Raw genomic sequence first — 45,591 nt, forward strand, 5'->3', positions numbered from 1 at the left:
CCCAATATTCTGGGAATGAAATATTTAGCGGTACTTACCACTGCTACTTTTAACTTTCCTCGTGTTAACCCTTTGACGCTATTAACTTGCTGTTCGAAAGAATCCCACTCCCCAGAAATCGCACGAGCCGTCTTAGCCAATTCATGACCCATTTGCGTTAAATGTACTTTCCTGGCTACCACTTCGTAGAGGGGCACCCCAACAGCATCCGTAATTTCTTTTAAGCCCATAGAGGCCGTTGGTTGGGTAACATGAACCATCCGCGCCGCCGCACTGACACTTCTAGTCTCAGCCAGCGCTAGAAATAGTCTTAACTGCCTAAAAGTAATATTCATCAGCATTTACCTATATATAAACGTATTAATATCGATTTTACTTTACATATAAATTTCCCTAAGATCGCCCCAAAGGACAATTTATGAATATCTTGCTAGATCCCACCATCCTCTTTTTCATCTTCGGCATCTTTGCGGGCCTAGTGAAATCCAATTTAGAAATTCCACAGCCCATTTCTCGATTTCTTTCGCTATATCTACTGATGGCTCTGGGATTAAAAGGTGGATTTGCTTTAAACAAATCAGGCTTTACTCCTGAGATTGCTATTAGTCTTGGTCTGGCGATCACTTTAGCAATAGCCATTCCGCTATTGGGCTACAACTTTCTTAAATACAAACTAGATAAACTGGATGCCGCCGCGATTGCCGCTACTTACGGATCTATTAGTGCGGTTACTTTTATTACTACTACACAGGTCTTAGATCAAAGCGGTATTAGTTATGGCGGACACATGGCCGCGGCAATGGCCCTCATGGAGTCACCCGCCATCATCATCGCCATCATTCTTGCCAACAGAATTCGTCAACAACGCTCAGGCAATGCCAGTGGCCACACTTCATTGAGCAAGATACTTCACGAATCATTTACTGATGGTGGGCAACTACTCTTATTAGGAGCCTTAGTAGTAGGGCTCATTTCAGGTGATTCGGGTCACAAAGTCATGGCGCCCTTTTCGATTGATTTATTTAAGGGTTTATTAGCATTCTTCTTGCTCGATATGGGATTGCTTGCCGCTAAGAGTTTAGGGGAACTCAAAGGTAAGCCTTCGGTGACTTTAGCTTATGCCTTCATCGCGCCGCCTACCCATGCGATGATTGCCTTGGGTTTATGCCATATATTTCATATCTCTCTGGGAGATACGATCCTTTTGATGATTTTGGCGGCAAGCGCTTCTTATATTGCGGTTCCAGCAGTATTGCGCCATGCAATGCCCGAGGTAAGTCCAGCCTTGTATATGGGCATGTCCCTTGGCATCACCTTCCCTTTAAATATTATCTTAGGCATTCCAATCTATAGCGCAGTAGCCAAATATTTTGTTTAAAAACATCAAAATAAAATGCCAATTCATCCAAAACCCTATTCTGGACTCAAGGCGAGTTTGCTAACTCAACATGGCAAAGAGTCGGTCATTTGTCCACAACTCCTTGACTCTAATGGCTTAGAAGTTGTCCATATCTCTGGGTATGACACAGACGAACTAGGTACCTTTACTAGAGATATTCCAAGATATGGCTCCCAACTAGATGCCGCCAGAAAAAAGGCTAGGGTTGGAATGGAATTATCAGGTTCTATGCTTGGCATTGCCAGCGAAGGTGCTTTTGATAATGATCCCTATACGGGCATGCTTGCTTGGAATTACGAGTTAGTAGTTTTAATAGATGACATACGCAAACTTGAAGTTATTGGTTTTTTTGGCGGGCAAGCTCAAAGTACCAGCCGGCAAGTATCAAGTTGGGATGAATTAAATGCGCTTCTTTCAGAGGCACAATTTACTACCCATCAATTAGTCGTTCGACCTGATGATGAATATCACCCAGAGTGTCGTAAAGGAATCAAAGATCTTGAGTCTTTGAAAGAAGCGTTCGATTGGGCAATTAACCTTTCAAAAAAGGGAAATGTATTTGTAGAGAATGATTTAAGAGCACATACCAATCCCACGCGTATGGCCAACATATTGAAAGCTACACAAGATCTCTCAAGAAAGATGAATTCTGTATGCCCAGAGTGTGAGTCACCTGGCTTCTGGATCACAGAAAGAAAGAAGGGCTTGCCATGCTCTAGCTGTGAAGCGCCAACAAATCTGCCAATAGCTAATGTATGGTCATGCGTAAAGTGTGCGTACAAAAAAGAAGAAATGTTGCTGGATCAAATCAAGGCGGATCCATCAAAGTGCGATTACTGTAATCCCTAAATATATTTGTCGTTTAAAACGACATTGCCAACACAAAGATGAATAATTGACTTGTCCTTTTAAAGGACATTTGATGACCCTGATATCCCAATCTAGAGACAGAGTGGTGGCATCCTGATTGACGGATTGACTCTATGGAAAGTGACCGACTACGCTAATAGCAAGGTAGAGGCGCCATTGAGGACTTCTAATAAAAATAGCCCAACAAGTGGGCTATTGTGAATCTTGGTGGCCCGGGGCGGAATCAACCAGGGCCGAGGATGTTTAATTCCGCCTCTAGACTGTTGCTTTAAAAGACAATTTACTCTTGCTCAATGTTAACAAATTTGTTAACATACACGGATGAGCTATTCCATCCTTTATTACAGCGAGCAGGTTCAAGAAGACATTATGAATCTTCCCGACACGCTTCAAGCTCGCTATATTGGATTGACCACTCGAATGATTGAGCATGGGCCGAATTTAGGCTTGCCTCATACGGACTCATTTGGCGGCGGCTTATTTGAATTAAGACTTAAAGGGGCTGAAGGTATCGCCCGAGTTTTCTTTTGTACGATGGTGGAGAAAGAAATAGTGATGCTCCATAGCTTTATTAAGAAGACTCAAAAGACGCCTGAGAAAGAATTAAAGATTGCGAAAGCACGTATGAAGGAGTGGAAAAAATGACAACACAGAAGAAAACAAAAATGCTTACCCATAAACAAATGATAAGCAAAATGCTTAAAAAGCCAGCTGTAAAAGCCGCAGTCAAAGAACTTGATCGCACTGAATTTGCTATTCTTGATGAGATTCTTACGGCAAGGAAAGAGGCTGGATTAACGCAAGCTCAAGTGGCAAAAAAGATGGGAACACAAACCCCAGCTATTGCTAGATTAGAAAGCTCTCTGGCTACCGGCAAACATTCCCCAAGCCTAACTACCCTAAGAAAGTATGCGGCGGCCTTGGGCAAGAGAGTTGAGCTTCATTTAGTCTGAGGACGTCTATATCCACTGTAATCATTTCACCCATAATTCATAATAGCTATGTTTGAAATAAAATTGATTGATCAGTTTTACTTTCTGGGACAACTAATCAGATATGGCATTTAGCATTGAACAGCTAGGGGATATTGACTATTTGGTCGGGCAGTGGTGTCTGCTTCTGGCTCCACTTGAAATCAAAAAAGATCTTGATTACGATTACGAAATCGATGGCCAGACTGTAAGTGTTTTTGAAGTTCGCCCTTTGTGGCGTGGAAAACCAGGAGAGTTAACTCGACGACCGTTTGTAAAATTTCGGTATATACAGTCTGAGGCTCTGTGGCATATTTATTGGATGCGAGCCAGCGGAAAATGGCAAGCCTATGAGCCAAATCCAATCTCAAAAGATCTCAATGAGGCACTACAAGTTATTGATGCCGATCAATATGGCTGTTTCTTTGGATAACAAGCTTGGGTTAGTCACCCTAGTTGCATTGCCTTGACTATTAGCTACTCCAGAATAAATAACAAGATTTATAGTGTCGATGCTAACTTTCAAATGAAAAAAGAGGGCTAGAAGCTCTCTTTTTGAATTCTTGGTGGCCCGGGGCGGAATCGACCAGGGCCTAGGATGACTGATCCAATCCTTACATTGAAAACAATAATCCCACTGAAAGCCCGATTACCCTCTCGGCACCACCACTCATGCCGTAGGTATAACTAGGACTTAGATACCACCCGACTTTCTTTGTTGTCCAAAACATAAAATCTGCGACGAAGGCAACTCCTGATTGAAGGCCACTACTGGGGGAGCTTGTTTTCCTCCAGATAGCAGGCCCTAAGCCTACGCCAAGCTCAATATCGGATGCCAACTCAAATGGTTTTTTAAAGATGATTTGGGCGCCGAGCTCTTTTGGATTGGATGTACTCAGATACTGCGTTTCCACCTCAATTTCTAATTGATGTTCAATCGCCGTAAATTCAACAGCCAATGAAGTGCCATAGGCTTTTGAACCATCTACTGTATTTTTCTCCATTGCGGGACCTACCAACAAAATCAGTGTACGGTCATCAATAGACTCTTCCGCACTTACTGCTGAGCTATGAATGCTTGAAGCAAAAGCTAAAGCAAACAAAGCAAGTCTTATTGCTTTCACATATAACCTTAAACAAATGTGGAATGCTCAATCGCAAGAGATTGAGTTCAGGGCTATTTGTTTAAGCGTTTCTGGGCGGATACTCGATTCTGGTTGGGAAAAATTCCAGGGTTAAAAGTGGCTCAATAGCGTTATAGCTTTTGAGATCCCGAGCTACTGAAGTATTACTGGATCCCACCATACCAACTACTGAAATGTGATGGCACTGATGGTCGTCATCATGATGGTCTGGGTTACTGGAGCCTGCTTGATCATGATGATCATCGTGAACTATTTGAAATAAGCCATTACTAGATTGATCATCATTCCAAGTAATTTGGACTACGCCCTCCTGAGTCTGATGTGATTGCTCATGAGCCGCCCCCAATGTAGGCATAAAAGCTGTATTGAATATAAAGATGAAGGTAGCAATAGAAACCAAACTCATTGGCTGATTCTAAGGTATTTGGCGTTTAAGCCACATCTAATGGGTATTTTTCCAATTGAGAGTCATTCTCAATTGTATGCTAAGATGAGAACAATTCTCATTAAGCATATTTGGCATCTCTGATGTTTTTCTCATTTAATACAAACCGCACAGCCTTTATAGGCCTAATTAGTTCCCTTTATTTGGGGGCTCTATCTTGTACTGTAAGAGCAGAGGCGCCAGTTAGTGACATGCCCACTGTTTTGGCTGAATCGCCCGTAAGTGACTCACCTAAGGTTGATAGCTCAGTTTCTGTAGAGGGCGAAACTGAGCAGTGGAGCATTCATGGGCAATCCACTTATATCGTTCAACAGAAAAATAATTTCAAGTCGCCTTACTATGGACAAAACAGCCTTCTCAACAAATCTGAAGGCGGTGGTGGCAAGAGCTACACATTAAGTGCTACAGCGTTCTTAGGGGCAAGACTTTGGGAAGGCGCTGAAGTTTATTGGAACCCAGAGATGTTCGAGGGAACGCCTTTTAATGGACAGCTTGTTGGTCTAGGTGGATTTCAGAATGGCGAGCTACAAAAAGGCTCATATGCCCCACCTATTTACTACACCGCTCGTGCGTTTATTCGTCAAACCTTTGGCTTGGGCGGCGGCAAAGAACATATTGAAGGTGGGCCAAATCAGCTTGCGGGCAATCTCGATAAAAATAGAATCGTGGTGTCATACGGTAAGTTCGCAACATTAGATTTCTTTGATCAAAATAGTTACAGTCACGATCCTCGCACGCAGTTTCAGAACTTTGCTCTTTTCTCTATGGGCGCCTATGGATATGCGGCTGATAGCAAAGGCTATACCTATGGTGTTGTAGCAGAGTGGTATCAAGATGACTGGATTTTGAAGGCGGCAAGATTAGCGATGCCAACTATTCCGAATACCGCTCAGCTTGACTACAGCATGAGCCAAGACTACGGCAATCAAATTGAATTAACTCATGAACATGAGCTATGGGGTAAGCCTGGCGCAGTAAGGGCCCTGTATTACCAACAACATGCCTATATGGGCAACTACCAAAATGCGATTAATCAGGCTCAGCAGACTGGTGGCACTCCTGATGTAACTGGCGTACGCAGGGGGGGCGCAGAGCTCATGGGGCTATGGCTTCAATATTGAGCAGGCCATCAATGATGATGTTGGAGTCTTTGGTCGCTGGAGCTGGAATCCAGGCACAACCGAAGCGCAGACTGTAGACATCAGTAGATCACTATCGGGCGGTGTGAGCATCAAAGGCTCTAGTTGGTCGCGCCCCAAAGATACGGTAGGCATAGGTTATGCGGTCAATGGAATCTCTTCATCGCAGATTGCCTACCTTCAACAAGGCGGTATGGCGGCATTTATTGGTGATGGCGCACTTAGCTATAAGAAAGAACAAATATTGGAAACTTTTTATAGCGCAAAGGTATATAAGGAGCTGTTCATATCTGCCGACTATCAACGGATTGCTAATCCCGCCTACAACTCAGCTCGTGGTCCAGTTAATTTCTTTGGCTTAAGAGCACACATAGAAATGTAATGTCGTTTTAAAGGACAGTTCATGATGGGGGTATCTGGCTCTAATGGCGTCTAAGCCCACCCAGCCTATACAAATAAAAAACCACCCGAGGGTGGTTTTGGTATTTCTTGGTGGCCCGGGGCGGAATCGATTAGGGCGTAGGAGTTCTCATCCTTGCGGAAAGTGCTCGATATGAACCTCACCTTGCCGCCCGAAATAGTTGACATACTTTCCAGCTATCCAAACGATGTATCCAATACAGCCGGCAGACATCGTTAGCTTAATAAACTCAGGGTATCTAACCGCATCACTTTGAGCACCACGAATGGCTGAAACAACATCTTCTTTATTAAATGAACTTGGAATCTCAATTGAAGGTATTACCATGGGAATAGTAAATGCCCCATTGCCTGACAAATAATAAGTCGTAGATTGATTCCGATAGTCAGCGAAGTAGGACTCAACGCCAACCTCAATTAAGCGGCCCAATGCCTCTGGGAACGTTAACAAGCCAGCATGAGATTCACGAGCGCATTTTTCAATAACTTCTTTTGTATTCGGATTCATAAGCAACCTTAAATTGATAGCTTGAATTATCTCGCCTCACAAATGAAAAAACTACCCGAAGGTGGTTTTGGTATTTCTTGGTGGCACGGGGCGGAATCAACCAGGGCCGAGGATGTCTGACTCTGCTTTAGTTAATCAACTGCAATCTTTCCGCTTTTAACCAATTTGGCCCACTCGGCCATTTGGGCCTTAATGAATTTATCGGCTGCATCTGAATTACCCTGGAATGGCTCACCACCTAGGCTCAATACCTTCTCCCTTACTTCTGGCGATTGCATTACCTTTGCAATGGCGTCTGATAGTTTTATCAAGATTGGTGCCGGCGTTGCCGCTGGAGCAAAAATACCATTCCATTCATAAACCTCATAGCCAGGAACACCCGCTTCAGCCATTGTTGGAACACTCGGCATAGAGGATGCTCTTTTCTTGCCAGTGACCGCTAGAGCATTCAACTTTCCAGAATCAACATATTGCTTTGTTGATGCAACGCTTCCAAAGAAAACTGGCACTTGCCCACCAATCACATCATTCAATGCAGGGCCACCACCTTTGTATGGAACATGTTGCATCTCCACTCCCGCCTTCACTTCAAACAATGCACCTGCCAGGTGTTGTGCAGAACCATTGCCTGATGATGCATAAGAAATGCTATTTGGCTTTGCCTTGGCCATTGCAACCAACTCTTTCACTGACTTAGCAGGAAAGCTTGGATTGACTAAGAGTACATTTGGGTACTGAGCTAAAACGGCCAAGGTCTTGAAATCCTTATTGGGGTCATAAGGCAACTTAGGAAACAAGGAGGGATTAACTGAATAGGATGATGCATCGAGCATCAATGTGTAGCCATCAGCATTAGCCTTGGCTACATAGGAGGCAGCAATTTGACCACTTGCCCCAGGCTTGTTTTCAACCACTACTGATGTGCCTAGAAGCTTGCCCAGTGGGGTTGCAACCGTTCTAGCCATTAAGTCTGCAGTGCCACCAGGGGGATAGCTGACTATCAAGCTAATGGGGCGGCTGGGCCACTCTTGAGCATGAGACAGCCCTGTTGTTGCAAGCAATGCAACTAATAGAGTTTTTACAAAGGACTTCATCTTTTCTCCTTAATTAACTTCTGCTGAATATTGGAATGCCATAGCATCCCCTACTGAACTGCGAAATTCAACTGGCTTACCAGTTAAATCAAATGCGATACGATTCACTCTTACGGCTGGATGACCTTCTTTCATTGCTAATGCTTTTGCATCCGTTTTTTTCATCAACTCAAATCCAACCTGATCCTTGGCTTTGATTACCGCAACTCCACATACCTTTGCATACATCGGATAAAACAAATCTTCAAAATCTTTTGGCTTGTAGCCGGCTAACTTCTTAAACTTCGGTAGGGGCAAATAAATTGTTTCGTAGAGCAAGGGCTTGCCATCAATTAAGCGAAGACGATGAATTTTTAATAGCGACTTACAAGACCAACCCGTTAACCTAGTTATTTCTTTATCTAAAGCAACTTCCTTTAAATCTAAAACCTTTGCTTGGGGGGATAGCTGTTCTTGCTCATCTAATTGATAACGAAAAAACCTGAGCATTGATTGCCCATTAAGCCCACTACTGACCACTGTGCTTTTGCCATGTCGTTTAACCAACACTCCATCATCAGCGAGCTGAGCAATCGCCTGTCGAATTGTTCCAACTGCTACGCCGTACTCTTTAGCAAGACTGGCTTCGGATGGAATGGCTTCAGCAATCTGCCATGCACCACTTTCAACCTTATCCCTAAAGGCCGTAGCCAAGCCCTGATAACCCATTAACTCTTTAGCCATACCCGTATTTTCAACTCATTTACTCATCTAGATGAGTTATGCTACCATAATTCCCATGAATGTCGATACCCACTTCCATATTTTTGATAAAAGCCTTTTAAATGAGACTCAGGCTCGCTACTCTGTCGATTACAACGCCTCAATAGATGATTGGGCCAAAGTAGCTGATGCACAACAAATAACTGGCGGGGTCATTGTTCAGCCGAGCTTTCTAGGTTTTGACAACACGCTACTACTTGAAGCCATTAAACAAAATCCTAGATATTTAAGAGGGGTTGGAGTGACTGACCCCAAAGCCTCACAAAAAGAATTGCTTGAACTTAGCAAACAAGGGGTTTGTGGAATCAGACTTAATTTAGCGGGCGATGAAGATCCGCTTGGAACCCTTAAAAATTACGAAGGCCTTATCAACCTTTTAAAAGGGTTGAATATGCATTTACAAATACATCATGATGATGGCTTACTAAATGGGATTCTGCTAGCCATACCCAATGGAATAGACATAGTGATTGATCACTTTGGCAGACCTCAAGCTAATGATGAGTTTGAAAAATTAAATGATGGCATTAGGAAACATCGGGGCAACATCTGGGTGAAATTGAGTGCTCAATACAGAACGCCAAACATAAATCATCAAACTATTTTTGAATATTGGCTCAAGCAAATTGGGGCGTCCCGCCTCCTGTGGGGTAGCGATTGGCCGCATACAAGATTTGAAGCAACCGAAACTTATGAATCCCAAATGAAGCAGTTTTTGTCTTTAACAAATTCTCCAGAACTGAGACAACAAATTCTTTCAAAGAATCCCAGAGTCCTCTACTGGACTTAGCAATTAAAAGCGTCGTTTTAAACGACATTACAAGCACCCACCATAGATAACTTGATAAATAGAAATGAAAAAACCACCCGAAGGTGGTTTTGGTGTTTCTTGGTGGCCCGGGGCGGAATCGAACCACCGACACAAGGATTTTCAATCCTCTGCTCTACCGACTGAGCTACCAGGCCAAGACTTGAAATTATAAATGAAACTGATTTATAAGCCCTCAATTATGGTTGACTGTTGAAATTCTGCCTCAACTGCAGCCCTACTAGCCCATAAACACTTGATCTACCGCCCTCTAGAGTCCTCGCTCAATTTGCGTTTGTAGTGTTGCCACTTTTTCAGTTTTTAAGGAATGTGGGGTGGTAATGGGGATATTTGATGGATGAAGCAGAGATGTATTAATCCTCTGCTCTATCAGGGTTTGGTGGGGATGCTCTATCCTGCTTAACGGTGCAAGCGTGTGTCAATCACATATTTTTTAGAATTTCAGTCTTTTTAGCGTTGTATTCGTCTTGTGTAATCAAGCCTTTCTTAAGCATTGTGTTTAAGTCTTCCAATTTTTTAGCAGGGTTAGGCAAATCATTTGCTGTGGCTGACTTGGCGGCTGGTGTAATTGCGGCACGAGCTGGGGATGGGCTGGCTGACTCAGCCATTGGAGTTGTAGTGCGAATAATGTTCTCGCCACCCTTAACCTGCTCCTCTTTAACTACGGGCGTTGCGGGACACTTCTTATCAATCTGCATTTGCTCTAAGCGTTCATATCTTGCTCTTGCCGCTTTTTGTTCCGCAGTTGCCGCACCGCCTAAATCCATAAAGAACCAAGGAATGCCCAATAGAAAAATACCTGTTACACCAAGTGCCGCATTAGTGCCTATCTGCTTGTCTTTGTCACCATCAGCCGTAACTTGTGCAGTAACCATTTTCTGCATTTCATTAGCAATAGCATCGCAAGATTTTGTTTCGTCTCCAACCTGCGCAACGGGAACTGGATTTGCAACTGTGCTGGCACAACCTGCGGACACGATGGATGCAATGAGCATCACTGCTATGATTTTTTTATTCACTGGTTATGCCTTTTTTATTCTTAATCTTATAACTATAACTCCACAGCACTTCAGGGCAAACCCTAGTCATTTAGTAAATGTCGTTTAAAAAGACAGCGCAAGCGCAGGGCATATAAAAAATAATTTAGAAAAGGCTCTTGCCCAAAACTTTGGTCTGAATTTACGCTTACATTTTGGGCAACTCAAATGCGTAAAAACACCTTGCCTGCTTTCCCCAGCAGCGCCAACATACATCCCATCAAAAGTGAAGTTAGCACTAACATCCACCAGCTCTATGTAGTTCCGACCCAAAAGCCCACCCCAAATACTCACCGCCTAAGAGAAGGTGAGCTGATTTTGTATAAAAGGGATCGCAGTGATGTGTGGCAAGCCCGCTTCAAACTCTTTGATCGTAAGTGGCATTCCATTTCCACCAAACACCACAACTTAGAGTTTGCCAGTCGTGCCGCTTGTGAAATTTACGATGAAGCCCGCTTTAGAGAGCGTATGGGGGTTAGCTACACAAGACGCAAATTCGATGCCATTGCCAAAGAAACCCTAAAAGAACTTCAAGATGAGATTGATGCAAACATTAAGGCAATGACCAATAAAGACTACATAAGGGTCATTAATAAGTATTTGCTTCCGTTCTTTGGCAAACGCTTTATAGAAAATATTAAAGCGGAGCACATGCGGGAATATGAGATTTGGCGCAACACACTCATGAAACGAACCCCACTAGCGAGCACATTAGCCACCCACTCTAGTGCTTACAACCGAATTATTAGCCTAGCAGTGCAACGAGGCTATATCAGCGCACAAGTACCATTAGCCCATTTAAGCCGTCGTGGCGCCAAAGGAAAATCTCGCCCTGCTTTTAGTCGTGCTGAATTAGATTACTTACTCAACTTTTTAAAAGACTACAGCTTGGGTGGGCATAGTGCATTAGCTAAAGAGATGCGCTTACTAAGCCGTGACTATATAGAGCTACTGATTAGCACTGGGATGCGTAGTGGCAAAGAGAGCTTGAACATTCACTGGAAGCACATTGAATGGTATGTAGATCACAAAACGGATAAGCGTTATTTGCGTATATGGGTAAGCGGCAAAACAGGGGCTCGTTATTTGATTGCCAAACACTACGCAGAAGCGGCATTACAAAGACTCGCTAGTAGAGAGAAATTGTTTGCAGGGTTGACGCTGGATGAGGTGCTACGCAAGAAATACAACATTCCCTTATTTAGATTAAGTGATGGCACACAGCCCAAGAGCTTTCACACAACCTTTATATGGCTGATGAAAGCTAGTGGCTTACTTAAAGATACCGCTACAGGGCAAAACAGAACTCTTTATAGCCTGCGGCATACCTACGCAACGATGGCATTAATAGAGGGGAATATGGATGTGCACACACTGGCAAAGCAGATGGGCACTAGCGTGGGGATGTTAGAGAGGCATTACAGCAAGATGACAGCTACATTGGCGGCTGAGCGGCTGGCTTAGCTGTGAAGTGTCGTTTTAAACGACAAACCATTTGGCAGCAGCATCGCTATGCCTGTCAGTCCCGCAAATATCTAAATCCGTATTTCTCAAAAAAACCCATAAAACCACCAGATTTGACTCAAATCTCCGCTTTTCTCGTAATAAGAATTATTACGAATACGAGGTGGGGTTAGATTTAAATCACCAGAGGCCGAGATCTCCAATGGCGTTAAAAATTGCGCGACTTATTTTTTAGGATGCGCTACCCACCGACTTGATGGGCTTGATTAGCTGCTTACCTTTTTCAGTGCGGAGTTGCTGTTTTGCTGAAGCCACTTTTTTCTTTAATACGGAAACGCGAGCCTGCTCGGGAGAAAGTGGCTTAATAGGTTTGATGTTTTTAAATTCATAAAAGCGCATCAAGTATTTAAGCCACTTTCATTTACTCACTTACTTCCGTGTAATTCAATACATTTCCAACGCCATACATATGCTCACCCAGCATCTTTGCGGCTAACTGGTTATCCGCATATACGAAAGTATTGGTAGTTTGGGTTGGACTTATGCGAACCCACAGAAGATATTTCTTCATCTTCCAAACCCAGCCCTGACTGCACCACTAGCCTGCTCAATCTGACCATCTAGCTCCCCCGCTTCTACAGCAGCCTTAATCACTTCTAGCGTTTTGATTAAATCTTCGGCAGTAGCTACTTCAACTGCGGTTTTACCTTTAGCTAATTCAATAAGTTTTGCGCCATAACGAACATTGACACAAACTTTTCCCTCGCTAGATACAAACCACCAAGGGCGAACTCTCTTTTGCATTTCAATACTTTTGCTAGAGCCATCAACATCTTTCACTGTTTTGAATTTCTTGACAGTAAAGGTATCGCCTGCCTTTTGAGCATTAGCGAGCTGTATTTGCTCCCAAATCTTTGTAGATAGCTTATTCCTGCGATGTAGGATGGGCGGTACGCTGCTAGGTTTTTTTGATGCTGTCAATTTCAAACTTGTTAGTGCACTCATTGTTTTCTCCTTTAAGTTAATGGGCACACTTAATTTATTGTCAGAGTTTTCGGTTGAGCAACCACTTTTTTCCATGATCTGTCTGAATCTAATAATCAGAACCAGAATTAGTCTGCTTTTATTAGGTTTCACTAAATAACTTTATGCAAAGCTATCAAACCATCAAAGATATGAAGTTAAGGGATCATTGGCTGAAAGCTAATGGCTATAACCCATGTAACTTTTTCAATCCCAACCTAAAAACTAATTACATCCGAGCAAAAGCTGCCAGTAAACAGTTATTAAATGATTGCTTTGATCTTTTAACGCATAAACAAATTGAACTACTTCAGGCATTTAAAAATAAAGCTACTCAAAAACGCATTTATCAAGTTTTAAACTTATATAAAAAAATACGCAGGCAACTACATAGGCAAATAGAGCAACAGAAAATGGTATAGCCAACCTTAATTGGCAAAAACGCGGGTTGTAATATAACGGCTAATGACCCCGCACTTGGTGTAACTGCTCTAAAGGTTACACATCACAAGTAGGCCGCAGGTTCCTACAATGCAAATCAATGCAACAGTAGGTTGAGAGTTTTAATACATCAGTCTCTCGAAATACCTTTTAGAGTCGTGTTAGCTAGAAGTGATGTCATACCAATCTAACATTGAGCGGCGGTTATCTTGATTCTTAAAAAATCAATATAGCCGTCGTTTGACTAAAAGTTCTGTCACCCAATCAATATCAAAGACAAATCAAAAGAAAGAAAAATGTGATGAGCGACAAGCGAAATCACAGGCGAACGCAGTTTGCCTTAAATGTCTGATACATTAATACAACTACTAGGAGAAATCATGGCTACCAAAAAAGGCACGGTCACTATAGCGGATTTAAATAAGCAACTGCGCGATGAGATGCTGTCGAGCCATAGAATTGAAATCGATTTTTACCTAGAAGGAAACTTAGAAGAAGTCATTTGCGATAAAGTCCTTAACCTCATTACAGTAGCTAAAAAAGCTGGTATTGAGAATTATTATTGTGAATTTTTAACATCAGATAAATTTTTGACAAAAATAAGGAAGAGTAAGGATCTATCGCAATCGCATTATTTGTATAAATTTCTAACTAAGGATCTTGAGCTGTTCAAAAAAAATCAAATTGCAGGTCACAAATTAACGAAGACCTCCACCGCTGCCGAGACATTGCTTAGATGGTATTCATCGCATGGGGCTAAAAAAATCTTCTATCACCATAGTCGTGCTTCTGATTTCACAATTGCAAAAACTAAAGCCCAATTAGACGAAGCACTAACCTTAACCAAAAAAATTACCCCCTAGCAACATAAATTATTCTCCCTCGCTGGCTTGGGTAGCTGACCCGAAAATCAAACTGCTTGTAGGGCTTTTAAACAGGTCTTTTAGTTCGTGGCGTAAATGCCACGATAAATATAAGAGAATTACGAGACTCTTATGTTTTACGCTAAGTCATTGAATTTAGTGGAGATCTTAATCAACCATTTTCGGTTGCCCTAACCTAATCTAAGAAAACATACTGTAGCTCTGCATTTAATATTTTTCAGGGAGATACAGATGTCACAAGCCAAAGTTTTAACGGCACAAGAACTGCGCAGAGTTTTAGATTACACAGCTACACGCAGGCATAGCATGCGTAATCGCGCTATGTTGCTGCTTACGCACTATGCGGGTATGCGAGTAGGTGAAGTTGCCGCTCTACGCATAAACGATGTTTTAAACGGCGACAACACTATTAAGGGTGAAGTGCGCTTATTGCCCGATCAAACAAAGGGCAAACATGCCCGCACTGTTTATTTAAATGTGCGGATGCAAAAAGAATTAGCCCAGTACATCAAAGTGCTCAAAATTAAGGATGTCAGCAAACCCCTGTTCTATACGCAGAAAAAGGATGGGTTTAGTGCGAACTCCTTGACCCAGTACTTCTTTTATCTTTATCGCAATGTCGGCCTAGCTGGATGTAGCTCACATTCAGGTAGAAGGTCATTTCTTACTGGACTTGCCAATAAAGGCACAGCAATTCATATATTGAAGAGTCTGGCTGGGCACCGCAACATCAGCACCACTGCTACCTATCTGTATAGCAGCCCTGATCAGCTTAAAGCTGCTGTCGAGCTCGTTTAACCTTAGCGAAATCAGTAAAAACAGTCCCAGTGTATTTGTCGTTAACTCGTGTTTTCTTTAAGTTGACCGTAAAAGCTAAACCCCTTGTAGCAAGCCTATGACCAAACCACTTACACAACACTTCAACTCTAGTGCCTTTCTTTTTACTATCAAGAATAAGCACTTGATCGCCTAGCAAGAAGGTGCCACTAAATGTTGACCCCCTATATTTCGCGTCAATAATTTCTATTACACGAGCGTTCCTTACTTTTATAGGATTTATTGGTTTAGCTATCTTTGTCGTATTAGGGCAGTCATGTTGCTGTTCCCACACTGGTGCTTTTAGATAGAAATCCATATAACCCCCTATAGTTGCTTACAAGTTGTTATAAGAATACCTTACCCCTCTATATAAACATCATTCCTTCTTAGTCTTTTTAGCTCTATTACTCGTTACCACCCATTCATGGGGCGCTGTATTGGGAAAACTCATTTCAGTAGCATTTGCCATTAAGAACATGGCTTTCTTCAAAATGTCACTAGCCACATTACTTGCCTGAGTTCGTAAGTCACCCTGATCTGGCACCTCCCCTCTTTTTAATAATCCTCTAAATAGCGTTGGATGCAATTCCTGCTCTTTAGCAAAGTTATAGAGCTTGAAGTCTTTCTTATCTTTTTGCTTTTCATACTCCCTATATACCTGCATCCACTTTTTAATCGTGGCATAGGTTAACTTGGTTTCACGCTCTTGATGCACTTGGGCAGTGCTGTAATCCCAACGATCAAATTCATCTGAATACAACTTGTGCGCTTTAAGAATCTCATTGAACTGCTCTTTAAGTGCAGCTGGAGATAGATTAAGCGGCACTTCAATCTTAAGTAGTGGCGGCTTCTTTTGATCTTTGGATTTCTTCACTTCAATCTTTAGGTCAGCAATTTGCATTGGCTGATAAGGCACAACTTCAGCAAAGATCTTGTAGCCCCTCTCTAGCCACCACTTACTAAATGTCTTGCCCCGCAAATCTCCAAAGTGTTCCAATGCTTCTTGAGCCTTGCTAGTAGGAAACTCATTCGTCTCACAAATCTTGTGATACCAAGGCGATGTTTGCAGTACATCAAACCATGCCTCATACAAAGTTCCTTTTGCTTTAGCGGCAGCTGCTTCAGGGGTTTGCGCAAAGATGCGCTCTTCAGGACCCAAGCCCTTGTAGTAGAAATCCATCGCCATTTAGGTAGCTGACCTTTCTTTCATATGCCTAAAAAAACACCATTTTGAGATTTCTAATAGATACATGCAGCACAAAAACGCTTTACCAATTCTATCAATCAGTGCTGCTATTTAAAAAGGAATTAAAAATGAATGCAATCGTAGAAACAACTAATGCAGTAGTAGCAACATCTGTCGTTTTAAACGACAAAGCAGCAGCAATTAATACTAATAATGCACTCAAATCGCTTATTAGCATTGAAGCAAATCGTATTACATGGGAACAGGGTGCATACAAAACAAGCAATCAAGCTTTATATGCTGTTTTGGCTGATTGTTTAGCTTATTGCGGTGAGCTGACTTTAGAACAAGCTAAAGTGCGTAGCGAGTCTTTGGAGAAGTTTTTCAAAGAACGCAACTACACCTACAAGAAAGAGCTGCCTCTTGCTACTCGAGTCGTTCGGGCAGTCTTTGGCAACATTGATCGTCGTCGTGTAAGCACTTATTCACTCGTGTTGCGTCAAGCTCAAAAGTGCAGAGTAGCTATTGCTGACTTAGCAACTTGGATTGAGGAAAACGGCGGCATACAAGAGATTCGTCTTGGTCGTAGCGCAACCTATATCAGCCCTAAAGCAAAAGCTGAAATCGCTAAAGCAGTCGTGGCAGGTCGTGAAAGCTATTTAGGCTTTGCTAAGTCAGAGTTGCTATCGCATGTTGCAGATGCTGATTTTATGGGGGATGCATGTGTATTACTTGCTGAACAACAAGCTGATGGCAGCTTTGGTATCCGAGCCGTATTACGAAGCGATGGATTGGTGAATGCTGCTTTTGTAGCTCTGTATGGCAAGCAACAAGAAATCCTAGCTGAAGCCAAGGCAACTATTGCAGCGGCGAATGATGCCGATGGCGCTGTAGTTACACAAACTAAAGCGGCTTAAACAAGATTGGAGGGCGTTATGAGCGCTCTCCACTTACCAATATACAAAAGGAATAACCAAAATGCTTATTAATAAGGAGCCATTTCATGAACCTCAAACGATTAACGACATTATCTTTGGCAATACCGAAAGTCGCTTGCGAATCGAGGATATTGTCAGCGATACCGAAACGATACCTAGTAGCGGCAAATCAGCCATTCTTTTATACGGAGTCTTTGGAACAGGCAAGACCACTCTCGCAAAAATGCTACCTAACGCAATCGAACAGGGTAAGACGGGTGAAGACTTAAGCTTGCCCGAAGAAATGATTGCGTGTCAGCAGGGATTCTCGGGTCCGCAAGTAATGACTTTGATTGAAGCTATTTTAAGTAGGTCATCAATTAATGCCAGCGGCTTGCATTACTTCATCATTGATGAGGTAGATAACCTAACCAAGCTGGCTCAGCAAAGTTTAAAGTCAGCGCTCAATACGACTAGGGGCGTATTCATACTCACCACTAACAATGTCTCACAGCTTGATAAGGGTTTGTTAGATCGCTGCGTCTTAGTCGAAATGAATGCAGCACAAGCTAGCGAGTATTTGAATGTGGCGAGAGCTATTGTTAGCAAGACAGGGGTTGATATTGCAGATGTTGATTTATTGCTCACGATTCAAGCAGCTAATGGGTCATTTCGCAACATCATTCACAACATTGGAAGACTGGCTCGGCGTAAGAGTCAAGTCCCACCTAATGTCATTTATTAAGGAGAATATTATGACCAATATTACAAAAGAAGCTGACATGCAAGTGCAGCATATCATCAGCCATTCAATTGCTGAATTTGCGTATGAGTATGGTTTTGAAAAAAAGTTCAAAGAGCAAAGTGCGTTTTTTGATTTGTTCAATCAAAAAATATCTAACCAAGGATATTCAGAAAAGCATTACCCTTCAATATCAAGCGGATTAACTACTAAACTGCCAACAACACAGCTAGGTGATGGATTTGACTATGAAGAGTTGTTTTTAGAAAGCTGGCAGACCAATGTTGGCGGCTTAAATCCAATCTTTGCAGAACAGTTCTTCACTGACACTAAGCTATGTTGGTACATCACTTATCAACTTACACTTCCAGGCAATATCTACACTGCTTCAGCAAAGTATTGGGAAGACAGCAATCCGCAATTAAGTATCTTTCGGAGAGAGCTATAGTGTTTTTAGCTGACCCATTTAGAGCCCACTTTTATAGTGGGCTTTTTTGCTTATGTCGTTTTAAACGACACTTCAAGCTAGAGCTACTTTCGCCTACGATTCCTCTGCTCAAACTCAATAGCCTCTTGTAGTAGAGCTTTTTGCTTATCTTCTTCTTTGTGGCGCTTAATTAAGTCTTTACCCGTGATGACTTGTTGATCATTTAGTAATGACTCTAGCGTGGGCTTACTCTTCCCACGGGAATCGTTCACGACTTAACTCCTCCATAATTTGACTCTTACTCTTGGCGGCTCGTTTAGAGCGATTGGTGCCATGCTTTGCCCAGTGAGCTTGATCGGCATGTATCTCTGCCAGCTCATTCTTGGAGTCTTCGGCTAAAGAAGTTAACTTCTCAGTCTTAATCTTGCCCAAAAACTCTAGGTTGGATTCATTGCTCATTAGTCACTTTAATTCTTTCCAAATAAACACTAAAAATTGCATTTAAGAACTCATGTAAATCAAATTTTTATAACTAGGTTACCATTTCTAATATATCTGATAATTTTGGAGAATCTAATGCCCTATGTCTCATTTATAACTGATGCTCGATTTAAGAAAATAATTAGTGAGATTCTAGCAATTGGTGACACTGCACAAATTAAGGCAAATGAGGAGTTTGAGAGAAATGTAATTGACCCCTTTTCTATGCTCATGGAAATGGCTTGCTTCGACATGGATTTTGATAACTGGCTTAAAAGCGAAAAGAGTCGACAAATTCAAAAAACTCTTTCGAATGACATAGGCATGCTACATCAAAAAATCCTGGGCTCTGTAAAGGGGTGGAAAGATTTAAAAGTTGGCGGTGGTATTGATTTAGCTAATCCCAAGAGAAAAATTATTGCGGAGATTAAGAATAAACATAACACCGTTACAGGGGGCAAAAGAGTTAATAACTATCAAGAGTTAGATAAATTAGTCATGCCAAAAGCAAGTCACTACAAAGGCTATACCGCATATTTTGTAGAAATAATTCCAAGCACCGCCCAAGGCTATGAAAAGCCGTTTACCCCCTCAGACAAAGAAAGGGGCATTCGCTGCGAAGCAAATCCTAAAATTATCCAGATTGATGGAAATCGATTTTACAAACTTGTCACCGGTGTAGATGATGCCTTAGAGCAAGTATTCAAAGCGATTCCAAAGGTTATCAAAGACTGTAGAGCCGCCATATCAATGAGCGGCGTCGAAGAAGCAGATCAATTTTTTAAATCAGCTTATGTTCCAAAACCACCAAAGACTTCTCGTCGTAAGAATCCGAAAGCATCGAAATAATCGCTTTGCCAATATGGTAGCCAAGATTTACTGGCACAGCATTTCCTATTTGCTTATATTGAGAAGCCGTCGAACCCGAAAACTGCCACTCATCAGGAAATGATTGAATTCGGGCATATTCTCGAACATTTAACGGTCTTGTCTCGCCCGGGTGGCAGCGTTCAGTTTGTTTTTGAGCTGGGTTACATGTTAGTGTTAGCGAAGGCTCATCCCAAGATAATCTTCTAGCCATCCCCGTTTTTCCTCCTCCAAGAAGATAGCTAGCGCCCATATACTTCTTCTGCAGTGCGACTGGCAAGTCTCGCCAATATCCACCCTGAGGAATTAAGTCCATTATTTTCTTTTTCTCAGGGGTATATTTCTGCCCGTCAGCCTTCGGAGCGCCACGCAATGCTTCCCGTAAACTGACTGTATAGTTTTGCTCCTTGGGAAAAGCCAGCTTTCGCTTAAGATTTTTTCTAACCCCAAAGATTACAAGTCGCTCCCGTTTTTGGGCAACATCAAAGTATTGAGCTCGTAAAACCTTGTAATCAACATCGTAACCAAGCTCATCTAGGATATCCAGCATAGTTCTAAGAGTTCTGCCATTATCGTGCCGCTCGAGACCCTTAACATTTTCACCAAGAATTACTTTCGGCTTAATTTCTTTTACCGCTCTAGCGTATTCAAAGAATAAAGTTCCTCTTGTGTCTTCAAACCCCATTCGCTTGCCAGCATAACTAAATGCCTGACAAGGAAAGCCCCCAGCCACAACATCGGCTTTAATTTTTTTGAAGTCTACATTTGCAATATCATCGTCAACAACATTCCACTTGGGGCGATTCTGCTTTAAGGTTTTTACAGCTTTTTTATCTATTTCTACAAGCAAATTACACTCGAGACCCGCATTCTCCATCCCCAATGCAAGGCCACCCGCGCCAGCGAATAGCTCAACAACGGTGTAATCTGACTTCTTCCTTGCTTTTAAGACTTTGTAGCCGACATCCCCGCTGCCACTATTTTTGGCTAAAAGTCTATCCAGCTCTTTCTTATCAAAATATCGATGCCCATTACTGGCTCTATGCGCTTTGATTAGCCCCTTCTTTTCCCAGCGACGAATAGTATCAAGAGAAACATCAAGCTTTTCGCTTGCATCTGAAATTGAGATGTGTGAAGAAGTAAATTCCATTTTATAACCTTTGCCTATGCATTGGTTACTATATTACATTCTTTTTAAAATGGATGTAAATCCTAAATAATTTTCTTTGCTGAATTCTTAACGGCTTCAGTGATTGGCAGGTTCCATTTATTTTCAGGGGGCTTCATTTTGCGATGCTGCAGGAACTGTTCCCAAGTTAATTCATAAATCGAATCTAGTGTGTAGTCTTTGTTAAATCGCACAAGAACTAAGTATTCAAAATAAACCTTGCCATCATCTTCAATTGGAAGACTTGCAAATACGCCCGTTCCATTTCCAGAGGTTGCTTTAATTGCATATCTTTCGCCTTTTTGACTTGTGGCGTCTATGTTCTTAGTGCTTTTAAGGTTCAGCTGTAATTGAGGTAATTTGGGATTCGATTTATAAGCATTGGCGGCTAAGTATTCGCCTAGCTCACCAATAAGGTTATTGGTTCTAATAATTCCCCTCGCCTTTAGTTCTTTCAGAATCAATGGATATAGTTCAATAAGCTCTGAATCTGTAAGGGCGGAAAGTGGGATGTTAGCCATAAATTGATTCTAATCTTCTGTAGCCACTGGTTATGGATGTCGCTTAAAACGACATTACTAGCCAGGGGGCTCACTTAATGAGCCTGCCCCGTCCTATTCTCCTTCTATAGACCCCTTTTTAGGAGAAGCCCATGAAATATCTACTCACCATTTTTTTACTCGCTCAAGCAGCTTTATATGCCCAAAAGAGCTTTGCCCAAGTCACGAATTTAGACAATTCGCCCTACAACATGCAAAACAGCCAATACAACATGGATAACTCGCCATACAACATGCGCAATAGTCCATACAACATGGATAACAGCCAATACAACATAAGCTCTAAGAATGGTGTTTATGACAACTCGGGCAATAGGATTGGCTACGAAGTTAAGGCACCCAGCGGTGTAACCAACTATTTTGATAATTCAGGCAATCGAATTGGCTATACGCCCTCCAAGAGGTAGCCCCATGCTATCTAGTGCAATCATTATTAGCCTTTTATTGCCCTTGCAAATTTCTAACAAGAACCCGAGATTTGAACTTTTTATAGTTCAAGCAACCATTGATGCTGCGGTAATTGCTGGACTCCCAGCATCGAAAGCTGCGAAAAAGTATGTATTACAAGCTCAAAAGCCTGATTTCTTGATGGCTGAAGGGCATCTAGTATCCGAACCAGTTGGCTGGAGAAGGCTTTACTTTAGAAAACTATTTTCCTAAATTAATCCTCGACCTGCAGTTCTCTAATTCGCCTTCTAAAAACCTTGTCTAATTTTTCTAATTTATCCGCCAACCAAGCGAACTGATTATCCCAATCTGCCTCGTCCATTATGTCGGCATCATCTTTTGTAATGCCAATGATTGATTGAATCTTTTGCGGCAACTCATTCCAAGTTAGCGGACTACCAAACTCTCTTTCTATCTCATCTTTTTGGGCATATAAAGCATTGAATCCAGCCTTGTTCTTTTCGCCAATATTTAAATCGGCAGAGATATTTTCAGCAAGCGTGTTCACCCTTGCACATAGCCAATAATTACTTCTGCCAATTGCTAAATTTGTCCAATGCTGCGGAAGAGGCTTTTGAAGCCTTAAAGAGCTGCCATGCTCTTTTACATACTCTCTAAATGCAGTCCAGTAAGCCAATTGCTGTTGCTTTGCCCCAGACAGCTCACCACTATGTTGCGCCGTTTCTCTAATATTTTTAGACCATGCATTTGGCTGAGAGATTATTTTGAATTGGGGTGCAGGTGCAGAATCACCAATTCGAAGCAGCTCTATCTCAATACCAAAAAAACTAAACCCCTCATCTGTTGCTTCATTGAGCCAGTCTAGTGCAGCCCTATGCTCATCAGTGAAACGAGAGGCAATCCAAATAATTGTTTTAACATTTAATCCTGCGCCATAAGTGAGGATTTGTCCCAAGTGCGAATGATTTGTTTTTTCTAATTGATTTTCTATCAACACTGTTGCTTGTGTATAAGCATCCTTGCATAACAAATCTGCTCTAAATGGACCCACGAACTGCTCTGTAGCAATGGCCTCTAAATCCATTCCAAGAACTTCGCTTAACGCATCTAAGTTCTCTTGTTTAGAAAGCCAAGGCGTAAAGTCAGTAGCTTCATTGCTCCATACTGATCGCAAATCCACTTTTTCAATTTTGCCAAGCGTTGCCATAAGACTCCTAATATTTCTTGATAGTTAATTTGATTCTACGCTGTCGTTTAAAACGACAACTCTAGGTACTGACATATAGCAAATCAAATAGATTCTCCAATTGCTTATTAGTTCCACGCACTCCATCTATTACCTTTTTTGCCCAATCAAAATATTCTTGTTTTCTTTGCTCATCCCAGTTGTGAGGTGGCGCAGCCTTCATATCTCGTAGGTTCGCTATCTTGTCCGCTAATTTGACCAGCTTAGCTTCAGGGCTAGCGTGAGGGGCATGCTCAATTTGCTGTAATTTTCGAACGGCCTTATCAAGATTTTTATCGTCAGTTACTTCTAATACGATAGAAGTAATTTTTTCACCAAACTGCTCTCTTAGCTCTTCGGCTGTTGTCTTGGTATCTTCAATAGTGTCATGCAAGATTGCTGCGCAGAGCACATTGATATCCGTTACCCCACCTTCATTAGCCAATATGCTCGCCAATGCAATAGGGTGATTGATATAAGGGGAGGCTTCTAAATCTTTTCTGCGTTGATTCTTATGCTTCTCAGCAGCAAAGGCAATTGCCTTGATTAATTCTGCACTCATCTCATACGCCCTTTGGTTGATGAATTCGCTTTACAATCTCTTCAAATTGTTCTTTAGTAATTTTGACACCTTTGCCCCAAGCCTCATAGGGATCAAATTCTCTTGGGGGCAATACATCCCATGCAGCGCAAGGATAGATGACGCTAGTTGATGCTCCAGTAGTGCTCACTGGGATGCCTTGCACATCATAAAACTTCATATCAGGTAGATACTTCATTAGCTCCTAATGATATAAATTCATTGCCTTATCCAGCTCAGTCTTTACCTTATTGCGTAATGCTGGGGGCGATATAACCTCTACTTCAGAGCCTTGCCTGAGAATATCTAATAGTAACTCTCGCTCATCGCTATAAGGAATGCTTAAAAGATATGATCCATCTTCTTGCGCTTCACCTTTTTGATCGGGATGCCAAACTTCTTTTGACACCCACCTTGCTTTAAAGGGGCTAAATTTCAACTTGGCTATTTGATGTTTAGTGCCTGCAAAGATTCCATAACCTGATTCCAGCTCAGCCTTTAAATCCACCTCTTCAATAGACACTGCAGGCTTATCTAATGCTTGCACTTCTTCCATCGCATCTAATGAAAATGTTCTCAGTTCATCCTTGCTATGACAAAAAGCATCTAAATACCAATTGTCTTTGTAATACACCAAACGCTGCGGCGAAACTTCTCGCTCAGTTACTTTTCCATCTTGCCTGCCATAGTGTTTGATATGTAAACGCTTTCTAGCTAGCAGGGCATGGGCAACCAATTGAAAGAACTTGGTAGAAGTAACCCGCTTAGCTAGCGATGCCACACGAATTCTTTTTGAAACTTCTTTAGCTGAATAGTCGCCTTTCTCAAGTAATCGCTCTAAACGCTCTCGAATCGGATTGATTTGTGAGCCAAGCAGTCCCTCGGGTTCAATACCTTTTAGCAACTCAATCACTGACAACAATGCATGAATCTCAATTTCATTGAGCCAAAGGCCGGGCAGTGCTGTGCTTACTTTGCCGGGAATACTTTTGAGAACATAACCGCCAAGATCAGCGTCCCACTCAATCGGCGCGCCAAGACGATCACGCATGTATTCCAAGTCACGCCTAAAGGTAGCTCTTGATATTTCTAACTCTTTTAAAAATTGCTCAGTTGTGACCATTTGCCGATCACTTAAGAGTTGTTGAATCTTATAAAAACGCTCGGTTCGATCCATGGCAATCCCAGAAAAACCACATTAATTTAATAATTTCATTTTCTATAAGCATAGTCTCATGGGATGACTCTGGCTCATATCAACAATGAAACCTCTTATTACTAACTAAGGGGTTTATATGAAACGACTGGCTATCTATACAGTGAGTGCAATGTCTGCACTAACTATTGGCACTGCTAATGCTCAATCATTCGAAGGGTTCTATGGTCAAGTTGGCGTCGGCTATGAAAGTGTTGCTCCGAGTTTTTCTAATAGCAATGTGACTGTAGTCGGCGTAGGTACTGCCCCAATCAATACTTCAATCAGCAATTCCAATGGCTTTACTGGTGTTGTGACAGTGGGCTATATGGCAGAAATCACCAAAGACTTCTTGCTTGGACTTGGCGCTGAGTATTCTCCAATTGCAGGACAAAAGGCTAACTACTCAGGCAGCGTTCTTGGAACATCACTAGGTAATGGTCAATATAACAAAGAGAATTCATACAACATCTTCTTATCTCCAGCTACCCCAATTGGTAAAGATGGATTGCTCTATGGCAAGGTGGGTTATACAGGCGCAACTATTAAAGATACTTTTGGATCAAGCTCAACTAACACGAACTACTCAGGCTACTCATTGGGATTGGGCTATAAGCAAATCATCCAAGGTGGTTTATATGGATTTGGAGAGTTCAATTACATGAGCTATGGCAATCAGACATCTAACTCTAGTGGAACTGTTGCAGGCTATACAGTCACCTCAACCATGACTACTAACGCCAATGCATATAACTTGCTAGTTGGACTAGGTTATAAGTTTTAATTAAAAGTGATTTGCCACTAACTGGTAAGAGTGGCAGAATTAAGTGTGTCGTTGAAGCGAGCTGTGTCACCTTCAACCTTAAGCTAGCAGTGTCAATAGTCGTGCTGGCGACACCAAGTTATTTGTATGAATTTGGCGGGAAGCGAGTCGCCTTCCCATACTCCAACAGCGTAGATAGTCGTGTTGGAGCCAATACTTTCTAATGAGTCTCACCTGATGAGCCAACCCCTTAATAAAATTATTATTGTTATGAGGCTCACTTCTATGGGGCGCTGGCCGGTGGAGGGAGATGCACCCTCGTCAGGTTAATAGCCTGAAGTCGTCTGGATTGCTTCGGACCTGACCAGCGCCCCACCCACTCCTTAGCTGTCGTTTTAAAAGACAGCGCAAGAATACGGGATCAAAATTAATAAAAAGAAAACCCCGCAGGGCAATCTGGAAAGCTCACATTAAAGTAAGACTCGCTCCAGCCGTTTGCGGGGTATGCAAATATTAGCAAAGAATTTGGGTATAGGCCCAACTACTTAAATCAAGTAAGGCATTTATTCCAGTCACTCATGCAAGATTGATGAATTCAGATAAACCTGAGAAGATGCGTAGATGCCCCATAGTGATTACATAGTATTTGTTGATGAAAGTGGAGATCACAGCCTTTTATCTATAGATGCCGACTACCCAGTATTTGTTCTATGCTTTTGCATTTTTCATAAAGAGCATTACGCCGAACAAGTAGTTCCTGAGATTAAGAAGCTAAAGCTCAATACTTTTGGGCATGACTTAGTCATTCTTCATGAAAGTGATATTAGAAGAAAGCGTGGAATATTTTCTCAGTTGAATAAAGAGCGAAGAGAGTCTTTTCTTAACTCACTCACTGGTTTAATTGAATCCTTTGATTTCACATTGATTGCTGTCGTAATTGACAAATACAAGCATCAAGAAAAATATAGTAGGCCTGAACATCCATACCATTTAGCCCTTCAATTTGGTTTAGAGCGCCTCTACTCTTTTTTAAGAATCAAGGAGGAGCTAGATAATCCTATCCATGTTATTTGTGAAGCTCGAGGCAAAAGGGAAGATAACGAACTAGAGCTAGCATTTAGAAGGATTTGCGGTGGTTCAAATCGTTCGAGCAAATCTTACAATTTCAACATCTTCTTTGCTGATAAAAAGTCGAATTCCGAGGGGCTACAAATTGCAGACCTTGTGGCTCGACCCATTGGGCTTTCTGTTTTAAAGCCTGATCAACCTAATAGGGCTTATGAAATACTTGAGGACAAGTTCTTTGCTGGACATCATGGTGTTATCAATGGGAATGGTAGAAAAGTTTTTCCTTAGCCCAAAAAGCAGAAGAGCCCCTAAGTTGTCTTAGGAGCTCAACGCCGGCCGAGTAGTCTCAACCCATTTGTTACAAAGATAGCATAGAAAATAATACTTCCTCTAATGTGGGATAAAAATACAACGCATTTCTAATTCCACCCTCGTTTAATGTCGTTTAAAACGACATCGCATAAGCAGGCGGTGGTTTTCTAAGCCAGTAAGACTACTTTAGAACAGCTTAAGAAATTATTTTTTACTGTTGGAATTCTTGAGAGCGTGTCGCACTATGTGTCGCACCGAAAAAAGGCCGTAGCTCTCAGAGCCATATATCATAAGGGTTTGCCGTCGCACAGGATTTTTTCAATCCTCTGCTCTACCGACTGAGCTACCAGGCCAAGACTTGGAATTATAACGAATTGGGTTGGATCATCCTCAAATTTGCTTAGTACCCCGTGATTTCTAGGTTTTGTGGTACTTGCCCTTATTAGGCGGTCACCTAGCTCTCGCCCTTATTGCGTGAGGTATCTATTCCCAAGGCCTTCAGTTTGCGGTACAAATGGGTTCGCTCTAGACCTGTGTACTCTGAAATCTTGGTCATACTGCCGCCCATGATTTGCATTTGATGTTCAAAATACGCCTTCTCAAACAAATCTCTTGCCTCCCTCAAAGGAAGATCAAAGTACGTTTTTGCAATTCCACTGATGTATTCACCCTCAGTAGGTGGGGCAACCAACTCGGTTGTTGTTTGCTTTGGTGCGATAACGGAGCTAGCACTCGACTGAACGGCTCTAACCTGTTCTGGCTCTACATATTTAGGAGAGCTCTCCAGGGCTTTACTAACCGTCTTTAAAAGCTTTTGTAGAGCAATCGGTTTTTCTAAAAAATTGAGTGCGCCAATACGCGTGGCCTCAACTGCAGTGTCAATCGTTGCGTGCCCAGACATCATTACTACTGGCATCGTGAGCTGGCCAGTATTGGACCACTCCTTTAATAAGGTAATACCATCGGTATCGGGCATCCAAATATCTAATAAGACTAAATCGGGGCGCATTTGTTCGCGAATAGTGCGTGCCTGTACAGCGCTTTCTGCAGCGTACACAGTATGGCCTTCATCCGTGAGAATCTCATTGAGAAGCTCACGAATTCCCATCTCGTCATCAACAACCAAAATACTAGCCATGCTTATGCTGCCTCTTTTGCTAGATTCATAAACAATATTGACACTTTCGCACCAACCACTTCTTCACCCTGCATACGGTTCCGAATTTCAATTTTGGCCGAGTGATCATCAATAATTTTCTTAACTACTGCCAAACCCAGACCTGTGCCTTTGCTCTTTGTTGTTACGTAAGGCTCAAAGGCTCTTGCCAATATCTTAGCTGGAAATCCAACCCCACTATCACTTATTGTTAATCGCACAGCATTTTGAGCTACGCCATTGTGTTCGCCATAAGGGACTAATTCTGTCTTAACCTCTACCGGACTATTGGGGCGAGGCCCCTCAAGAGTGGCATCTTGAGCATTTTGTAGCAAGTTATGGATTACCTGTCTTAGTTGTGTGGGATCCCCCATGATCTCTGGGCAATGAGGATCTAACTGAGTGCGCAATGGACTGCCCTCGTATAGACCCAAAATTTCTGAGGTGAGCGTGTTGATGGAAACAGGCTTGAGTTGTGGAGTTGGCGTCTTCGCAAAATCCCTAAAGTCATTCACCATTTCTTTCATGGCTTGTACCTGACCAATGATGGTTTCGGTGCTGCGATTAATCATTTCCTCTTGCTCTTGGCTCAGCTTACCCGCAAGCTTATGCTGCAATCTTTCCGCAGAGAGCTGAATGGGCGTTAGAGGGTTTTTAATTTCATGAGCAAGACGTCTAGCAACTTCACTCCAAGCGATAGATCTTTGTGCGCTCACCACATCAGTAATGTCATCAAAAACAACCATACGTAAATCGCCAGTCAGCTCTGTACCGCGCACAAACAGAGTTACCCCCAATTCATTTTCAAATTCATTTGTAGTGTGTAGTTGAATTTGTTTTTGCCACACCGGCGCATTAGTCGGCGCGGTCTTTTGTTCTACATCTCCCTCGCCCAGGACTGCGAGCTTCATAGTAGAAAAGCCTTCTTTGATTGCCCCCTCAAACTCCAATAGAGCTGGTCTGCTGCCGAGGGGCTTTCCATCGAGTAGGGTAAGGTCTTGACCAAAAATACGATCTGCGCCCGCATTGCTAGAAACAACGTTGTAGTTTTTATCAAAAATGCATACGCCTGCCGTGAGGCTTCCCAATACGCGCTCTAAGAATGCTTTGGATTCTTGCAAAGAAGTTCGGGTGTCGGCCAACTGCCTAGTCATGACATTAAATTGCCGTGTAAGCATGCCAAGTTCATCGCCAGTATCGAGCTCAGGCTTGGGAGATAAATCTCCCTGTGCAACTGCCTGGGTGCCTCTCAGAAGCATTAGAAGGGGGCGTGCAAGCTGCCTACCCAACATCAAAGCCAAAGTAATGGCCACAAATACTGCAAAGAAAAGGGTAAGGGTTAAGGTTCCCACAAACATCTTGCGAAGGCCGGTACGCCCCAACGCTTTTTCTTGATATTCACTGTATGCAGACTCCACAGCAAAAATGTTTTTTGCCAACGGGGTAGGTATATAGCGCACTAGTTGTAAAAAATATTTGTCTTCGATCTCTTTGCCAGATTCTAATTTGTTGTGAATCAATTTTTTTCTTATAACGGGAACAATTGCCCTGACTCGATAACCGCGTTGGCCACCTTCTACTTCAATTTGGTCTAAAAAGGTCACTCCTTTCTTGCTAAATGCTTCTGCAATCACATCGGCGCTGGGCGCAGGAAAGTATTTTTTAGGCTTTAGCTCGCTAGTGAAAATCAAATTGCGCTGCATATTGAAGAGACTAACCTCTTGAATGCCAAATTGATTGCGAATTTTCATTACTGATGCAGCTACCTGCTCAGTAGTTGTGCCCGATGGAACTTGGACAATCTGCTCGGCGATGAAATTACCCTCGCCCAAAATTTCTTCTTGGGCCACTCGCAAAGTAACGCGCCCCAACTCTAAGCCCGAGTTCAGGGCTGTCTCCACTTTGACGTCAAACCAAGTCTCAATACTACGCGACACAAACTGTAATGAAACGCCATACAAAATTAAGCCCGGAACAATTCCGACTAAAGCAAAAATCATTGCTAACTTTGCAATCAAGCGCGTGCCAAAGTGCCCGCGATACCATCGCACGGCGATAACAGCCACCAAAATCAAAATAACCAGAGTTAAGCAAACCCCAATCACTACATTCGCGGCATAGAGCCAAATGAAGTAATTATCAAAAAATTCTGTATTGGATGAGGCAATCGCCAATAAAACTAAAAGTAATAAAGCAAAGGCGCCAATCACGCCTATCGTGATTGGAATTATTTTTTTACTCCAAGCCTTGGATGTAAAAAAGCCCGGGTCTAGCATGGCTGCTATCGATCTCATCGCTTAATTAAATTAGGGCCATTAGGAGAAAATAGGAAGCGATACCAATCGCTTGATACATTCCATTCGCGGTTATTGAGTGCGTTTACTTGAAATGGTTTTGGTAGCTTACTGAGATCTAAGCTCATTCGCATGCTGGCCGTATACGATTTACTGGAATCTAGTTGAGTGCCGTCAATGACTCGCCACCCACCAATACTCCCCACCGCCTGCAATGCCTCAGACATAGTTTTGGCAGAAAAGGTAAAGCCCTCTGAAGCAATTCGGTACTGCTGTGTCAATGGCTGATAAGAAAGCCGCGTCTGCCTTTGCACAAGCACAGACTTTTCATCAAACCAATACCAACGCGATCGCATTAAATCAAACTCCGTTTGGAAATAGAGGACGACGCCTTTTTGTACTGCGTCTTCCAGTCCGGGAGATAGCTCGATCTGAAAAGCTGCATTGAGAAGCCAGTCGTTATCCACCTTCTCCAACTCAAAGGATTTGATCTTGATTCCTTCGGCGCTAACGGTGGTTGAAAAAATACCCAACACCATCAAGAACAAAAAGAGGAATTGTTTAATTCTTCGGCTCATGGCCCATTTTTCTTAAACAAAGCATAGTAAAAACCGTCGTTTAGCTCACCAGGCAAAATCTGGCCCGGAGCGGCTAATCGTACCGCATTGGAGTGCTGCTCAGCAAACCAAAAAGCCTGCTCCTCGCCCTCCTCTGGAAATATTGAGCAAGTGACGTACAAAAGGGTGCCCTCCACTTGGAGCATCTTCCACGCCTGATTCAAAATGGCTCGCTGCCTTTCTTGCAAAGCCCTGATATCTGCTTCACGCCTTAAAAATGAAATATCAGGATGTCGCGACACTATTCCAGAAGCTGAGCAGGGTGCATCAAGAAGAATTTTGTCAAAAAGAACGCCATCCCACCAAGCCGCCTTGGAAGCATCGCCGCGTAACACGCGGACTTTGTCAGACTGCAAACGAAGTCGGTCTAGGTTGCCGCCAATTTTTCCAATGCGCTCACCGTCTAGCTCTAAAGCGCGCATTGAACAATCTGCAAGCTCCAATAGATGCGCCGTTTTTCCACCGGGAGCCGCACAGGCATCCAACACTAACTCTCCCGCCTGGGGATTTAATAAGATCGCAGCCAGCTGTGCACCTGCGTCTTGCACAGACACAGCGCCAGTATAAAAACCAGGCAAGTCCGATACGGGAACTGCCTCAGGCAACAAGAGAGCGGCGGGCAATTGAACCCCAGCCAATGTATCTATTGGTTTTGATGAAATGCCAGCCTCGGATAATAAGGATCGATATTGCTCACGCGTATATTGCTTTTGATTTACACGCAGAATTAATGGTGCACGCTTGGCTTGTTGAAACAAAATCGATTGCCATGCTTTAGAGTAATTGCGCTTGAGGTTTGCTCGCCACCAAGCAGGTACGTACATTGGAATTGGATCGGGCGGAAAATGCTTCTCGCCCTCTGGCGGCTGCACTACAAGGCTTACCTTGCGTAATACCGCATTCACTAAACCTTTGGCATACATGGTTTCGTCATATTCGCCACAGGCTTTCACTGCCTGATCCACAATCGTATGAGCTGGATAGCCCTTGCTCTCGGCTGGATCTTGCAAAAATAAGGCAATCGCAACGCTGAGCAAATGATCCACCTCAAGAGGCGGAGTCTTTGGAATAAATTGCTTAATGAATTCATGGGAGCGTACCCATTTGCGGAGCGCATCAAAACTCAGGCTCTGCACGATCGGGCGCTCATGGGCCTCCAGTTGATCCAGAACCTCTGTAAGCGATCTTCCGCTCATGACCTCGCTGACCGCTTGTGCGGCAATCGTGATTGCTTCCGAGAGCGGGAGACTGCGTGGTGTTTTTTGATCAGTCAAATTAATTTACTCCGGGATATACCCCGTTTTTAGCCATGCTCATTAAGCGTGCCACCCGCTCTTCAGTAGGTGGATGGGTTGAAAATAGTTGCGCAAGGCCGCCGGCACTTAAGGGGTTGAGAATCATCATCTGCGCTGTTTCAGGATGTTGTTCAACCGCTTGAAACGGGATGCCTTGTGCGTAGTTGTGAATTTTTTCTAATGCCTGCGCTAGCGCCTCAGGATCAGCGCTTATTTCTGCACCACCGCGATCTGCCTCGTATTCTCTTGCGCGAGAAATACTCATTTGAATCAGGCTTGCTGCGATCGGGGCCAAAATTGCCACCATCAAGCTAGCTATCGGATTGTTTGGTCTACCCTCAGAATCGCGCCCACCAAAGAACATGGCAAAGTTAGCCAATGCTGAAATGGCTCCCGCCATAGTGGCGGCGATAGTCGAAATCAAAATATCACGATGGCGAACGTGGGCAAGCTCATGTGCCATCACGCCGCGCAGTTCGCGCTTCGAGAGAATTTTCAGAATGCCTGTTGTTGCGGCAACCGATGCATTGTCTGGATTGCGTCCTGTTGCGAAAGCATTAGGAGCATCTTCATTAATTAAAAATACTTTAGGCATCGGCAAGCCAGCCTTCTCCGACAACTCTTTAACGAGTCCGTAAAACTGGGGGGCAGATCTTTCATCAACCTGCTGTGCATTAGTCATCTTCAACACCATGGTGTCGGAAAACCAATAACTGAAAAAATTCATTCCAATGGCCAGTACTAGGGCCATCAACATGCCCTGTTCACCACCCAACATACCGCCAACCACAATAAAGAGTGCAGTAATTGCTGCCATCAAAACAGCAGTCTTTGCAAAATTAAACATTTCTACTCCTTTGTTTTAAAGCGCAACAATTTTTCACCAACACCAATCGGCTGCAAGCACGTTTTGGCATCTATTTTTTTACCGCCCGGTTTTTGCATCTCTAAGACCTCAAGCACCCCTTCACCACACTGTATATATGCGCCCTTATTACCAAACCCAAGGACCTCGCCTACAGTACCGGTGGCGATGACAGCCTTAGGGTCTGCAAGCCTTGAATCCCAAAACTTCACAGCCAGTCCATTGAGATTGCTGCTTGCCCCCGGGAAGGGATTAAAGGCCCGAATACGTTGATCGATTTCTTTGGCGCTAAGGGCCCAATCGATCTCAGCCTCACTCTTCAGTATTTTTTCAGCGTAAGTAATGCCGTCTTTTTCTTGGGGTACTCGAGATAAATTTTTGTCTTGCTCTAAAGCATTTAAAACATCTACTATCGATTTTGAGCCAAGCTCTGCTAAGCGATCATGCAAGCTTGCGCTCGTTTCATCACGAGCAATTTCAAGTTCCGCGACTAAAACAGTGTCTCCGGTATCCAAACCAGCATCCATTTGCATAATGCAAACCCCCGTTTTGGGATCGCCAGATTCAATTGCTCGCTGAATTGGCGCTGCACCACGCCAACGGGGCAATAGAGAAGCATGAATATTAAAGCTGCCGTGTCTTCCCGCTCTCTCGCTAATATCCAAGACCTCTTGGGGCAAGATCAAACCATAGGCAACTACCACCATGACATCAAAGTCTATAGAGGATAAACGCTCATTAGCGGCTGCAGCTTGAGCCTGCTTTTGCGGATCAGTGCTGGTAATTCGCAATGTCTCTGGTTGCAGCACAGGAATATTTTTTTGCAAAGCAAACTCTTTAACTGGGCTTGCCTGAAGGTGCATACCTCTGCCGGCACGGCGATCAGGCTGCGTTAAAGCCAAAACAATTTCATGACCAGCATCGTAAATTGCGCGCATCGCTTGCGCAGCAAACTCAGGAGTTCCAGCAAAGACAATTTTCATTGGTGCGCTTAGCGCTGACCTACTAATTCTTTAGCGCGCTTCTTCATTTTTTGTGAAATACGAGTTCTTTTGAGTATGGATAAATACTCCACAAACACCTTGCCTTGCAAATGGTCTAACTCGTGCTGCAAACAAACTGCCAATAAACCATCGGCCTCTATTTCAAATTCTTTACCCTCAACATCCAATGCCTTCACTCGAATCTCGGATGGCCTCTCGACTTCGTCATAAAACTCTGGAACAGATAAACAACCTTCGCGCCAAGATTTTGTTTCAGAGCTTGCCCAAACAATTTCTGGGTTGATAAAAACCATCAATTCATTTTGTTCATCAGACACATCAATCACCACAATGCGCTCATGAATATCGACCTGCGTCGCAGCCAAGCCAACGCCGGGAGCGTCATACATAGTGTCTGCCATATCGGCGACAATTTTTTTAATGCGAGCGTCCACTTGCTCCACTGGTTTAGCAACCTTGTGCAAGCGCGGGTCTGGGTAACAAAGGACGGATAACAAAGCCATATAAGAATTATCCAACAGAGCTATCAGTCTGTCCTGATTGCCGCAATTCCCCCAAAGAACAAAATTGATTTATGCAAACTTCGCCGACACCCAATTCCATTCTCCAAGTCAACTGCCAGAGCCCCCATTACCCAAATCGCCTCCATGATTTATATGATCCCCCAGGGTCTCTTTATATCCATGGGGACATTCACCTTCTGAAGAGACCTATGATTGCGATCGTAGGCTCAAGAAACGCCAGCCCTGAAGGTTTAAAAAATGCATGCCTGTTTGCCCAAGCGCTATCGAAAGCGGGCGCCTTGATCGTTTCTGGCCTAGCAAAAGGGGTTGACAGTGCTGCCCATAGGTCTGCCATTGGGCTTGGGCCCAATCACTGCACTGCGGCAATATTAGGAACCGGCATAGATGTTGTCTACCCCCGGCAAAATATCGAACTATCTAGGGCCATCAGCCAGCAGGGCGTATTGGTGTCTGAGTTCCCTCTGGGGTCAGGGCCTAAGGCATGGCACTTTCCTAGAAGAAATCGCATCATTGCCGCTTTAGCGCTTGGCGTCGTTGTAATAGAGGCGGCTGAAAAGTCGGGCTCCCTTATCACTGCTCGCCTGGCCGCAGACCTTGGAAGAGAGGTTTTTGCCCTTCCTGGGCCCATCCACAGCGCAAATTCTGCCGGCTGCCATCTACTTATTCAGCAAGGTGCAAAACTAGCCTTTAGGCCAGATGATGTTCTTGAAGAGCTTTGTTTTTAATTAAAAACTGTCTTTAAATGACTTAAAGGGGGTTTGAACCCAAAACCGGGGTGTATAGGGCCGTCCAAAAGTGGCCAAAAATAGCGGTTTTTGGACTTTTCCCAATTTATCGGTTAATAATAAAAAAGGGTACGCAATTGGCCAAGTCCGATTTTGGTTTAAATTGGCCATCCGTTTTACCAAAAAAACATCATTTCTAGCTCAAATTTAGGCATAACGCGTGGCAACTAAAGCAACTACCAAAAAAAGCAGCCCAAAGACTACCGCTGGGGACCACCCTAAGGCACTTATCATTGCAGAGAAGCCTTCTGTTGCTAATGACATTGCTAAGGCCTTGGGTGGCTTTACAAAGTATGAAGATTATTTTGAGAGCGATGAATTCCTGATCTCTTCTGCGGTTGGCCATTTATTGGAAATTGCCGCCCCCGAAGAATTTGACGTAAAGCGTGGCAAATGGTCATTCGCCAACTTGCCAGTGGTGCCCCCTTATTTTGATTTACGTCCGATTGCAAAAACTGAGTCTCGACTCAAGGTTTTACAAAAGCTCATTAAGCGCAAAGATGTTACCGCCCTCATTAATGCTTGTGACGCAGGACGTGAGGGGGAATTAATTTTCCGCTTGATTGCGCAACACGCAAAGGCGTCGCAATCTATTCAGCGCTTATGGTTGCAATCGATGACTCCAGCCGCCATTCGCGAAGGTTTTACCAATTTACGCAGCGATGAAGATATGAAGCCCCTTGCTGATGCAGCTCGTTGTCGCTCAGAGGCAGACTGGTTGGTCGGCATCAATGGCACCCGCGCAATGACTGCCTTTAATAGTAAGAGCGGCGGCTTCTTCTTAACGACAGTGGGTCGCGTACAAACCCCAACACTTTCTATTGTGGTCGAGCGGGAAGAGCTCATTCGTAAGTTCATCTCTAAAGATTACTGGGAAGTGAAGGCTGAATTTATCGCTGCTGCTGGCGTATACGAAGGTCGCTGGTTTGACCCGAAATTTAAAAAGGATGTTGCAGAGCCAGATGCGCGCGAGAACCGCTTATGGAGTGAAGCCGCAGCTCAAAGTATTGTGGCTGCATGCCGAGGCAAAAAAGCAAATGTCACTGAAGAAGCTAAGCCCGCTACACAGCTTGCTCCTCAACTATTTGATTTAACCAGCTTGCAACGCGAGGCAAACGCGCGTTTTGGATTCTCTGCAAAAAATACATTGGGTCTTGCACAGGCTTTGTATGAGCGCCACAAAGTATTAACCTATCCACGTACCGACGCAAAAGCGCTTCCCGAAGACTACCTCGATACCGTTAAACAAACCATGGAAAACCTTGCCGAGTATTCGCAAGACTATCGTGCTTTTGCTAAACAAATTTTGAAGGGTGACCCGAAGGATCCTAAGGTCAAGTCTGGTTATGGTTGGGTAAAACCAAACAAACGAATTTTTGATAACTCTAAAATTTCTGATCACTTTGCAATCATTCCAACATTAGAAACACCTAAGACTTTAAGCGAGCCCGAAGCCAAGCTCTACGACTTGGTTGTGCGTCGCTTCTTAGCCGTGTTTTATCCTGCCGCAGAGTTCCGCGTGACCACACGCATTACCGAGGCGTCCGGACACCACTTTAAAACCGAAGGTCGTGTGCTTGTAAACCCTGGTTGGCTAACGGTTTATGGCAAATCCAATCAAGCAGACGATGAGCTCGTCCCGGTTCAAGAGGGTGAGGCAGTGCAAACTGAATCTATTGCAGCCGTGCCATTGAAAACCAAGCCTCCAGCACGCTACACAGAAGCAACCTTGCTCTCCGCAATGGAAAGCGCGGGTAAGTGGGTTGATGATGATGACATGCGCGAAGCGATGGCCGAAAAGGGATTGGGTACGCCAGCAACTCGAGCCGCCATTATCGAAGGTCTGCTCGCTGAAAAATACATGGTGCGAGAAGCTCGTGAGTTGATTCCAACAGCTAAAGCGTTCCAATTGATGACTTTGTTGCGCGGCTTAGATGTCGAAGAGTTAACCCGCCCAGATCTCACCGGCAGTTGGGAGAACAAACTTTCTCTCATCGAGCAGGGCAAGATGAATCGCGATACTTTCATGCAAGAGATCGCGCAAATGACTCAACGTATCGTCAAGCGCGCTAAAGAATACGATAGCGATACCATTCCAGGCGACTACGCCACCATGACCACGCCATGCCCTCACTGTAAGGGTCCGGTAAAAGAAAACTATCGTCGTTTTGCCTGTGAAAAGTGCGGCTTTACGATCAGCAAAACACCTGGTGGACGCGCATTTGAATACCCTGAAGTTGAAGAGTTGTTGCGAGAAAAAACTATCGGGCCACTGCAAGGCTTCCGCAGCAAAATGGGGCGCCCATTTGCAGCGATTATTAAGCTAAGCGAAATTCCGGAAGACGATAAAGATTATCCGAACGCAGGCTTCAAGCTCGAATTTGATTTTGGTAATACGCAAGATGATGAAACTGAAGCGGTTGATTTCACTGGCCGTTTAGCGCTAGGTGTTTGTCCAAAATGTTCAGGCGCAGTATATGAAGATGGAATGCGTTACGTTTGCGAAAACAATACTGGCCCAAATAAGTCATGCGATTTCAAAACCGGAAAAGTGGTGTTGCAACAAGAGGTGTCACCAGAACAGGTTCAGAAATTGCTGAAAGAGGGTAAGACGGATCTTTTGACCAACTTTAAGTCAAACCGTACTGGGCGTGGCTTTAAGGCCTATTTAGCGCTAGATTCTGCTGGCAAAATTGGTTTTGAATTTGAGGCCAAAGCACCTAAAGCCGAAGGTGCTGCCCCAGCAAAAAAACGGGCAGGCGCTAGTGCGGCGACTAAGTCTGCAGCGAAACCTAAACGAGCAAGTAAAGCAAAGTCATCCTCTAGCAGTTGAGCTGCAATCAGCTTAGCCGCTAGAGCGGACCACAAAATTCCTCTCGACCCCAAGGCAGTAGCTAAAAATATTCCTGGGCGCTGTGTAAGCGCGCCGATGATTGGCAAACGATCTCCAGCCACACAACGCACACCAACAAAATCTCCAGACTTCATTAATGAAGAAAGATTGCCCTCTTCGTAATCTACTAAGCGCTTAGCTTGCTCACGATTGAAGTCGTCACTGATTTCTCTTGGCGAGAGATCATCCTCACCCTCATCAAAACTAGAACCAACAATCCATTGATAGCTACCATCATCAAGTTGCTTGGCTGGCAAACAATATCCATCTCCAGAGATGCCAACCTGGGGTAGTTTTTTGATCCAAGGGTCATCTTTCCGAACCGTGAAAATACTCAACTGACCACGCACAGGCCTTAAGGGCAACCGAATACCGATACTATTCATAAGATCTTTTGCTTCAATGGCGCATGCCACCACAACTTGATTTGCAGTCACAATCAATTTGTTTGAGACATCAAATAAATGCCACTGATTGCCGAGCTTTTCTAGACGCGCGATGCGCGTATTCCATATATAAGTTAATCGCTGATGTTCTTGTAATAAATCTTTACTTGTTTCATGCAGATTTAAACCGGCGCCACGCGGCAACCAAACACCGCTTTGCTCAATTCCGCAAAACTGTTTAGCCTCTTGAGCATCCATGGCAATAGCCATCTCTTCATCAAGATTCAATGAACGCAGATGCTCTTCTGTTGCAGCACGATCAAAAGTTTTATTTTTTTTGGTCGGCTGAAATATCCCGTGTTGCTGCCACACATTTTTCCAACGTGCCTCTGCTAGTAAAAATGCAAGGTGCGTTAGGCGCAATAAACGAGGGGACCCTTTGCCGATATGTGGATGCGCAATGGCATAAGCATGGCTTGAACAGGCGGTGGCTGGGGAAGGCGCGGCGTCAACAACACAAACGGCTCTACCGCGCTCGAGCAACTCATTTGCAATGGTTGCCCCGCAAATGCCGGCCCCAATCACCACTATTTCATGGTGTTGGGGTTTGGTCATTGATTAGGTCTAGATAAAACGCTTGATATTACTAAAAACTTATGGGGCTTAAGCATTCAAGCGTTGTTCAATCTTGGAACGAGTTTCTTTCATCTCTTTTGGCAAGCGATCACCAAGGTGTTCGAACAATTCTGTGTGCAGCTTAAGCTCATTCTTCCAATCATCAACTCCTACAGTGATAGCTTTGCTGAACTTCTCTACCGAATAGTCCAAACCGCCCCAATGCATATCGTTGTACTCTGGAGTGATGCCGAACGGCGTTTCTTTACCGCTAGCTTTGCCTTCAGCACGATTCAAAATCCAAGAAAGAACGCGCATATTTTCACCGAAACCTGGCCATACAAACTTGCCATTCTCATCTTTGCGGAACCAGTTCACACAGTAGATCTTCGGCAATACTGCGCCTTCAGCTTCGAGCTTCTTGCCAATATTGAGCCAATGTTGGAAGTAGTCGCTCATGTTGTAACCAGCAAACGCAATCATTGCAAATGGATCACGACGTACAACGCCGATTTGTCCTGTAATGGCTGCGGTAGTTTCGGAGCCTAAGGTTGCAGCCATGTAAACGCCTTCAATCCAATCACGTGCCTCGCTAACCAAAGGCACGGTATTTGAACGACGGCCGCCAAACAAGAAGGCATCAATAGGAACGCCTGCTGGATCATCCCAATTTGGATCAACTGCTGGGTTGTTGGTTGCAGCAACAGTGAAGCGTGAATTTGGATGTGCGGCTTTGCGACCAGCGGCTCCATCAGCAGGAGTCCAGTCCTTGCCTTGCCAGTCGATTAAATGCGCCGGCGGAGTTTCTGTCAAGCCCTCCCACCAAACATCACCATCATCGGTCAAACCAACGTTAGTGAAAATCACATCTTGATTTAAAGAATCAATACAGTTTTGGTTGGTTTGACGGTTGGTTCCAGGAGCCACACCGAAGTAACCAGACTCTGGATTGATTGCAAACAAACGGGTTTTGCCTGTGACGGGGTCTTTGCGTGGTTTGATCCAAGCAATGTCATCACCAATGGTAGTAACTTTCCATCCCTCGAATCCTTTTGGAGGAATCATCATGGAGAAGTTGGTTTTGCCACACGCAGATGGGAATGCAGCTGCGATGTGATATTTCTTACCTTCGGGTGAGGTTACGCCTAAGATCAACATATGCTCAGCCAACCAACCTTGATCGCGACCCATATTGGATGCAATGCGCAATGCAAAGCATTTTTTACCCAATAATGCGTTACCGCCGTAGCCAGAACCAAAAGACCAAATCTCACGAGTCTCGGGGTAATGAACAATATATTTGTTTTTATTGTTAGGCCATGCAACATCTTTTTCGCCAGCGGCCAGAGGCTTGCCAACCGTATGAATGCAAGGAACAAACTCGCCATCGGCGCCCAACTGATCAATAACCGCTTTGCCCATGCGGGTCATCAGCTTCATATTGATTGCAACATAAGGGCTATCAGACAACTCAACACCAATGTGTGCAATTGGTGAACCGATTGGGCCCATGGAGAATGGCACTACATACATTGTTCTACCGCGCATGCAGCCATCAAACAATGGGTTCAATGTTGCGCGCATTTCGCTTGGCTCTACCCAGTTATTGGTTGGGCCGGCATCTTCTTTCTTTGCTGAACAGATAAAGGTGCGGTCTTCAACACGCGCCACATCTTCAGGATCAGATAATGCTAAAAATGAGTTTTTACGTTTGGCCGGGTTCAGACGCTTAAAGACCCCCGCGCCTACCAACAACTCGCACAACTCGTCGTACTCAGCCTGAGAACCATCACACCAGCGAATGGCATCTGGTTTGGTCAAGGCGGCAACTTCGGCAACCCACTCAATTAGACGTTTGTTTTTTACGTAAGCAGGCGCATTCACATTAATCTGGCCGCCAGTAGTTGAAGTCATATGTTTCCCTATGAAGGTTGAATTTTTTAATCCGACAATTTTATCATTTTGGGCAAATTTTTACCCCTACCTACACACAGCACAAACCCTTTACTTGCCAATACAGAACTGGCTGAAGATTTTCCCCAAAAGGTCGTCTGGAAGTAGTTTTCCGGTAATTTCACCCAAGCGTCTTTGGGCCAAAGAGAGCTCTTCTGCAAATAATTCCAGCGAATTGTTGCCATTTGCCGCGAATTCTTCCGATTTTTCAATATGTTCGGCCGCACGCTCTATGCAGTCCAAATGTCTTCTACGAGCCAAAATAGCACCCTCCTGGGGTCCAGCCCAGCCCACAAGCTCCAAAATCTTCTGTTTTAGCCCCTCAATTCCCTCTCCAGTTTTGGCGGAAATCAGCAAAGTTTCACTGGATGCAGTTTTTGATGATTCTTGGAGCAAATCAGCCTTATTCACAAGCTCAAGCACAGCGCATTTAGGTGGTAATTCCCTCAAAATCTGGGTTTTTAGGTCGTCCTGTTGGGGGGCCGACTGAGCATCAGTCAAAAAAATCACTACGTCTGCCAAACGAATGGCATCCCAGGATCTTTCAATGCCCTTTGCCTCCACAACATCAGTTGTTTCGCGCAGACCAGCTGTATCAATAATGTGCATGGGCACGCCGTCAATGGTGATGCTTTCTTTAACCCGGTCTCGGGTTGTCCCAGCAATAGGAGTAACAATGGCCACCTCTTCACCGGCCAAGCGATTAAGCAAAGAGCTTTTCCCCACATTGGGTGCTCCAGCCAACACTAGCTGAATGCCGTCACGCAAAATTTTTCCCTGCTTAGCGCCAGCACGTAAAGCCTGTAACTTTTCTTTAACGGCGGTTAAGCGCTGGCGTGCCTGAGCGTTTTCTAGAAACTCAATTTCTTCTTCTGGGAAATCTAAAGTTGACTCAACCAAAATTCTGAGTTGAGTAATTTCTTCAATGAGATTGTTAATGTCATCAGAAAAAGCACCCTGCAAAGAACGCGCTGCACCGCGAACAGCTGCCTCGCTTTGCGCGTCTATTAAATCTGCAATAGCCTCAGCCTGGGTTAAATCAATCTTGTTGTTGAGATAGGCGCGCAGGGTAAATTCGCCAGGCTCCGCAATGACAAGCCCCTCGTCTTTGCCCAACTCAAGACAGCGCTTCATCACTAGCTCAAGAAGTTGTGGTCCACCATGACACTGAAGCTCTAAAACATCTTCACCCGTAAAAGAGGCTGGTCCAACAAAATAAATTGCAATGAGCTGATCAATGGCTTGGCCATTCTCATCACAGAGTGTTAATAAGTTTGCTTGTCTTGGGGAAAGATTTTTTTGAAACAGGGCGCTCGTCATCGCGCTTAAATTTTTCCCACTAATGCGAATAACTCCGACGCCCGCCTTGCCGGGCGCGGTTGCAACAGCAATGATGGGCAATTTTCTTGTCATCATTGCTGTTTATTTATTACAAGCGAGTTATGCTGCGCTCAAACTACTTAGCGGGCTTTTTTCCAAAAATCCGATTAATCTGCCATTGTTGAGTAATCGACAGGATATTGTTGGTGACCCAATACAACACCAAACCGGCAGGAAAAAAGAAGAACATGATTGAAAAGACGATCGGCATGTACATCATCACCTTCGCCTGAATTGGGTCTGGAGGCGTTGGGTTCAACTTCGTTTGCACAAACATCGAGACAGCCATGACGACTGGCAGAATGTAGTACGGATCAGGCACTGAGAGGTCGTGAATCCACAAAACCCATGGTGCACCGCGCATCTCAACTGATGACAGCAGCACCCAATACAAAGAAATAAACACGGGGATCTGAATCACAACTGGTAAACATCCACCCACCGGGTTAATCTTTTCCTTGCGATACATCTCCATCATGGCTTGATTGAGTTTTTGTGGTTCGCCCTTGTACTGCTCCTTCATAGCCGCCAAGCGTGGCTGAACTTCCTTCATGCGAGCCATAGACTTGTAACTTGCAGCAGACAAGGGGAAGAAAACCAGTTTGATCAAAATGGTTAATAAAATAATAGACCAGCCCCAGTTACCAGCAATATTGTGAATGTGCTCCAGCAACCAAAAAATAGGTTTGGCCAGAATAGTTAGATAGCCATAGTCTTTAAGCAGCTCCAGTCCAGGTGCTATGGTTTCCAACATGCGCTCTTCTTGTGGACCAACAAATAACTGCGCATTAGCGATTAATGTGGTTCCAGCTGGAATTGCGCCTAATTGTGTCTGCATTCCGACTCGGTACAAATCACTATCGATTTTTCCTGAGTAAATATCTCGCGGCAATTTGTCATCTGGAATCCATGCACTAGCGAAGTAGTGTTGAACCATAGCAACCCAGCCAGGCTGTCCGGCCGATATCTGTGCGGGTGCAGTAAATTTATTTTTCTCTATATCTGTAAATGGGACCTTTTTAAACTTATCCCCATCGGTATAAATTGCTGGCCCAGTAAAAGTGCTTGCAGAAAAAGCACCTCCAAAAGGTCCAATTTTTTGCTCCTGGGAGCCGTCTCGCACAATCTCTGTATACAAACTCAGTGGAGCTCCATTTGCTGCCACCTGTGTAACCCGATGCCCAACATAAACATCGTAACTTTGAGGATTCAGGAGAAATGTTTTTTCTAGTTTCACACCGTTACGCTCGGCGGAAAGAACCAAAAACGGTCTACCAGACTCGTCTTTACCTGAGCGGTCAAGCTTAAATGTGCTGGTGTGGTTGGGCAAATCTGCATTACCAACAGCCACCAAACCTGAGCGAGCTACATAGGTGTGGGTGGGTGTATGTTGGAAAATTTCTACTGGTTTTTGATCTGCGGTTAGTTCTTTTAATAATTTCGCACCAACGACGTTTGCGCCCGCAGAGCTTATCTCCAATGAAAGAAGGTCGTTAGACAAAACAAATTTTTCAGCATTCTCGCCTGTTATTGCTTTGGAGTTAGGCGCCTGGGTAATGGGTGTGCCTGCTATTGCCGCCGGGGTATCAACCTTGGGTGGTGTCGCCTTATCGTTTGATGAAGCAACAACAGCTGGAGTTCCACCAAACAAGGATGGTTTGCCCTCATGAACCTGCCAATTGTTGTAGAGCATAAGACCCGACATCGAGAATACTGCCCAAAGAATTGTTTTTTTAAAGTCCATTTATATTCACTTAAGTTGGTGTTTTGTATCTTTTACAGCAGGATCATAACCGCCGTGTGACAAAGGGTTGCAGCGCAAAATACGCCACACCGTAAGACCAAAGCTTTTAATAAATCCGTAGTGACCAAAGCAGTCACATGCATATTGCGAACAGCTCGGCACATACTTACAGTGCATACCTAAATAAGGACTTAAAGCTAGTTGATATATTTTTACCAACTTAATTGCCACATTATTTAAAGCTCGCACCTAAAGCAGCCCCGAAATTTGAGAGCGCAAAATTTCTTTTTCTTTATTTCTGAGTCTGCCTCGAGTTTCGCGACCAATTGGTTTTTTGAGCTTAACCACAATATCTTTGTTTAGCTTGCTGGCTTGAGCCGTCCAAACCAATTCGCGAATCATCCGCTTTAGGCGGTTTCGATCAACCGCTCTTTTGGCTAGCTTCTTTGCTACTGCAACCCCCAAGTCAGGTTTAACGCCCTCTTGAGTGGATGCAACATACATACCCCAATACAAACTTGTCTTGGGGCGTGTTTTTAGTAGTTCAGAAATCCTTGCGCTATTCAATGGCTAAATTACACAGCCAAACGCTTGCGGCCTTTTGCACGACGAGCATTTAAAACTGCGCGTCCACTTTTGGTTTTCATACGAATACGGAAACCGTGTGTACGCTTGCGACGAGTTACTGAGGGTTGGTAAGTTCTTTTCATGTTCGATCCCTGGAAAACCAAGTATTTTCCTTGTTGCAGAGCAAAAGGTCAATCGATCTTGATGAATATGTAGGTGTTTTTCTCTATTTTTTGTGAAATTTCTCTCAAATCATTAATTTAAATAGAGATTTTTCTATTATTCACAAGTTATCCACAGCTTTTCCACGTTTTTGTTGCTTGTGGATAACTTTGGAGCATCGCTACAATGGATCCTCCAAAAAT

General features: G+C 43.8%; 54 protein-coding genes, 1 tRNA gene and 1 pseudogene (1 of these 56 only partly in view). 22 read left to right on the forward strand and 34 right to left on the reverse strand.

All coding sequences use genetic code 11. The features are described from left to right. Positions 1-335 carry the 5' portion of a LysR family transcriptional regulator gene (locus C2755_RS10095; RefSeq protein WP_215321199.1) on the reverse strand. 562 nt of this gene lie to the left of the window's left edge, so 335 of the gene's 897 nt are visible here — the first part of the coding sequence; its start codon is at positions 333-335; its stop codon lies beyond the left edge, outside the window. Positions 336-418: 83 nt separating this feature from the next. Between C2755_RS10095 and C2755_RS10100 the strand changes: the two genes are divergently transcribed. The 5 genes from C2755_RS10100 to C2755_RS10120 all read left to right on the forward strand — a co-directional run bounded on the left by C2755_RS10100 (position 419) and on the right by C2755_RS10120 (position 3,673). Then, positions 419-1,378: a sodium-dependent bicarbonate transport family permease gene (locus C2755_RS10100; protein ID WP_215281181.1), complete on the forward strand. Its 960-nt coding sequence runs from the start codon at positions 419-421 to the stop codon at positions 1,376-1,378. Between the two features lie 15 nt (positions 1,379-1,393). Further along, a complete protein-coding gene (locus C2755_RS10105; RefSeq protein ID WP_215321200.1) occupies positions 1,394-2,248 on the forward strand; it encodes a DUF6671 family protein in 855 nt (284 codons plus the stop codon). Positions 2,249-2,590: 342 nt separating this feature from the next. After that, a complete protein-coding gene (locus C2755_RS10110; RefSeq protein ID WP_072582000.1) occupies positions 2,591-2,914 on the forward strand; it encodes a type II toxin-antitoxin system RelE/ParE family toxin in 324 nt (107 codons plus the stop codon). After that, on the forward strand, positions 2,911-3,222 hold the full coding sequence (locus C2755_RS10115) for a helix-turn-helix domain-containing protein (protein WP_370623372.1): 312 nt from the start codon (positions 2,911-2,913) through the stop codon (positions 3,220-3,222). Before C2755_RS10110 ends, C2755_RS10115 begins: the two co-directional genes overlap by 4 nt. A gap of 103 nt (positions 3,223-3,325) precedes the next feature. After that, positions 3,326-3,673, forward strand: coding sequence for a DUF3024 domain-containing protein (locus C2755_RS10120; RefSeq protein WP_072582001.1), 348 nt, complete (start codon positions 3,326-3,328; stop codon positions 3,671-3,673). A gap of 181 nt (positions 3,674-3,854) precedes the next feature. On the opposite strand, the gene C2755_RS10125 is transcribed toward C2755_RS10120, so the two are convergent. Together C2755_RS10125 and C2755_RS10130 are read right to left on the reverse strand one after the other, a co-directional pair. Beyond that, complete coding sequence (locus tag C2755_RS10125) at positions 3,855-4,364, reverse strand: hypothetical protein (protein WP_215321201.1); 510 nt, start codon at positions 4,362-4,364, stop codon at positions 3,855-3,857. 61 nt (positions 4,365-4,425) lie between these two features. Continuing rightward, a complete protein-coding gene (locus C2755_RS10130) occupies positions 4,426-4,791 on the reverse strand; it encodes a hypothetical protein (protein ID WP_215321202.1) in 366 nt (121 codons plus the stop codon). Positions 4,792-5,021: 230 nt separating this feature from the next. On the opposite strand from C2755_RS10130, the gene C2755_RS10135 reads away from it, so the two are divergent. Continuing rightward, positions 5,022-5,951 carry a carbohydrate porin gene (locus C2755_RS10135; protein ID WP_215321203.1) on the forward strand — a complete coding sequence of 310 codons (930 nt, stop codon included), beginning with the start codon at positions 5,022-5,024 and terminating at the stop codon, positions 5,949-5,951. Between the two features lie 7 nt (positions 5,952-5,958). Beyond that, on the forward strand, positions 5,959-6,351 hold the full coding sequence (locus C2755_RS10140; protein ID WP_251368576.1) for a carbohydrate porin: 393 nt from the start codon (positions 5,959-5,961) through the stop codon (positions 6,349-6,351). Positions 6,352-6,498: 147 nt separating this feature from the next. Here the strand turns inward: C2755_RS10140 and C2755_RS10145 are convergent, their stop codons facing one another. The 3 genes from C2755_RS10145 to C2755_RS10155 all read right to left on the reverse strand — a co-directional run bounded on the left by C2755_RS10145 (position 6,499) and on the right by C2755_RS10155 (position 8,714). Then, complete coding sequence (locus C2755_RS10145; protein ID WP_215321204.1) at positions 6,499-6,897, reverse strand: DUF1398 family protein; 399 nt, start codon at positions 6,895-6,897, stop codon at positions 6,499-6,501. A 131-nt stretch (positions 6,898-7,028) separates the two neighbouring features. Continuing rightward, positions 7,029-7,991 carry a tripartite tricarboxylate transporter substrate binding protein gene (locus tag C2755_RS10150; RefSeq protein ID WP_215321205.1) on the reverse strand — a complete coding sequence of 321 codons (963 nt, stop codon included), beginning with the start codon at positions 7,989-7,991 and terminating at the stop codon, positions 7,029-7,031. Between the two features lie 9 nt (positions 7,992-8,000). Further along, positions 8,001-8,714 carry a GntR family transcriptional regulator gene (locus tag C2755_RS10155; protein ID WP_215321206.1) on the reverse strand — a complete coding sequence of 238 codons (714 nt, stop codon included), beginning with the start codon at positions 8,712-8,714 and terminating at the stop codon, positions 8,001-8,003. A gap of 55 nt (positions 8,715-8,769) precedes the next feature. Here C2755_RS10155 and C2755_RS10160 point away from each other — a divergent pair, with 55 nt between their 5' ends. Beyond that, the gene (locus tag C2755_RS10160; RefSeq protein ID WP_215321207.1) at positions 8,770-9,543 is read left to right on the forward strand and encodes an amidohydrolase; all 774 of its coding nucleotides are present in this window, start codon (positions 8,770-8,772) and stop codon (positions 9,541-9,543) included. A gap of 100 nt (positions 9,544-9,643) precedes the next feature. On the opposite strand, the gene C2755_RS10165 is transcribed toward C2755_RS10160, so the two are convergent. Both C2755_RS10165 and C2755_RS10170 read right to left on the reverse strand, forming a co-directional pair. Beyond that, a tRNA-Phe gene (locus tag C2755_RS10165) sits at positions 9,644-9,719 on the reverse strand. A gap of 285 nt (positions 9,720-10,004) precedes the next feature. Then, a complete protein-coding gene (locus C2755_RS10170) occupies positions 10,005-10,601 on the reverse strand; it encodes an SHOCT domain-containing protein (protein ID WP_215321208.1) in 597 nt (198 codons plus the stop codon). Positions 10,602-10,787: 186 nt separating this feature from the next. Here C2755_RS10170 and C2755_RS10175 point away from each other — a divergent pair, with 186 nt between their 5' ends. After that, positions 10,788-12,083 (forward strand): integrase, encoded by a 1,296-nt coding sequence (locus C2755_RS10175; RefSeq protein ID WP_251368480.1) that lies wholly within the window; start codon positions 10,788-10,790, stop codon positions 12,081-12,083. Positions 12,084-12,314: 231 nt separating this feature from the next. On the opposite strand, the gene C2755_RS10180 is transcribed toward C2755_RS10175, so the two are convergent. Genes C2755_RS10180 through C2755_RS10190 form a run of 3 tightly spaced genes read right to left on the reverse strand, consistent with a single transcriptional unit; the run spans position 12,315 to position 13,088 of the window. Then, a complete protein-coding gene (locus C2755_RS10180) occupies positions 12,315-12,482 on the reverse strand; it encodes a hypothetical protein (RefSeq protein WP_215321209.1) in 168 nt (55 codons plus the stop codon). 22 nt (positions 12,483-12,504) lie between these two features. Beyond that, a complete protein-coding gene (locus tag C2755_RS10185) occupies positions 12,505-12,654 on the reverse strand; it encodes a hypothetical protein (RefSeq protein ID WP_215321210.1) in 150 nt (49 codons plus the stop codon). After that, complete coding sequence (locus C2755_RS10190; RefSeq protein WP_215321211.1) at positions 12,651-13,088, reverse strand: DUF6641 family protein; 438 nt, start codon at positions 13,086-13,088, stop codon at positions 12,651-12,653. Before C2755_RS10190 ends, C2755_RS10185 begins: the two co-directional genes overlap by 4 nt. Before the next feature lie 143 nt (positions 13,089-13,231). Here C2755_RS10190 and C2755_RS10195 point away from each other — a divergent pair, with 143 nt between their 5' ends. The 3 genes from C2755_RS10195 (at position 13,232) to C2755_RS10205 (ending at position 15,229) form a co-directional block, all read left to right on the forward strand. Beyond that, positions 13,232-13,528, forward strand: coding sequence for a hypothetical protein (locus C2755_RS10195; RefSeq protein ID WP_215321212.1), 297 nt, complete (start codon positions 13,232-13,234; stop codon positions 13,526-13,528). Between the two features lie 399 nt (positions 13,529-13,927). Continuing rightward, complete coding sequence (locus tag C2755_RS10200) at positions 13,928-14,410, forward strand: hypothetical protein (protein ID WP_215321213.1); 483 nt, start codon at positions 13,928-13,930, stop codon at positions 14,408-14,410. A 252-nt stretch (positions 14,411-14,662) separates the two neighbouring features. After that, positions 14,663-15,229 carry a site-specific integrase gene (locus C2755_RS10205; protein WP_215321214.1) on the forward strand — a complete coding sequence of 189 codons (567 nt, stop codon included), beginning with the start codon at positions 14,663-14,665 and terminating at the stop codon, positions 15,227-15,229. On the opposite strand, the gene C2755_RS10210 is transcribed toward C2755_RS10205, so the two are convergent. Both C2755_RS10210 and C2755_RS10215 read right to left on the reverse strand, forming a co-directional pair. After that, positions 15,204-15,566, reverse strand: coding sequence for a hypothetical protein (locus C2755_RS10210; protein WP_215321215.1), 363 nt, complete (start codon positions 15,564-15,566; stop codon positions 15,204-15,206). The two genes, C2755_RS10205 and C2755_RS10210, sit on opposite strands and share 26 nt — an antisense overlap. 60 nt (positions 15,567-15,626) lie before the next feature. After that, positions 15,627-16,436 (reverse strand): hypothetical protein, encoded by an 810-nt coding sequence (locus C2755_RS10215; RefSeq protein WP_215321216.1) that lies wholly within the window; start codon positions 16,434-16,436, stop codon positions 15,627-15,629. Between the two features lie 128 nt (positions 16,437-16,564). Between C2755_RS10215 and C2755_RS10220 the strand changes: the two genes are divergently transcribed. The 3 genes from C2755_RS10220 to C2755_RS10230 all read left to right on the forward strand — a co-directional run bounded on the left by C2755_RS10220 (position 16,565) and on the right by C2755_RS10230 (position 18,543). Then, entirely contained in the window at positions 16,565-17,353 is a 789-nt protein-coding gene (locus tag C2755_RS10220) for a hypothetical protein (RefSeq protein WP_215321217.1), read from the forward strand. Between the two features lie 61 nt (positions 17,354-17,414). Beyond that, positions 17,415-18,098, forward strand: a complete 684-nt coding sequence (locus C2755_RS10225; protein ID WP_215321218.1) for an AAA family ATPase — start codon at positions 17,415-17,417, stop codon at positions 18,096-18,098. 10 nt (positions 18,099-18,108) lie between these two features. Further along, positions 18,109-18,543: a hypothetical protein gene (locus C2755_RS10230; RefSeq protein WP_215321219.1), complete on the forward strand. Its 435-nt coding sequence runs from the start codon at positions 18,109-18,111 to the stop codon at positions 18,541-18,543. Positions 18,544-18,768: 225 nt separating this feature from the next. On the opposite strand, the gene C2755_RS10235 is transcribed toward C2755_RS10230, so the two are convergent. Beyond that, a complete protein-coding gene (locus C2755_RS10235) occupies positions 18,769-18,981 on the reverse strand; it encodes a hypothetical protein (RefSeq protein ID WP_215321220.1) in 213 nt (70 codons plus the stop codon). 117 nt (positions 18,982-19,098) lie between these two features. Between C2755_RS10235 and C2755_RS10240 the strand changes: the two genes are divergently transcribed. Beyond that, positions 19,099-19,851, forward strand: a complete 753-nt coding sequence (locus C2755_RS10240; protein ID WP_215321221.1) for an Eco47II family restriction endonuclease — start codon at positions 19,099-19,101, stop codon at positions 19,849-19,851. On the opposite strand, the gene dcm is transcribed toward C2755_RS10240, so the two are convergent. Together dcm and C2755_RS10250 are read right to left on the reverse strand one after the other, a co-directional pair. Then, entirely contained in the window at positions 19,784-21,019 is a 1,236-nt protein-coding gene (dcm, locus tag C2755_RS10245; RefSeq protein WP_215321222.1) for a DNA (cytosine-5-)-methyltransferase, read from the reverse strand. The genes C2755_RS10240 and dcm overlap by 68 nt on opposite strands. A gap of 62 nt (positions 21,020-21,081) precedes the next feature. After that, the gene (locus tag C2755_RS10250; RefSeq protein ID WP_215321223.1) at positions 21,082-21,558 is read right to left on the reverse strand and encodes a hypothetical protein; all 477 of its coding nucleotides are present in this window, start codon (positions 21,556-21,558) and stop codon (positions 21,082-21,084) included. Between the two features lie 131 nt (positions 21,559-21,689). Here C2755_RS10250 and C2755_RS10255 point away from each other — a divergent pair, with 131 nt between their 5' ends. Together C2755_RS10255 and C2755_RS10260 are read left to right on the forward strand one after the other, a co-directional pair. Beyond that, complete coding sequence (locus tag C2755_RS10255) at positions 21,690-22,004, forward strand: hypothetical protein (RefSeq protein ID WP_215321224.1); 315 nt, start codon at positions 21,690-21,692, stop codon at positions 22,002-22,004. 4 nt (positions 22,005-22,008) lie between these two features. Continuing rightward, entirely contained in the window at positions 22,009-22,257 is a 249-nt protein-coding gene (locus C2755_RS10260; protein WP_215321225.1) for a hypothetical protein, read from the forward strand. Between the two features lies 1 nt (position 22,258). Here C2755_RS10260 and C2755_RS10265 read toward each other — a convergent pair whose 3' ends face one another. From C2755_RS10265 to C2755_RS10280, 4 genes are all read right to left on the reverse strand, one after another. Continuing rightward, the gene (locus C2755_RS10265) at positions 22,259-23,089 is read right to left on the reverse strand and encodes a DUF4268 domain-containing protein (protein WP_215321226.1); all 831 of its coding nucleotides are present in this window, start codon (positions 23,087-23,089) and stop codon (positions 22,259-22,261) included. Positions 23,090-23,273: 184 nt separating this feature from the next. Next, on the reverse strand, positions 23,274-23,792 hold the full coding sequence (locus tag C2755_RS10270) for an HD domain-containing protein (RefSeq protein ID WP_215321227.1): 519 nt from the start codon (positions 23,790-23,792) through the stop codon (positions 23,274-23,276). A 1-nt stretch (position 23,793) separates the two neighbouring features. Then, positions 23,794-24,009 (reverse strand): hypothetical protein, encoded by a 216-nt coding sequence (locus C2755_RS10275; protein ID WP_215321228.1) that lies wholly within the window; start codon positions 24,007-24,009, stop codon positions 23,794-23,796. Between the two features lie 6 nt (positions 24,010-24,015). Further along, on the reverse strand, positions 24,016-24,987 hold the full coding sequence (locus C2755_RS10280) for a YafY family protein (RefSeq protein ID WP_215321229.1): 972 nt from the start codon (positions 24,985-24,987) through the stop codon (positions 24,016-24,018). A gap of 118 nt (positions 24,988-25,105) precedes the next feature. Between C2755_RS10280 and C2755_RS10285 the strand changes: the two genes are divergently transcribed. Together C2755_RS10285 and C2755_RS10290 are read left to right on the forward strand one after the other, a co-directional pair. After that, on the forward strand, positions 25,106-25,789 hold the full coding sequence (locus C2755_RS10285; protein ID WP_215321230.1) for an outer membrane beta-barrel protein: 684 nt from the start codon (positions 25,106-25,108) through the stop codon (positions 25,787-25,789). A gap of 600 nt (positions 25,790-26,389) precedes the next feature. Beyond that, positions 26,390-27,124 carry a DUF3800 domain-containing protein gene (locus tag C2755_RS10290; protein ID WP_071539886.1) on the forward strand — a complete coding sequence of 245 codons (735 nt, stop codon included), beginning with the start codon at positions 26,390-26,392 and terminating at the stop codon, positions 27,122-27,124. Positions 27,125-27,602: 478 nt separating this feature from the next. Here C2755_RS10290 and C2755_RS10295 read toward each other — a convergent pair whose 3' ends face one another. The 7 genes from C2755_RS10295 to def are packed head-to-tail and all read right to left on the reverse strand — an operon-like array spanning position 27,603 to position 34,882. Beyond that, on the reverse strand, positions 27,603-28,286 hold the full coding sequence (locus tag C2755_RS10295; protein WP_215321231.1) for a response regulator: 684 nt from the start codon (positions 28,284-28,286) through the stop codon (positions 27,603-27,605). 2 nt (positions 28,287-28,288) lie between these two features. Then, on the reverse strand, positions 28,289-30,598 hold the full coding sequence (locus C2755_RS10300; protein ID WP_215321232.1) for an ATP-binding protein: 2,310 nt from the start codon (positions 30,596-30,598) through the stop codon (positions 28,289-28,291). Further along, positions 30,595-31,176: a DUF4390 domain-containing protein gene (locus tag C2755_RS10305; RefSeq protein WP_251368481.1), complete on the reverse strand. Its 582-nt coding sequence runs from the start codon at positions 31,174-31,176 to the stop codon at positions 30,595-30,597. Before C2755_RS10305 ends, C2755_RS10300 begins: the two co-directional genes overlap by 4 nt. Beyond that, on the reverse strand, positions 31,173-32,489 hold the full coding sequence (rsmB, locus tag C2755_RS10310) for a 16S rRNA (cytosine(967)-C(5))-methyltransferase RsmB (protein ID WP_215321233.1): 1,317 nt from the start codon (positions 32,487-32,489) through the stop codon (positions 31,173-31,175). The genes C2755_RS10305 and rsmB overlap by 4 nt, the downstream gene beginning before the upstream one ends. Before the next feature lies 1 nt (position 32,490). Further along, positions 32,491-33,357, reverse strand: coding sequence for a zinc metalloprotease HtpX (gene htpX, locus C2755_RS10315; protein ID WP_215321234.1), 867 nt, complete (start codon positions 33,355-33,357; stop codon positions 32,491-32,493). A gap of 2 nt (positions 33,358-33,359) precedes the next feature. Then, complete coding sequence (fmt, locus tag C2755_RS10320) at positions 33,360-34,358, reverse strand: methionyl-tRNA formyltransferase (RefSeq protein WP_215321235.1); 999 nt, start codon at positions 34,356-34,358, stop codon at positions 33,360-33,362. Between the two features lie 8 nt (positions 34,359-34,366). Next, the gene (def, locus tag C2755_RS10325) at positions 34,367-34,882 is read right to left on the reverse strand and encodes a peptide deformylase (RefSeq protein ID WP_215321236.1); all 516 of its coding nucleotides are present in this window, start codon (positions 34,880-34,882) and stop codon (positions 34,367-34,369) included. Positions 34,883-34,953: 71 nt separating this feature from the next. On the opposite strand from def, the gene dprA reads away from it, so the two are divergent. Together dprA and C2755_RS10335 are read left to right on the forward strand one after the other, a co-directional pair. Next, positions 34,954-35,628, forward strand: coding sequence for a DNA-processing protein DprA (dprA, locus tag C2755_RS10330; protein WP_215321237.1), 675 nt, complete (start codon positions 34,954-34,956; stop codon positions 35,626-35,628). 220 nt (positions 35,629-35,848) lie between these two features. Next, a complete protein-coding gene (locus C2755_RS10335; RefSeq protein ID WP_215321238.1) occupies positions 35,849-38,521 on the forward strand; it encodes a DNA topoisomerase III in 2,673 nt (890 codons plus the stop codon). Here C2755_RS10335 and mnmC read toward each other — a convergent pair. The 7 genes and pseudogenes from mnmC to rpmH all read right to left on the reverse strand — a co-directional run. Beyond that, positions 38,494-39,582, reverse strand: a pseudogene (gene mnmC / locus C2755_RS10410) (FAD-dependent 5-carboxymethylaminomethyl-2-thiouridine(34) oxidoreductase MnmC); the annotation flags it as partial. The gene C2755_RS10335 and the pseudogene mnmC overlap by 28 nt on opposite strands. A 48-nt stretch (positions 39,583-39,630) precedes the next feature. Further along, the gene (locus C2755_RS10340) at positions 39,631-41,496 is read right to left on the reverse strand and encodes a phosphoenolpyruvate carboxykinase (GTP) (protein ID WP_215321239.1); all 1,866 of its coding nucleotides are present in this window, start codon (positions 41,494-41,496) and stop codon (positions 39,631-39,633) included. Between the two features lie 90 nt (positions 41,497-41,586). Further along, a complete protein-coding gene (gene mnmE / locus C2755_RS10345; protein ID WP_215322377.1) occupies positions 41,587-42,948 on the reverse strand; it encodes a tRNA uridine-5-carboxymethylaminomethyl(34) synthesis GTPase MnmE in 1,362 nt (453 codons plus the stop codon). A 43-nt stretch (positions 42,949-42,991) separates the two neighbouring features. Next, positions 42,992-44,659 (reverse strand): membrane protein insertase YidC, encoded by a 1,668-nt coding sequence (yidC, locus tag C2755_RS10350; RefSeq protein ID WP_215321240.1) that lies wholly within the window; start codon positions 44,657-44,659, stop codon positions 42,992-42,994. A 6-nt stretch (positions 44,660-44,665) separates the two neighbouring features. Next, on the reverse strand, positions 44,666-44,908 hold the full coding sequence (gene yidD / locus C2755_RS10355; protein ID WP_215321241.1) for a membrane protein insertion efficiency factor YidD: 243 nt from the start codon (positions 44,906-44,908) through the stop codon (positions 44,666-44,668). After that, positions 44,909-45,226, reverse strand: coding sequence for a ribonuclease P protein component (gene rnpA / locus C2755_RS10360; RefSeq protein WP_251368482.1), 318 nt, complete (start codon positions 45,224-45,226; stop codon positions 44,909-44,911). An 8-nt stretch (positions 45,227-45,234) separates the two neighbouring features. Continuing rightward, a complete protein-coding gene (gene rpmH / locus C2755_RS10365) occupies positions 45,235-45,369 on the reverse strand; it encodes a 50S ribosomal protein L34 (RefSeq protein WP_011903922.1) in 135 nt (44 codons plus the stop codon). Positions 45,370-45,591: the final 222 nt, after the last annotated feature.

The organism is Polynucleobacter sp. MWH-S4W17 (assembly GCF_018687535.1).
GTDB lineage: Bacteria > Pseudomonadota > Gammaproteobacteria > Burkholderiales > Burkholderiaceae > Polynucleobacter.

Bases quoted from the DNA above. Each gene is read 5' to 3' on its own strand.
- C2755_RS10225 (WP_215321218.1), top strand. From the start codon at position 17,415: ATGCTTATTAATAAGGAGCCATTTCATGAACCTCAAACGATTAACGAC.
- C2755_RS10185 (WP_215321210.1), bottom strand. From the start codon at position 12,654: ATGAAGAAATATCTTCTGTGGGTTCGCATAAGTCCAACCCAAACTACC.
- mnmE (WP_215322377.1), bottom strand. From the start codon at position 42,948: ATGACAAGAAAATTGCCCATCATTGCTGTTGCAACCGCGCCCGGCAAG.
- C2755_RS10210 (WP_215321215.1), bottom strand. From the start codon at position 15,566: ATGGATTTCTATCTAAAAGCACCAGTGTGGGAACAGCAACATGACTGC.
- fmt (WP_215321235.1), bottom strand. From the start codon at position 34,358: ATGAAAATTGTCTTTGCTGGAACTCCTGAGTTTGCTGCGCAAGCGATG.
- C2755_RS10300 (WP_215321232.1), bottom strand. From the start codon at position 30,598: ATGAGATCGATAGCAGCCATGCTAGACCCGGGCTTTTTTACATCCAAG.
- rpmH (WP_011903922.1), bottom strand. From the start codon at position 45,369: ATGAAAAGAACTTACCAACCCTCAGTAACTCGTCGCAAGCGTACACAC.
- C2755_RS10280 (WP_215321229.1), bottom strand. From the start codon at position 24,987: ATGGATCGAACCGAGCGTTTTTATAAGATTCAACAACTCTTAAGTGAT.
- yidC (WP_215321240.1), bottom strand. From the start codon at position 44,659: ATGGACTTTAAAAAAACAATTCTTTGGGCAGTATTCTCGATGTCGGGT.
- C2755_RS10155 (WP_215321206.1), bottom strand. From the start codon at position 8,714: ATGGCTAAAGAGTTAATGGGTTATCAGGGCTTGGCTACGGCCTTTAGG.
- C2755_RS10150 (WP_215321205.1), bottom strand. From the start codon at position 7,991: ATGAAGTCCTTTGTAAAAACTCTATTAGTTGCATTGCTTGCAACAACA.
- C2755_RS10180 (WP_215321209.1), bottom strand. From the start codon at position 12,482: ATGCGCTTTTATGAATTTAAAAACATCAAACCTATTAAGCCACTTTCT.
- C2755_RS10275 (WP_215321228.1), bottom strand. From the start codon at position 24,009: ATGAAGTATCTACCTGATATGAAGTTTTATGATGTGCAAGGCATCCCA.
- C2755_RS10110 (WP_072582000.1), top strand. From the start codon at position 2,591: ATGAGCTATTCCATCCTTTATTACAGCGAGCAGGTTCAAGAAGACATT.
- C2755_RS10100 (WP_215281181.1), top strand. From the start codon at position 419: ATGAATATCTTGCTAGATCCCACCATCCTCTTTTTCATCTTCGGCATC.
- C2755_RS10235 (WP_215321220.1), bottom strand. From the start codon at position 18,981: ATGAGCAATGAATCCAACCTAGAGTTTTTGGGCAAGATTAAGACTGAG.
- C2755_RS10230 (WP_215321219.1), top strand. From the start codon at position 18,109: ATGACCAATATTACAAAAGAAGCTGACATGCAAGTGCAGCATATCATC.
- C2755_RS10105 (WP_215321200.1), top strand. From the start codon at position 1,394: ATGCCAATTCATCCAAAACCCTATTCTGGACTCAAGGCGAGTTTGCTA.
- C2755_RS10340 (WP_215321239.1), bottom strand. From the start codon at position 41,496: ATGACTTCAACTACTGGCGGCCAGATTAATGTGAATGCGCCTGCTTAC.
- dcm (WP_215321222.1), bottom strand. From the start codon at position 21,019: ATGGAATTTACTTCTTCACACATCTCAATTTCAGATGCAAGCGAAAAG.
- C2755_RS10305 (WP_251368481.1), bottom strand. From the start codon at position 31,176: ATGAGCCGAAGAATTAAACAATTCCTCTTTTTGTTCTTGATGGTGTTG.
- C2755_RS10200 (WP_215321213.1), top strand. From the start codon at position 13,928: ATGGCTACCAAAAAAGGCACGGTCACTATAGCGGATTTAAATAAGCAA.
- C2755_RS10285 (WP_215321230.1), top strand. From the start codon at position 25,106: ATGAAACGACTGGCTATCTATACAGTGAGTGCAATGTCTGCACTAACT.
- C2755_RS10250 (WP_215321223.1), bottom strand. From the start codon at position 21,558: ATGGCTAACATCCCACTTTCCGCCCTTACAGATTCAGAGCTTATTGAA.
- C2755_RS10215 (WP_215321216.1), bottom strand. From the start codon at position 16,436: ATGGCGATGGATTTCTACTACAAGGGCTTGGGTCCTGAAGAGCGCATC.
- C2755_RS10205 (WP_215321214.1), top strand. From the start codon at position 14,663: ATGTCACAAGCCAAAGTTTTAACGGCACAAGAACTGCGCAGAGTTTTA.
- dprA (WP_215321237.1), top strand. From the start codon at position 34,954: ATGCAAACTTCGCCGACACCCAATTCCATTCTCCAAGTCAACTGCCAG.
- htpX (WP_215321234.1), bottom strand. From the start codon at position 33,357: ATGTTTAATTTTGCAAAGACTGCTGTTTTGATGGCAGCAATTACTGCA.
- C2755_RS10190 (WP_215321211.1), bottom strand. From the start codon at position 13,088: ATGAGTGCACTAACAAGTTTGAAATTGACAGCATCAAAAAAACCTAGC.
- C2755_RS10195 (WP_215321212.1), top strand. From the start codon at position 13,232: ATGCAAAGCTATCAAACCATCAAAGATATGAAGTTAAGGGATCATTGG.
- C2755_RS10120 (WP_072582001.1), top strand. From the start codon at position 3,326: ATGGCATTTAGCATTGAACAGCTAGGGGATATTGACTATTTGGTCGGG.
- C2755_RS10255 (WP_215321224.1), top strand. From the start codon at position 21,690: ATGAAATATCTACTCACCATTTTTTTACTCGCTCAAGCAGCTTTATAT.
- C2755_RS10115 (WP_370623372.1), top strand. From the start codon at position 2,911: ATGACAACACAGAAGAAAACAAAAATGCTTACCCATAAACAAATGATA.
- C2755_RS10160 (WP_215321207.1), top strand. From the start codon at position 8,770: ATGAATGTCGATACCCACTTCCATATTTTTGATAAAAGCCTTTTAAAT.
- C2755_RS10260 (WP_215321225.1), top strand. From the start codon at position 22,009: ATGCTATCTAGTGCAATCATTATTAGCCTTTTATTGCCCTTGCAAATT.
- C2755_RS10295 (WP_215321231.1), bottom strand. From the start codon at position 28,286: ATGGCTAGTATTTTGGTTGTTGATGACGAGATGGGAATTCGTGAGCTT.
- C2755_RS10220 (WP_215321217.1), top strand. From the start codon at position 16,565: ATGAATGCAATCGTAGAAACAACTAATGCAGTAGTAGCAACATCTGTC.
- def (WP_215321236.1), bottom strand. From the start codon at position 34,882: ATGGCTTTGTTATCCGTCCTTTGTTACCCAGACCCGCGCTTGCACAAG.
- C2755_RS10240 (WP_215321221.1), top strand. From the start codon at position 19,099: ATGCCCTATGTCTCATTTATAACTGATGCTCGATTTAAGAAAATAATT.
- C2755_RS10290 (WP_071539886.1), top strand. From the start codon at position 26,390: ATGCCCCATAGTGATTACATAGTATTTGTTGATGAAAGTGGAGATCAC.
- C2755_RS10265 (WP_215321226.1), bottom strand. From the start codon at position 23,089: ATGGATTTAGAGGCCATTGCTACAGAGCAGTTCGTGGGTCCATTTAGA.
- C2755_RS10145 (WP_215321204.1), bottom strand. From the start codon at position 6,897: ATGAATCCGAATACAAAAGAAGTTATTGAAAAATGCGCTCGTGAATCT.
- C2755_RS10175 (WP_251368480.1), top strand. From the start codon at position 10,788: ATGCGTAAAAACACCTTGCCTGCTTTCCCCAGCAGCGCCAACATACAT.
- C2755_RS10135 (WP_215321203.1), top strand. From the start codon at position 5,022: ATGCCCACTGTTTTGGCTGAATCGCCCGTAAGTGACTCACCTAAGGTT.
- C2755_RS10130 (WP_215321202.1), bottom strand. From the start codon at position 4,791: ATGAGTTTGGTTTCTATTGCTACCTTCATCTTTATATTCAATACAGCT.
- C2755_RS10270 (WP_215321227.1), bottom strand. From the start codon at position 23,792: ATGAGTGCAGAATTAATCAAGGCAATTGCCTTTGCTGCTGAGAAGCAT.